Raw genomic sequence first — 57,671 nt, 5'->3', positions numbered from 1 at the left:
GCCATATTCGCCACCAATATTATACTTGCTCAATGTTGAGCGGTTATAGCCGTTAAATACTTCAGTTGCATCCCAAGTATTTAAGTTGCGATCTGCGTTGTAGTGGTCGGCGATAAAATAGATGCCTTTACCTGCCGCAACAAATTGTTCTAATGCTTGGTACTCGCTGGTTTTAAACGGACGATTTGATTCTGCCAGCACAAATACATCGGCATGTTGAATCGCACTGTAGGTAATAATCGCTTCGTTAATACTGCTATTGCTTGGCGTATTTACATCATCGTAATAACGAATCAGACCATCGTTATTTAGGTCAACCCCACGATATTCTTCAACACGATAACCATTGTTGACTAAGGCATCGGCGAAATCCGAAAAGCCCCCATCAATAACCCAATCGGCATTGCCTTCTGTGCCGCCGTGAGAAACATCGAATAATACCGTTTTACCATTAGCATTGCTGCTAGGTACTTTAACCGGGCTCGCCGCATTCCATTCATAGTCTGCGGCCAGTGTTGTAAATGCAGCGCTGAGAAGTCCAAGCGCCAGCAGTGATTGACGTGCATATTGGAGTAGTTTCATGGATATTTCCTTTTTTTAGTTATCCTGCAAACAGTTATTTAACAAACAATAGTTCTACCAAGCAGGTAGATAAAAAAACGGAGCGCAAAAAAACTTGGCGCTCCGTTATATACCTAGGCGTACTAGGTTATTATTTTTTTGTTATTCTCTGTTTATTCTAAATTCAGTGTATAAACCCCAAAGCCATCTTCATCGGTACTGTTATAAGTAATGGCTGCACTACCTGCCGCAAATGTTTGCGCTGAGTCTTTACTAGAGCTTTTGAATGTTACTGTTGTGCTATTGATCGACGTGAATGACCAGTTGTTATCAGCCGATGGATCGAAGCCCGTATCTGGATTTGCTTCAGTCATCTCAATGAGATAGTCAGCCACGGTTTGGCGGTTTTCATTGGGAGCATCAATTACGATTTTATCGCTGGTGACACCTGGGAAGTTACCACCGCCACCGGCACGGTAGTTATTAGACACCACTAAAAATTCTTGATTGTCGTCAATGGCTACACCTTGATATTGAACATTTTTAATACGATTATTTTCGGCATTAATTAGATTGCCTGATTTATCGTATTTGGCGTCTTGGCTAACGTCGATTTGGTAAGTGATGCCATCAATAACGTCGTAGTTATAGCTGGGGAAATCGGTATTAATAAGCTCATTGCCTGAACTGCCGGGCACTATGGTATTAAATTGTCCAGCAGACATTTCTAACCATTCTTTTACTTCTGCACCGGTGAGTTTTAGTACTTTAAGTGTGTTCGGATAAATGTATAAATCGGCTACATTACCGTAAGACACATCCCCGGCACTAAGATCGGTGAAGTCGTCTGCGCCGCCTCGACCTGCACGGAAAGGCGCACCCACTGAGAGGATAGGAAGATCCGCATATTCAGTGCCTGCAACAATGGATTCTACATACCAAGTCTGCGCATCGGTGACGACCTGAATGGATGGATCGTCTTGTACCAAAGCAAAGAAACTATTAATCGGAGCAGAGATTTTTGCGAATGGCTCACTCACCCATTCACTAACTTCGGCGTGATCTGTGGCAACGGCGATTTCGATGCCTTGGTGGTTGGCAACGAGAGAGGTAATTGAGCGATCGGCATTGGTTTGTGAGATAGGCTTGAGGACGGATTGGCTATCCGCTACTGACCAAACATCATCGCCATCGACGCTTAATGTCAGGTCGATATACCCTAGGTATTTGCCCCAATATCCAGGCATGACGGCAGGAATACCATTGAGCGTGCCTTTGACGTTATCAATGGCGTCGATGCCATCATAGCCGCTATCGCCAGGGAAATTGCGGTGCGCGTGACCAAACATAATGGCATTGATACCGTTCACCTGTGATAGATAGAAGCTGGCGTTTTCATCGCCCCCTGCGCGGGTATCCGTGGTTAAGCCTGAGTGTGCAATGGCGATAATGATATCGGCACCGGCGGCTTTCATCTCAGGTATATAGTGATTTGCCATATCGACGATATCTTTAGCAATCACGCGGGTTTCTAAATTGTTCTTATCCCACTGCAATATTTGCGGTGGCAGGAAGCCGATATAGCCGATAGTGATCGTGTGTGCGTTGCCTTCGGTATCCAGTACTTGTTTGTCTTTCAGTAGATACGGCGTGAAGTAAGGGATGTCGTTAGTGGTGTCGTTGTCGGCATCGTCAAAGAACACGTTGGCGGAAATGTAGGGAAAGTTGGTGTCATCAATGGCTTCTTTTAGGAAAGGTAAGCCATAGTTGAACTCGTGATTCCCTACGTTAGCTACGTCGTAATTGAGTAAGTTCATCGCTTTGTAGATTGGATGAACCTCGTTGGTTTCTAATCCCTTTACCTTGGCAACGTAATCGCCTAGCGGGCTGCCTTGCAGTAGGTCGCCGTTATCGACCAATACACTGTTGTCGACTTCAGCCCGAGCAGCATCAATAAGAGACGCGGTTTTAACTAAGCCAACCGTGTCATCTTGCGCATTTTGGTAGTAATTGAAGTTCATGACGTTGGCGTGTAAATCTGTCGTTTCCATGATGCGCAGAGTCACAGTACTGCTGCTCGCAGGTGCTGGGTCTACTAAGTTGGCCGTATCTCCGCCGCTGTTGTTATTATCGCCACCACAAGCGACAAGCCCGAGTGTTATAGTCGAATACAACGCAAGATGAATGAGGGAACTGCGATTCGGTGTCATGGATTTTTCCTGTCCTTAGATAATGAGACCTAAGACCCTAGAGAGCTTCAATGACAGAGAAGTGAAAGGAAAATAACGAAAATAAGTCCAACTCTTGACGAAGATGTTACTGCTTAGATAACTCAATCCCTACTGTGGCTGTCAGGATTATTCTGTCTTGTGTTAAACTATCGCCATTGTCATTCAACGATTAGAGAGAGTAAACCTATGGACATCATGGAGGTCATCAAAGACCAAATCGAAAGCAACAGCATCTTGTTGTACATGAAAGGTTCACCAAACCAGCCGTTGTGCGGTTTCTCTGCCCGTACTGTGCAAGCAGTAATGGAATGTGGCCAGAAGTTTGCCTACGTAGATGTCTTGTCTAACCAAGAAGTACGCGCCAACTTACCAACTTATGCTAATTGGCCAACCTTCCCACAATTGTGGGTGAATGGTGAGCTAGTTGGTGGTTGTGACATCATTACTGAGATGCACGCCAAAGGCGAACTGAAAGCCTTGCTAGACGAAGCGGCTCCGAAAGAATAAGTCGTTGCTTTTGAGCCAAAAAAACCGAGCTATGCTCGGTTTTTTTATGGGTAGTATTTGTTACTAAGTCGCTGTCGCTGCCGAACTAGTTTGCACTAGCCAAGTGTGCGGACGATCTTGTGGGCTGGCGGCTGTAGCTCTGTGAAAACTGCTTAGCGGTTATTAATGTCTGTTGTTTCTCATCCCAGATAACATATTTGAATGCGCCCGGTATATCGAAAAGACTTAGCCGAGGTACATTGTTAAATAAATCTTTATGCCGATTATGGCATGCCACTAAGTTGTAATTTGGAATACGTGCCGATAAATGATGAATGTGGTGATAGGCGATATCCGCGGTAAACCAATTTAACCAACGAGGTAGTTGTAAAAAGCTAGTGCCATGGATAGCTGCAGCAAAGTAATCCCAGTGTTGAGTATCTGCGGCATATGAATTTTCAAAGTTGTGCTGCACGGTAAATAAAATAATACCTAAAGCACCAGCAAGAGATAGGGCAATCGTATAGATGGTAAAGAAAGGTATTGCACCAAAATAGCTAATGGCGAATGCCCAAGCGCAGAACAGTGTGAGGTTGTTAGCCGTCATGTGGCGATATTCTTGCCAATCGCCCCAAGAGCGTGTTTCGAATTTAGCGCTAATATCTTTTAAAGACTGATTTTTGTTAGCGATTTTTTCTTTAATAATAAAACGTATTAATTGGACGTTGCCTTTTAACCAATTAAAACGCGGATTGAATATGAAGTATAAAAATCCCGCAATTGGCCCCATGAAAAGCTTTCTTGCCCGTGCATAAGACTTACGTTGTTTGGATGTCAATTTTTCGTATTCGGATGCGGATAGTACTGCAAGTGGGCCACGATATTTTTCCCAATTGCCATTAGTAGCATGATGATAATCGTGGTGCTTTGACCAAACAAACTGAGGAACACCACACATTACGCCAAGAATAAAACCGGTAATTGCATTACCTCTTGGCTTTTCGTACAAGCAGTTATGGCCACAGTCATGCATGATGACGAAGACGCGTAAAATAAAAAGAACAAGTACGGCCGTTATTGCGGCAGATAGCCAGTAGGATATTGATAGAGCTGCTATGGCAGTATAAAAAAGTATGAAATAGGGAATGATCGTAGTTAGCGTTTGAAGTAGTGCTTTACTATTTTTGCGTACTGCGTAATCGGCAATGAGAGAGTTTTTTTGCTCTTTCAGCTTTAGCGTATCCACGTCTTGTTCACTAGCCATTTTTGTTATTAATTCCATGTTTTTATAGTTATTCACACAACTGTAATATTTATTGATCCAATAGTCACTACAAACGGTATCTTTGTCTGTAATGTCATTGCTTGAAAGTATTTATATGCGTTAACAGTTAGCAAAGTAAGAATAAAATTGTAGTCGATTTCGAGAAAATCGCATTTTTTGGACGGTTTTCGTATCGATTATTGTGAAATGCCAATAGATTGTTATTGATATCTTTACTAAAAGACTTCCATTGCTTGAGATTGGTGTTTAAGTTGCACTTAATTTATAGGGGGAAATATTAGAGGCTAACTAAATATGAGGTGGCGTTAAAAAAGCTTATTCTGCCAATGAGGCTTTATAATTTTCTATGGCCGTATCGTGTGCAAGTATTAAAACGTCTAAATCGCTATTGATCAGATCCGCATTCCAGACCTCGATGTAGTAGATTCCATTGCTAATGGCCAACTCAAGTGCCGCTGTAAACTCGTCTGTTGTGAGTGAGCTTGAGCCGATATCGTTATTAACAGCGCCGACCATTTGTAGAGAAGCAAAGCTCTCTTGTTGAGCTCGTTGAATTAACGAATATGCACCGGTGTAAACGTTCAGTGCATTATGTTCACTCCACCAAGCGGCGAATACACCAAATCGTTTTCCATATATTTTCAGCCCATAATCGACCACTTCATTGGGGACCTCATCACTGAAAAATACGGGGTGAACTTCAAGATCGATTGGTGTGGTTGGGAAGGCTGTGGCAAAGGCATCTACGACACCTTTCCATGAATCGATTAAAGCGCTTTCGCTGTAGCCAGCATTTTGAAACTCAGCTTCTGTTTCCGTCGAGAAGTTGTATTGCATTTCAAAGCCATTGGTTGTGGCGTTGGTCATATGAATTAGCGCAATTGTATTGGAATCTTTATAGTGCTCACCTAAGGCTGCTATAAATTCTTTATAGTAACTTAAGTAAACGTCATCCCAAGGTAAGGGAAGGCTACGACTATCGTTGCGTATCACATAATCAATAAAGGTAGCGCCTTCGTCGGCTAGCCATTTAGGAGCATATGGACCATTCATAATCGCTAATGTGATCTTTATGCCACGCGCTTCGGCGTATTCGATTTGCTCGTCGATATATGACCAATCATAGATACCTACTTGAGGATTCAAGTCTGTCCAAGAAATACGCACCAATACACCATCTAAGTAGTCTAAGCCTTCGGTATCACGATTGATTGACGATGCTTTTTCGCTCGTTAGGCCGCAGCTGCAGTATGTTCCTGCGATTTGATAAGTGGTTTCTTCGATAGCTGGATCATCAGTGCTGGAATCAGCGACGTCTTCTGTTGCTGGCTCCGGCTTAGTGTTTTCAGTGTTTGTATCGGGGGAGTGTTCTTGGGGATCGCCGTTTGTATCGGTGAGCGACTCGGAAGTTGAGCTGGCACCGCCACATCCGACTAAAAATAAGAAGGTGGTTGTCGTTATGCTGAGTAGCGCAGTTTTGAGGAAACGGGAACCTGCGTCTTTCCAATGTAACCGCAAGTTGATCCTATGGTAGAACAGCATATGCCACTTTTTGTTAATAAAGTTATTAGTGAGCTTGCTACTCTAGTGTTCATGCTGCTGGCTTGTATAGTGTTATTTTGATCTTGTGGGTCAATCGTGAAGTTTGTCACGTTTTCAATTTGTGTCTTTCTTGTGTACGGGACTTGTGGTCAACTTTGCCCTGTTGGGTCTAACTAAATTTAATCTTATTTCACCGATGTGTTTCTATTAGTAAGCGCTATGCTTATGATGCTACTAGCCGTTTTATTTATCAGCAGGTTATATGGGTATTCGCTTTATTCGAGTGTTGATTTCTATTTGGGCCATTACTTCGTGTGGCCTTAGTTGGGGGCTTAGCAACGAAGAGTTCAAACAGTCGTTTGAATCTGCACGTAAAGGCAAGTGGAGTCATGTGGATGCTGAGGTGCAGCAGCACGTACTTGCGCCCTATATTGAGTTTCATCGCCTCAAATCACAACTGCCAAAATTATCGCCTGAAGCCATTCAGCAATTTGCTGAAACCTATCCTGATACGCCGTTATATGGTTGGCTAAAAAAGCACGCGACCAGCGCTTACGGTAAAGCACGTAAGTGGGATGCTGTGGTTGCTCTAAATTCTAAAGCGCCAGCCGATGTGGCAGGGCGTTGCATATACTACCGCGCACAACTCATATCAGACCAAGCATTAGCATTTGAAGGCGGCCGCTCTCTTTGGTTACATGGCAAGCCTTTGCCAGATGAGTGTGATGATTTATTTAAAGCGATGATAAGCCGCGGTGAAATCGATAATCACATGATCTGGCAGCGTGCTTTACTTAGCCTAGAAAATGGCAATACCCGTTTAGCTAAATATGTAGCACGCAAACTGACGGACGATAGCTGGACGCCCACTCGCTCATATCTCAAAACGATCATTCAGAATCCTAATGCGCTGTTAGATTTGCCGCAAAAAGTAAGCAATAGAATTGAAGTTTCGCCGTTAGTAACCGCAGTAATGGTGAATCTTGCCAATAAAAAGATACATGAAGCTCAAGTTTTATGGCCGAAAGTAAAGTCGAAATATGCGATGAACGAGAACGATATCGCTGTCGTCAATAAGGCCTTGGCGCGTAACAGTTATAAACTTCCTGCGGATCAACGTGATGAAAATACGTATTTGCGCTTAATTGAAGCGGGTAATGCTGATTGGATTGAGCCAGTTTTACGCGAAGCTATCGTGGCTTCAAAATGGCATACCGTTTTGTATTGGACAGAAAGTGTTCGAGGAATGGCTACTGATAATAGTTATTATCAGTATTGGCGTGCACGTGCATTTGAACAGTTGGGTGATCAGGTGAAAGCTGACGCTGCTTATAAAATTGCCGCAACCCAACGCGATTTCTATGGTTTTTTAGCCGCTGAAAAATCTTCGTTACCTTACGCTTTAAATAGTGCAGCACCGCAAGTCAACGATAAGGATTTACTGGCAATTGATTCATTCCCCGCGATTCAGCGCATTAGTGCTTTATGGGCTATTAATGAGCATGGTTTGGCGATGGATGAGTGGAGTTATTTGATTAATAGCTCACCCGCTAAATCGGGCTTATTCGCCGAATACGCGCTTAAAAACGAATGGTATGGCTTATCGGTGCAGGCCACGATACTGGGTCGCCATTGGGATTATGTTGCTCATCGTTTCCCGCCTGCGTATAAAGAATTATTTACCCAGTGGGCGGATGAGCGCGGAGTAGATCCTATCTTGTTAATGGCCATAGCTCGTCGTGAGAGCGCTTTTAATAAAGATGCTGTGTCTCCGGTTGGAGCGCGAGGCTTAATGCAAATGATGCCAAGCACCGCTAAGCAAGTAGGACGTCAGCAAGATGTCCCTTATCGTCATGGCGATCAGTTATTTGATCAGGAGATGAATGTACAACTCGCCAGCTCCTATGTGCAGACACTATTGGAGAAATACGACGGAAATGTGATCGCCACTTTAGCAGGTTACAACGCAGGCCCTAATCGTACCGATCGCTGGTTAGCTGAATCTAATGGCTCGTTCGATCAGTTTATCGAAAGTATCTCTTATCGTGAAACCCGTGATTATGTGAAAGCAGTTCTTACATATCGGGTGATTTTTGAAAGTTTGGATGGCGATGAGGTGATTTCAGTTCTTGAACCATCAGAGAGAGGGATTACTCAATACTTGTCGAAAAACGATACAGGCCCATCAAAAACAGCCGCAATACCATAAGTTATTGCGGCTTCTTGTTACGATTCACGCTGATGACGTGTTTTCCAAAGCACTTCTTGACCGCCTTCACGGCGGGCTAACACCCGAGCCAAAACGAATAACAGATCAGATAGACGATTTAAGTACTGTAAGCCCAGTAGATTAATGTCGTTATCTGAGTGTTTGGCTTCGAGTAAAACAACCATATTACGTTCAGCGCGGCGGCACACGGTTCTAGCCATATGGCAGCGTGATGCACTTTCACTTCCCCCCGGTAAGATAAAATCCTTTAACGGCGGTAAGTCATCGTTGAGCTCTTCAAGATAATCTTCTAAATCATCAATTAACACACTGTGTAGAGCGTTATAACCGGGAACTGCTAATTCGCCGCCCAAATCAAATAAATCGTGCTGAATTTGATCTAGCATGGGCTGTAGACCATCGTCATTCGATAGGGATGCACGTAGCATCCCCACCCATGAGTTCAACTCATCAACGTCGCCAATGCAGTGAATGCGCTGACTACTTTTGCTGATACGGCTGCCATCACCAAGGCCTGTCTCGCCTTTGTCGCCGGTTTTAGTCGTAATACGTGACAGTCTATTTCCCATGATGTGTGCTCTTTAATTAAAACTGAAAACGACCACTTAATTGTGCGTAGCGACCTTCGGCAATATAGCCATTGGCAGTGCTATAGTCATGATTTAGTAGGTTTTCTATACGCAAGCCTAGGCTTAATTGGCTGTTGACCTGATAGTTCGTATTTACGTTGAATACACTGTAGCTTGCTAACGGAATGCTATCACCCATCCAAGTGTATTCAACACTGCGCTGATGATAACTGCCTTCGATATTGGCATCCCAGCGGTTCGCTTGATAGCTCACAATCGCTTTGCTAACGCGTGGGGCGCGACGTGCTAAACGGCGATCGTTATCGAGGTCTTGTGCATCTAACCACTCTTGAATTAAACGACTAGAAAATGCACGGCTCCAGTGTTGCTCCCAAGTAATTGTTAAAGAATTGATCTCAGAGTGACCGATGTTTCTTGGTGTTGAATCAATTTGATCGGTAAATAATGCTCGTTGACCGCTAATCAGTAGGCTGCCATCAACCAATGGTAAAGTGTAATCAATATTCCAAATGCGAGAACGTTCTATACTTAAATCCGGATTGCCATAGCTAGGATAATATAGCTCGTTAAACGTTGGAGCACGGAAAGCAGTTGCTTGCCCCAACGCCAAGCTATCGCCATTGCTAAAGTTCAAAACAGCATTGGTATTAAATGACCAAAAATCACCATATTGCTCATCATCATCGTAGCGACTGCCCGTTTCTAAAACGATATTTTCACCGTGGAATCGATAACCTAAATACCCGCCTTGAGTACTAATGCTGGTTTCGTCGTATGCGGTGTCGCTAGCACTGACATCGCTTTTGCGATAATCGGCACCAATTAAAACAGCATGCTTAGGATTAATGCGAATTAAACCAGTTAGATCCAAGCTGTCTTGCTCGGTCGAGAATAAATCGGCGCTGGAGCGAGAAATACCTTGGCCGAAATTCCAGCTTTTATCTAAGCTTTTTCCTGCTTGTAGACGCACGTCAGCACGAGTCGTTTGTAGCTGGTAAAAGGCGGAAATTACACGATTATCAAAATCGGCTTCGTCGCCACCAAAACTGCTGTCGTATTGGTAATTGCCTTTATTCGCTTGTAAGTCTAGGCCCGCGGATTGGGCGTCTGTAAATTGATAGCTAACGCCTGCGGTAACGCCGTTGCGTTCGTAGCCGTCGGCATCGGTATCGCTGTTTTCTTTGATATCATAGCCTCTTGCTGCATTGTGCAAGGCGCTGATATACACGCTGGTATCGCCCAGTTTAGCCGCGCTGCGCACACCGATCTGACGAGTTTCATCTGTACCAATTGCGGTATTAATGGTCGTGCTCGGCACATCTTGGCGAGTAATAAGATTAATTACACCGCCTTGTGCATCGGCGCCATAAATAGAAGCTCGTGAGCCTTTGATGATTTCTACGCGTTCAATTTGTTCTAGAGGAATTAATTGAAATTCGGTTGTGCCCGCAGTTGCCGAGCCGATGCGTTGACCGTTAATTAAGAAAACGATCTGCTTACTGTCTAGACCATTGATGTAGAGGTTACTCGCTTGCGCAACACCACCGGTTTTAGAAAACTGAAATCCTGCCTGAGTGGCTAATAGATCGGTTAGCGTTTGAGCATTTGAGGCTTCAATGTCAGCGCGATCAAATAAAACCACTTGCGCAGGATTAATTGCATTTTCGGCAACACGACTGGCAATCGTCGTTTGAGTGTCGAGCTGTTGAGCAAATGCTGGTGTTGCCAAAGCAACGGATAAAATCAATAATTTTTTCATTTGAGTTCCGAAAGGTAAGGACCAATCGGCGGGGAATAATTGGGATGTGGCGTTCGACCTGAACTATGCTGGTTGCAGTATTCAGTCAGGGCGTGACCATTACCCGTACTGCCCACCGCAATACTTGTACATGTGCAACTCAGGCCGGTATCCGGGCTTACGGTCTGAGTTTATACTCACCATCGACGCCTTCCCATGCTATGCACAGTGGCAGATTGTCGACGGTATGACCGATCACCGTTGCGGGGGCAGCGCTGGATTTGCTGTCGCTCTGTTGCAACAACTTACCAGTCTTCCCGTTTAACCCAACGTGTTGAGGTTGGGCACCTGAATTGCGCGCAGGTTATCGGTATAGACCTTCTAGGTCAAGGGTGAAGCGGGTATTGGTAGGTTGGGTAGGCTAGAGCAGTAAGCGATGAGGGCCATCGTTATGCGGTAAGCAGAGTTCAAAGCAGGCGCCATGGTCATCAGTAATTGGACGGTATCTTAGTTGGCCTTGATGGTGTGAGGTGACAATAAAGTAAGACACTGATAGCCCTAGCCCTGTTCCTTGGCCAACTTCCTTGGTGGTATAAAAGGGTTCAAATATGTGAGCGACGACATCACTTGGTATCCCTGGACCGTTGTCTTCAATGGTGATGCAAATTCGTTCGTCGTCCCAGCTGGCACGAATACGCACACGCGGACGCCACTTCGGCTCTACAGCAGGATCTGGCTCATAAGACTCTAAGGCTTGTTGTGAATTCTTTAATAAATTTAGCAGCACCTGTTCAATTTCACTGGGTACACAAATAACTTGAGGAATTGTTGTTGTGTTATCTAATTCGACATCAATATGGCGTAGAGATAGATCATTGCTGGCGATTGTGAGTGTGGTGTCGATTAATTCTTGAACATCTACAGGTCGTTTTTGGAGGTGATCATTACGTGCGAATTGCAGCATATTAGCAACGATTTGAGCCGCTCGCTCACCGGCATCTTGGATATGATCGAAAAATTGATAAATGGCTCTTTGCTCTAAATATTCTTCTAGCTTATCGAGGGGTAACCCGACTTTCGTTGCAACTTTTTGGTTAGCGACCAAATTGTGTTGTAGGCGACGGCGAATATTCTGTAGATTTTGCAAAATTGCACCGAGCGGATTATTAATTTCATGCGCCATGCCTGCCGCTAATCCACCTACCGTCATCATTTTTTCTGTTTGCACCATGATTTCTTCCATACGCTGACGCTGACTTACATCATCAATACGGATTACGACACGTGCTTGCTGTCCATAAGGAAGAGGGTAGGCGAGTACATCGGTTACCATAGGCCTTTCGAAGCTTTGAATCGTTAAACGCTCTATTTTTTCCATGCGAGCGGCTACCGCTGGGCTACTCGGTAATATGTTTTGGTTAGCGAGTTCAGGTACGAGGGTCAATAACGGCAGCCCAACAAGTTGAGTATATTCTTTATTTAACCAATCACCGGCTTGCTGATTGCACTGTACGATACGATTACGAGCATCGAGTGCAAACAGTGCGGATGGCATGGCATTTAAAATGCCGTTAAGTAGTGTCTTGGTATTTTTAAGTTGTACTTCAATGCCGCGACGCACAGAAACTTCTCGGGCTAAATCTTCGTTCATTTGCCGCGTTTCAGTTGATAAACGAGTGGCCCGTAAACGCGCTCTCTCAGCTTGCTGATGCGCTGTTTTAAGATGCTGGGTACGCTGATTGCGTAACCAAAATAGATCGTTTAGTGCTTCGGCTAAAGGCTTAATATCTGGATCTTGCGTACTAATCGTGATGCGTTCGTCATTATCATTACGGGTTGCGGTGCGAATGTCATGTAATAAGTTTTGATAAGGGGTACGTTGCCAATTTCGGGTTAAAGCGTAAAGAAAGAATACCAGTAAGGCCGACATCGTCACGACCAGTAGCGCCGTGGTTAACGTATCTAAGTAAAAGAAATTTGGTAATGATACTTGGGTGCTAATTAACAACGACATAGGTTGTTCTGCCACCCGCAATTGATAGCGATGTATGTTTTTCTTACTGGAAGTTGCAGTTAAATTAGTGCTGAGTAATGAGGTTTCATTTTGTGAAAAGCTATGAGCAACACGCTGTCCTTCGGTGTTGTAGAGCGCCATTTCATTGACCTGATAATGCTGGGTCATACGATGCATTAAACTTTGCAGTTTATGCAGCTGCGCTTCTTCATTTTTACGTTCTTTAGCGACGCCTTTTATTTCATTTTGCATGACTTGAGCTTGCAATAAATCAGCAAAGGTGCGGCTGATTTCGGGTGCTAATTGCTCTCGACCAACACGTTCAGCCGCTAAGATATAGGCAACTGTGGTTAATGCGATAATCAAACCACAGATAACTAAGGTTGCTAACATGGCTTTTTGCCGGGCTAGCATGAGGATGGTATTCCGCTGACGAAAATCATTCGCATATTAATTCGTTGCTTAGTTGTGTCATAAGCTCTGCACAATGCGGTAGAGCATACTCATGTTGTTCTGCTTGAGCCAATAAATAGCCGTTAATATAAGGCAGTTCGGTTGGTCGCTGTTGCAGTACATCTTGCAGTGTCGATGATTGATTAGCGGCTGTAGCAGTTGCCACTTGTTCAGCTTGGGTGAGTAAATTCCAAGGCAAAGACCAATTTAAAAAAGTATATAAGCCAGCGATTTCCGCCGCTAACAATTGTAAGTGACGACGGTAGTCCGGATTTGTGACAAGTTCACCATTACGACAGCGATATAAGGCTGTCAGTGGATTGATGACGGCATTAATGGCTAATTTATGTCGTAGTCTATCCAGCATGTCGGGTGCGTATACTGTGCGCATAGGCAGATAGGAATCGCAGTTGTTGCACTCCTGACTGTCGTGACTAAGTCTGTTCTGAACAAGCCCCTCTTGATAACGTCCAATAAAAGTCTGACCTTGACCTGCATAGACGACATCACTGCGATTTTGGCGATATGCCCCTTCTGTGGAGCTAGCAAGCCATAACTCGGGCGGGTTATTTTGTGTGCTTAGCCAGTCGGCGACTGCTGCTTGTTGGCCCATGCCATTTTGCAGTAACACAAGGCGCTTAATTCGATGCAGGTGGTCTGCCAGTGGAGTGATTGCGCTCAGCGTATCGGCGGCCTTGGTGGTGATTACCAGCCAGTCTAAGTTTTCATTTTGCCAATGTGCAAGTTGCAGCTGGTCGGTGTTATTGGCAGTCACAAGCTGACGAAACACGGGCTTACCGTCTTTACTAATGACCATGCAGTCATGGTCACGCCAGTGCCATGCCATAAGGGTGCCGAGAGCACCGAGTCCGAGAATGCCGATTGATAATGTCATAGCCGGATTATAGGCACGTCCGAGGCGTGCCGTCATGTGGTGCGGGTATAGGTTGGTGCGGAAATTAAACGTTAGCGAGGGGCGCGCTATCATCGTTGTCGGTAGAGGCTTTGATGGCCGCCGGTTTTACCGCAGATTTTACGGGCTTAGCTTTTCCATTTGAGGATGCTAATTGCAGGCTAGCCAAATCCGGCGACCATAGGGCCTTGAGTTTGACGAGTAAAGTATCGGGATGATCCGCCGGTACACTGCGAATCCAAAGGGGCAAAACTTCTTCATCTTCCTTGATTAAATTGGCTATGGTTTCGTGGGTTAAGCCACGCTCACTGAGTAGCCAAACGACTAACGGCATGAGTCGAGCATACTGGCGGCGCAGTGTTCGATCTAACAGCTCGTCGCGGGTTAAACTAAAGCGCCCAGCAATAAGATCACAGGCATCGTTTAACAGACGTTGTAACTCTTCTGGCGTGCGACTCACCCCTGTGACCGCATTGCGAGCTTGATGCTGATTAATGAAGTGATCGCGTGCGAGTGCCTGATACAACGGATGACAACCGTGCTCAAGGTCTAACTCAACTACGTGCGGCTGTTCCATTACGGCTTGATAGCGGGTTGCCGTGTTGTGACGGGTTTGGCACAGCAAATTCAGCATCGACTGGGTATCAATCCACTTAGGTGGGTTGAGGTCGCGGTAATGATGATCGCTGCTCCATGGATACACACAGGCGTCTGCTACCAGTCGTTGCGTTTGTGGTAAGCGATGCATTTGAATAATCAGATCGGTGAGGTAAGCCTGCTCATCAACCAGTAACACTATGCCTTGCTCAGACAATACCGGCTTGGTTTGTTGCCAGCAACGCTCATGCAGCTGATTGAACGCGACCTGTATGTCTTCTAATACTTCGGTCCAGTCGCGGTCGCAACGCATGACACAGCGAATGGAGTTTTCATCGAGTACATAGGCAAGCAAGCGGCAGCCGCGCAGCTCCGCTAATAAGCGGATGCCGTAGTCGTATTCAAAAACCGACTGAAAGATACCTTGGCTTCGTGCACCAGAGAGGGCGAAATAGTAAACGCCGGCGCCGTGCAACATCATTTTTGTTTCCATAGCTATAAAGGTAGTTCAAGTTATTCGCCTTGCCAGTGTTGGTTTTTGGATTTTTTCTTGTTGCAAGGGTTACAATGCGGCATTTGAGGAGAATTGTTATGCCATCGTTTGACGTTGTTTCTGAAGTAGATAAGCACGAAGCCCAAAACGCCGTTGATCAAGCGAATCGTGAGTTAAGCACGCGCTTTGATTTTCGCGGTGTCGATGCAAGTTTTGAATTGAAAGATTTGATCGTCACTATGATTGCCGATCACGAATTTCAGATTGATCAGATGAAGCCTATTTTGTCTGGCAATATGATTAAGCGTGGCATCAAGGTGAGCTGTCTTGAATACAGCGACCTCAAAGGCTCAGGCAAGCAAGTGAAGGTAATGGCCACTATGCGCCAGGGGATCGACAGTGATTTAGCCCGTAAAATGGTAAAAATGGTTAAAGACAGCAAGATCAAAGTGCAGGCCTCGGTACAGGGTGAAACTGTGCGCATCCAAGGCAAGGCTCGTGATGATTTGCAAGCTGTGATGGCCATGTTCCGCACTGACGAAAGCATCAGCATGCCGTTGGCATTCAAGAACTTCAAAGATTGATGTCCTCCCTGCACGCGTCACTACAATGGTGGCGCGACGCGTTAGCCATTTATCGGCAGAAGCCAGTCATGGTCATTACCTTGCTGGGTTTCTCTGCTGGATTGCCTTACTTGTTGGTGTTTTCAACCCTAACTGCTTGGTTGCGTGACGCCGGAGTAGAACGTACGGCGATCGGTTTTTTTGCTTGGGTCGGTATGACCTATTCCATCAAAATTTTCTGGGCGCCCGTTGTCGATCGCTTACGTATTCCGCTCTTGTATCCCTTATTGGGACAGCGGCGTAGTTGGATTTTCAGTGGTCAACTCGGCATTATCGGCGGACTGCTATGGCTTAGCCAAATGAATCCGCAAGATAGCCTCTTTTGGGTCGCCGCCGCCGCTTTATTAATCGCCTTTTCATCATCGACCCAAGATGTTTCGTTAGACGCATTTCGTATTGAATCCGCACCCGATGAAGTTCAGGGCGCTATGTCTGCGGGCTATATTCTTGGCTATCGGCTAGCGCTCTTGGTATCGGGTGCGGGCGCATTTTATATTGCCGATGTCGTTGATTGGCACAGCGCGTATGTTGTTATGGCCGCTTGTATGACGCTTGGTATTGTCGCCTTATTTTGGGCCGATGAACCGGCGCATCGCAGTGCTGATGAGCAGCGCTTGATGGATGCGCAAATGGTTGATCAAGTAATGGGTCGGCCGATGAATCTAGCCCAGCGTCCGGCTTGGGAGCGGCATTTATTAGGGGCGGTTATATGCCCTATGCTGGAATTTTTTCAGCGTAATGGCACGTTCGCCTTACTGATATTGATCTTTATCGCAGTATTCCGTTTAAGTGATATCAGCATGGGCGTAATGGCCAATCCGTTTTATTTGGACTTAGGCTACAGCAAAACAGATATCGCTTGGGTGGCAAAATTCTTCGGTTTCTTCATGACCATCTTTGGCTCGCTATTGTGCGGGGCGCTGGTGGTGAAATGGGGCATATTTAAGCCATTACTGCTCGGGGCTATTTTGGTGTCTGCCACCAACCTTTTATTTGCTTTGCTGGCGACCGTTGGTTTCTCATCTATGACTAATGCCCAAGGAATTGAGGCACAGTTTCTAACAGCAACCCCTTCATTGTTTTGGCTGGGCTTTGTGATAAGTGCCGACAACCTCAGTGGTGGCATCGCCAGCACCGCTTTTATTGCTTATTTATCGAGCCTGACGAATAAGAGCTATACCGCGACTCAGTATGCCTTGTTTAGCTCGTTAATGACCTTGCCGGGGAAATTTATTAGCGGATTTTCAGGCTGGGTAGTAGACAGCAGTAGCTACGCGGACTTCTTCGTCGTTGCGGCCATGTTGGGTATTCCTGCGATTCTCTTGGTTATGGTGCTGAGGCGGCATGATGCGCAGACTGGTTCATAAAGTATGAAGATTGGAGATAAACACGTTGGGTATATTAGACTACGTTTGCATCAATACTTAAATTTTGGTTTTTATCAAGGATGAATCTATGAAATATTCAATGATTGTTTTTTCTATTCTAGTTACTGCTTGTGCTTCCACGACTATTAAATATAACTACCAGCCATCGATGCAGAAGTTCAACATACCTAGCCTAAATGTCATTGAATCAGTTGGTCTAGGTGAGACTATCTTAGATCAAGGCGTTTCGACGACTAAAGATGTTTTTCAAATTACTAGAGAAAGTCAAATTGTAGGTTATAAAATCAAGCCTGGTAAGCTTAATAAGGTTGGAGGAGATTTGGAATATGAATATTTTGTTCAAGATATCGGATCTGGCTACACAATTTATTCAGGTTTGATCATTCCTAGCCCTGATGCTTCCGCTACTGTTCTTTATAAACGATCTAATCGCGAATTTTGTATTGTGCGCCCATTCGATTTGCAAGTGTGTGGTACGATTTATGGTAATCGTAAGAATGAAACAGTTATCACGAGTGAGAGCTTTCGTCGGACGCTAGTTTATGGTGGACGTATTGGTGATAGACTGAAAATAATTTATAGAGAATTTAGTGATAATTTTGCCAGACCTGCTTTTAATACGGAAGTTGAATACGATTTGAGTCAGAGTAGTATTATTGGATATGCGGGCGCGAGAATCGAAATAATATCCGCTACAAATACTGAAATTGAATATAAAGTCTTAAAAGGATTTAACGAACAATAACTAATGAAAATCATGAGATTTAATTTCTAGTTGTTTTAACGCCGAACTTAAATCTAACAGTCGATACGCCATTAAATGGGTAACACCGCTGTTGCTGTCTTTTTCGACATGGCCGTACACCTGCATGATGCGGGCATTTAATAAGGTTTGTAGTTGCTGTTGTGCGGTTCTCAACCAGACCACGACATTGGTGCAGCCGGTTTCATCTTCAAGAGTTACAAAGGTAACTCCGGCGGCGGTTCCTGGGCGTTGTCGACAGGTGACTAAACCACTCACAAAACATTCATCGCCATGATTTAGCTGACGTAAGCCAAGCGCGGTAATGCTACTGCCGAGGTGGCCTTGCTCGCGCAAGATCTCAATTGGGTGGCGTCCTAATGTCACTCCCATGCTGTGATAATCTTCTAATAAATCTGCGACTTCATTGGGTGCTGATAGCGGCCAAACACCACTATCTTCGGATAAATCATTTCGTAGTAAATCGCCTTGTTGCGGCTCAGCTACTTGCCAGCGCGCGTGGTATCTATGTTCGGCAAGGTCACCAAAGGCATTGGCCGAGGCCAGTGCTTCTAATTCGTGCTTATTCAGATTCGCTGCACGCATACATTCTTGAATACTTTTATAACCGCCGATGGGCCGTTGTTCGCACAGTCGCAGGGCGCTAGCTCGTTGCAATCCTTTCACTAAACGTAAGCCTAAGCGTACTGCGTTATGGTTGGCGCTGTGATCCCAGTTGCTGTGGTTAATGTCGACGGCTTCTATGGTGACGCTATGGTGTCGTGCATCTTCGATAAGTTGCGCTGGGCTATAAAATCCCATCGGCTGGCTATTGAGTAAAGCAGCTAAATAAATCGCGGGATGATGACACTTCAGCCATGCGGTAATGTAAACCAATAAAGCAAAACTCGCAGCGTGAGACTCAGGAAAACCGTATTCGCCAAAGCCCTCTAATTGGCGTTGAATACGAGCAATGTATTCTTCGCTAAACCCATTTTTTAACATATTCGTACGCAAGCGTTGCTGCAAAATATGCATATGACCTTTCTTGCGCCAGCTCGCCATGGAACGTCTAAGTTGATCGGCTTCTGCAGCGCTAAAATTGGCGGCAACCATCGCAAAGGCAATAACTTGTTCTTGAAATAACGGCACGCCATAGGTGCGTTCTAAAATGGGCTTTAAGGCTGCCATGGGGTAATCTGGCACTTCTTCACCATTACGTCGTTTTAAATAAGGGTGCACCATATCGCCATGAATAGGGCCGGGGCGAACAATCGAAACCTGAATCACTAAGTCATAATAGGTTCGTGGTTTTAACCGCGGCAGCATATTCATTTGTGCGCGGCTCTCTACTTGAAAAACCCCGACTGAATCGGCGCGTTGTAACATGGCATAGGTGGCTGGATCTTCGCGTGGGATATCACTCATGGTGATATTCAATGCCTGCAAACTACGGCGAATCGCTGTCATCATGCCTAGGCTTAAAATATCGACTTTCATTAATCCTAGGGTTTCGAGATCTTCTTTGTCCCATTGAATAACCGTACGGTCGGGCATACTGGCATTTTCAATAGGCACGAGATCACCCAATAAACCATTGGCAATGACAAAACCGCCTACATGTTGGGATAGATGACGAGGAAAGGTTAGTAGCTGTTCGATCAAGGTGCGAAAACGTGCTTGATGTGGATTCGTCTCAGATAGTGGAAAGACGGCATCCAGCCAAGAGCTTGAGTGATAACGACCTGCATAGCGTGCCATGACATGCTCTAATTGAATTTTATTTAGCCCTAAGCTTTTACCCACATCGCGTAAGGCGCTGCGCGGTTTGTAGCGAATAACTGTTGCGGTTAAAGCTGCGCGTTCGCGCCCGTAGGTGCGGTAAATATATTGGATGACTTCTTCACGCCGTTGGCTTTCAAAGTCGATATCAATATCCGGTGGTTCATGACGCTCTTCCGAGATAAAACGCTCGAAGAGTAGTTGTACTTCTTCGGGATTAACTTCGGTTAAAAATAAGCAATAACAAACGATAGAGTTTGCCGCCGAACCACGTCCCTGACAGAGGATATCTTGGCTACGAGCAAACTGAACGACATCGTATAGAGTGATAAAGTAATGCTCATAGCCTTTGTATTTTATAAGCTTTAGTTCTTTCTCTATTGTCTCTTGGATTGCTTTTTTACTACCGTTAGGGAAACGTATTTTTTGCCCTTTTTCGACCAGATCGCGTAAATAATCACTGGCATTCTGTCCCTTAGGTACGCCATCTTCAGGGTATTGATAGGCGATTTCATCTAATGAGAATTGACAGCGATTAGCGATATCGAGTGTGCTATTTAATAAGGCACTGGAATATAAATGTTGGAGTTTTTTGGGTGAGCGTAAATGTCGTTCAGCGTTAGAAAATAAATGCTGAGCAATATCGTTAATGGCAGCATTATGACGTATCGCTGTTAGGCAATCCTGCAAAGCATGGCGCTCGGTACTGTGCATATGGACGTAATTGGCGCAGGTAACCGGCAGTTTGTATTCAGCTGCGAGCTGTAAAACATGATCAAAATTCACATCGTCATGTTCATCTAAAAGCCGCTCAGCAAGTAGCCATAAGCGCCCATTAAAGTGCTGCATGAGTAGCGATTTTTCGTTTAACGATGGGCCGCGCCACAATAATAGGCAGTATTTTAAGTCGAGTAACCACTCTGGTTTGAAATCATAAGAACCTTTGACTGCAGCACGACGACAGCGGGTAATAAATTGGCATAACTCGGCATAGCCTTGGCGATGAGGAGCCAGTAAAACATAGCACTCTTGCTGGTAATTAAACTCACTACCCACAATCAGTTTAATGTTCAGTTGATGCTCTTTAATTTCGCGATGTGCACACACCACGCCCGCGACCGAGCATTCGTCAGTAATAGCCAGAGCTTCATAATTTAGCTCGTTAGCGCGCTGCACTAGCTCTTCTGGATGAGATGCACCGCGTAAAAAACTGAAATTACTGAGGCAATGTAGTTCGGCATAGCGAAATGTTTTTAGTAAATGTTCCATGGTATCCGTTAGCCAAAATAGCCATGCACAAACCATTGACCATGGTCGTCTCTGAATACCCAAATGAGTTGTTGGCGGCACAATACCTGATAGTAATCGCGGCGTATTGCGTGGTCGTCCCACCAACCGCTGGCGATGCGTTCAGGACCATGCAGAATATGTTCGGGAGGAGGGCAAGGATGGGGCTTAGGTAATAACCACAAAGGCCGTTTTGCATGTCGGGCCTGTATTGACTGTGTCGTTTTATGCTGTGCTTGCTGCAATGAGTATGTTTGCCACGCTTTCTCTGGGCGTGGATCAGCTGTTGCTTTTAAGCATTGCACTTGTTCTTCATCTAAACGCGCCTGTAAGCGGTTAAGTAATGCGGCATCATCACGTACTTGATATACGGTTGCTTGCGTGTCGGCATCTTGTAAGCAGCCGCCTTGCTCTGCTTTACGATCAAGAAAACGGGTAACGCTTAAATGCAATTCACGTACTGGAGCGCGTAATTGTTTTCGTTCTAATTGATAACGACAAACATTGAGTAATTCACTATGACGATACTCTGGGCGAACTAATTCAAATTGCCAATAAGTATCGGGTGGCTCTGCATGCTGCAAACGTAGCTTGAGCCAACGTGTACTCAGTTGGCGGTGATGTAAAAAACCGCTGAGGCTTTCTAGTAAGCGCGAGAGAGGAAACAGCAAGCCGTTACGGTGCTCTACTTCGTACATGAATAATGCATTGTCATGGAAGTTTAATGGTGGCTTAAACTGCATCAGAGTATGTTTTTTACTGCCCGAAAGTTGTTGCAGCGTATGGACTAAATTGGGATTTATCCGACGTCCCAACTCGGCTAAAGGTAAGCGTAATAACTCGCCTAAGGTGTTGATGCCTAAACGCTGTAATGCCAGCGTATCAGCCGCATTAAAATCCAGTTGCAGTAAGGGTAATGCTTGCAAGGCACTGTTGATTGTCGCGTGCTCTAAACTCGGAAATCCTTTGTTGGCTCGTGCTAATAAACGTGCTGCCAGCGGTGTTAATCCTGCGGCCAGTTGTACCGGCCATTCTTGTTGCCGACAGGCATCGTCGATATGCCGCCAAAAAGCTTCTAGCCCGCCAAATAAACGCAACATGCTTCCTGCCTCTAGCCATAAGCCAGCATGGCCTTGTTCTGCATATTGGGTGTCAGGACTCACCTGAGCGGAAAACTGATAGGCCCATAATGCTCGCTGTTGTAATAAATGCTGTAACCGCGATGAGTCTAGCGTATGGGTTATTAAATTGGGGCAGCTATATAAGGCGCTGGCTAAAGGCATATCCAGAGTAATTCCGGCTTTTTCAGCACTGATATTATGATCAATGATGTGATGCCCTTGGCCATGCAATATGGCTAAAGGCTCACTGGCAAGGCTGAGTAAGCTATGACGATAAAAGCTGGGGAAATATAGATACAACCAGCCCTGCGCTTTTTGTGGATTAACCCGCGAGCGCATAACCATGATCAGATAAATGCAGATTAAAAGGTTCGCAGGGCCAAGAACCACGACGTTTGTGAAAGGTAACTTGCAATGTATCGGCTTGCTGGCGAGCAACTTCTAAACGCAATGCTGCCGGCGAGCCTGAAGTATCTAATCCCGTTTGCGGCCATAGCCAACAATGGCTGCGATTATCGGCGGCAGCAATTTGTAAACGCCGGATATGCTGTTTATCCCATTCTTGTAACCAGCCAAGTACCGCACTGCAGTGACCACTTTTTAGGCCTTCTTCCATGCACCATACCGCTTCTTTGTATGAACGTGGATGTACCATCAGAATACGTTCACTGCGCACACCGGCGAGTTCGAGTGCAGGAGCATAAGGAATGGCTGGCGGAGCAACCCAAAGCAACCAACGCGCTTGCTGGCTTAGCTTAGCCAGTGCTGGAATAACAATACTAAGTTCCCCGACACCGCCGCCTTGGTGGTAAATTTCGCATACTTGTCCGGGTTGCCAGCCGCCATTGGGTAGACGTGCATCTAGGGCGGCATAGCCACTGCTAATAGTCTGATGCTGTGGAGGTAGGTGTTGCTGAGCCTGCCAGACTTGGCCTTGCTGAAGAACCTGTTCGAGTGATGCCATACTTCACCTCTGAACGACTTTACGCCGCGAGTAGCCTTACTGTTGATAAATACAGTACTGTATATAAAAACAGTATTCAATCAGAAGAGTGTAAAGATGCGGCGGACGACACTGCCCGAATAGCAGAGCCATGATAAGTATGAATATTGATAGCAACCGGACGACGCAAGCTAAGAGCCTGCGTACGATCATAATCGAAGTAAAAAGAAGAGGGTGTTAAGGCTTGCGAAACGACAGCGTCATGCGGTCGCTTTCACCAATGGCGAGGTATTTTTCACGATCCTGATCACCTAGGCGCAACGTCGGAGGTAATGTCCAAACGCCTGCTGGATATAGGTGTGTATCGTTAGGGTTAGCGTTAATTTCAGAATGCTCAAACGGTTCAAAACCAGCATTAATCGCCAGTTCAGTTACATAAGCTTCGCTAACGTAACCGCTCTCAATCATTTGTTCTCGGGTAAAATTCTGCGGTGCGCGATGTTCAACCACCCCCAATATACCACCACGCTTTAAGGCAACATGGGCGGCATCAAATACGGCTTGTTCTTGTCCTGTACGCATCCAGTTGTGAACATTACGGAAGGTAAGTACTCGATCCGCTTGCCCTGCTTCCCCAAGATCCATATAAGTTGGGGGTTCTAGTTCAACGATATCAATGCTGCCATAAACATCACGATGCTTAGTAAAACGCTGATCGTATTGTTCTCGAGTTTTACGGAAAAATTCTACCTTACTGTCATGTGGCCAATGAGCAGCAATAAACTTACCTTTGTTTCGTAAATAAGGCGCCAAAATAGCACTGTACCAACCACTGCCAGGCCAGATTTCAACCACGGTATGATCTGGTTGTACGTCAAAAAACTGTAGCGTCTGGGCTGGATGACGATATTGATCACGTTGATGTTCGACGCTAGTACGCGCCGAATGTGACGGTGTTTCAATTGTCGCTTTATAGGTATCCGCCATCGCATTATTGGCATCACAACCCTCAAGTAATAGCGAGAGTGGTAATAATGCAAACATGGTTAATGCTATGTGCATGTCCATATGCTCCTTATCGTAATCAGATCATCTTTAATTTAATGTGTTTGGGCAATTTTCTTTGACGTTGGTTCAGTTGTGTCGTCCATATCCACTTCCCAAGGTGGATTTGGGCGTACAGATTCAATTACAAAATCGACGAAACTGCGCACCTTGGCGGATAGATGTCGGTTGCTCGGATACAGGGCATGAATAGGACTTGCCTCGAATGGCCAATCGCTTAGCACAGGTACTAAATTATTCGCTCTAATAGCTGACGCCGCGATAAGCATTGGTAGAGGTGCAATACCGGCACCAGCAAGTGCTAATGTGTACAAACTGGCAAAGTCGTTAACTTGCAGTCGCGGCTTTAGTTGTAAATTGTGGACTTGATCATTGGGGCCTTGTAACTGCCATTGAGACCACTGCGACGCTGTCATTAAGGTGTGTTCTTGTAGCTCGCTTGGATGTTTCGGGGCACCATACTTTTTCACATACTCAGGGCTTGCACATAAGATGGCTCGAGCATCGCCAAGGTGACGTCCAATTAATGAGGAATCTTCTAATTGACCCACGCGGAAAGCGACGTCTATACCGTCCTGCACTAGATCTAAGCGCTGGTCGGTCAGTACTAAATCGATTTGTACTTGTGGATGGTCATCCATAAAGTCGGCAATTAAGCCGGACAATACCGTTGAACCAAATAGCACAGGAGCGGTAATGCGCAAAGTACCGGTTGGGGTGCTCTGCATTTGCGTTACGGCAATGTTAGCTTCTTCTATCTCGCCCAAAATCCGCGCACAGTGATTGTAGTATGCACTGCCGGTGTCGGTAAGACGTAGACTACGAGTCGTGCGCTGTATTAGGCGTACACCTAATCGTTCTTCTAATTGCGTGATCTTTCGACTGACCGTTGACTTAGGTAGACCTAAGTTTTTGGCTGCACCTGTAAAGCTTCCTGCTTCTACAACATGCACGAAAATAGCCATTTCGTTGAGGTCGAATTCTTCACGTTTGCCAATTAGCATAGATGCACTCTCATTAGTGACTCAGGCTCCAGTATGAGTCACTGGATTACCATTACCAGCACAGCGCCGGTTTCTTTAGTATGGGGTCAGAATAGAAAATTTAAAGTTTTTTTGGAACAATAATGTTGTAAATGTTCGTATTGAATCATTTAAGGGTAGTACTAAAGTTAAGCCTATCATTAGACAATCGTCATCTTAGAGCCGCGCTCGAATACCAAATGACGGTATAAAGGGCAGATCAAGTACATCATTGCGCTCGCTGTAGTCGGCATTGTCGTAGTTGTAATCAATCACATTACGCTGCGCATAGAGATTCAAGACCTCGATATATAGGTCCATTTCCCAACGAGCGAAGCGATAGGTGCGGTCAGCGCGCACATCGAGGCGATGATAGACAGGTAGGCGCTCGGAGTATGGCTCGCCATAGATAGGGTTATAGAGGTCTGGATTATTGCTATCTACGACTACATCGTCGATTGGAGTGACAAGTTGACCACTTTGAACTCGCCATTTGAAACCAAGCTGCCAGTCGTCATCCCATTGATAGTTTGCCACTAGATTGACGATCACTGGCTGGTCATAGGCGTAGCGGAAATCTTCATTAGTCAGTGTGTTTTCCCGTCGGGTACGTGACCAAGCAACAGAAGCCCAGCCATACCAGCGTTGGCTTAATTGTTTGTTCACAAACAACTCAAGTCCCCAAGCGTCGCCTTCCGCGTCGTTGGTATAGCGCGGTAAGGCATTGTATTGCTCATCACTGAGACTATCGTAGAGCGGACTTTTACTTGGACGTGCGATCGGAATATCGGCAAACGTTTTATAGTAAGCCTCAATTTTCCATAACAAAGTAGGTGTCATCTGGTGCTCTAGCCCGGTGACATAATGCGTGGCTTTGGGTTCGTTTAACTCTGGGTTACCGAACTCTTTAGCATACTGCCCAAAGTTCTCAGGCAGGCTGTGATAACGTCCATAGCCTTGGGTTAGCCACCAATCGGGTTGAAACATCCAACGGCTATTAAGTTTTGGCTCCACATAGGCATTTTCAGTGTAATCATTGTATGACAGTAAAACGCCAGGAGTGAGGGTCCAGTTTTCATTAACGTCCCAATTATCACTCAGAAACGCATTGGTTTCATAAATTACTGGGTGATCTTCAGCTTCGATGATTTCGGTACCTTCAACAAAGCGGCAGTCACTTTTAAATTCATCGCATGGTGGACCTTCAAAGCGGCCCATTGCGGCTAAATGACGTTCGCTAAACTCCAATCCCCATTGCAATTCATGGCGATAGTTCAGCGCATAGCTAAAGCGACTGCGTAGGCGATAGTCGTTAACTTTTGCATTGATATAGTTACCGCTGCCAACAAAAAATTGAAATTTCTGCTCTAACTGTGAAAGGTTAATACTTTGTGTTAAACCATTGCTATAAAAAGCATCCCACTGTAGTCCTTGGCTATTAAAATACTGTTCGAAGCCAAAGCCACCGGATTTACCGGGATCTTGACTAACCACTGCCGAGTCGTCAGTAAATAACACCGCTGCTTTGTCGCGTGCGCCGATTACTTGCAACGAGAGGGTGTCGGTGGCATTTAGTCGTACTTCGTACTTGCCTTGATAATCATAAAACTCAGGTAAGGTAGTGAATTCAAATTCATCACTATCAATAATGTTTTCGATATAAAACTGAAATAAACTTTGTCGCGCCGTAAAATAAAATGCTTGATCGTCTGAAACCGGCGTTTCGACTAAAAAGCCAGCACGTAATAAACTCATATCAATGATGGCTTGGCTTTGATCGTAATAAGGCGAACGTGTGCGGGTATCGATTACGCCCCCGGTGGCATTATTGTATTCAGCACCAAAGGCACCGGGGATAAAGGTAAATGACTCGATAACATTGTCATTTAAAATACTAGAGCCATCGGTGTGGAATAAATAACCGACCGGTGTTAGATCAATATAGTAAGCGTTGTCATCCGGTGATGAACCACGAATCGCCGGTTTGGCTTCGCCACCTTTGCTGAACACCACACCGGGTAAGCTTTCTATTGCGCGTAATGGATCATTGCCGGCTCCCGGCACTTTTAATAGCTGTTCTGTGCTCACAACATTAAGCGGTGTGTCTGCTTCCGCACTGACTTCGACGTTATCCAGCACTAAGTCATCTGCGTAGACGAGGGTAGACCACATCATCAAAGACAACAAAACATAGGGTGATTTTAGGTGGCGGCAATTCATGTTTAAACTCGATAGGACACTGTAATGAGCAATTTAAGGGTAACGATAAACGATTTCTGCTTTTATACCATTGCCTTGATCATCACGCAGGTTTGTTAAACCTTTGTAGCGTAGCAAGCGTTGGCTTGTTAAGTCATATGTCAGCTGAATGGGGTCGAGTAACCATGCTATCCAACGCGACTTTAAGCGCATCTCAACGGTCAGGGTCGTATCATCTTGGTTAATCGGAATTAACCTAAAATCGATATACTCTAAGCGCGCAGGAGCCGCGAATGAAAAGCTTTCAGTCTTGCCGGCCAGTAATCCTTGCCATTGCTCACGCACAAACTCATCGAAACCAGCATCGACTACCGTCGTGTATTCTGGTTTGTCTAGGCTCTTAATGCTAACAGGACTGTCAGTGTTCTCTTTAACACTTAAAATACGTTTTTTATTGTCGGTTTCAGCACTTTCTTGATAGCCGTCACGAAAATCTGTTAACTCAAAGTCTGGTGTCGTGGGTGTACCTTTATAGGTGCTGGTTTTGTGGGCAATGACCTTTCCGTCGGGATCAATATAATCTACCTCACGAGAAATCGGCATGTCATTGTCGATAATAAGCGTGTGAACCTCGCGGTAGAGCAGTACTTTATCGTCGAGTGAATACGCTTCGCCTTCATAGTTCACCGTAAGAATTTCGGCATTCGCTGTCGTGCCTATAAAAATAGCGATAATAAAGCTTAAAATACGCATAATAATTACGACCTTGATTGCTTAATAGAACTGGAATCAGTATCGGTAGCACTTGACGCCATTCGCGGCTTGAAAAAACACCAAGAAAAAACCCCCAGTAAGATCGCCCAGCCAAATGCAATCACTAGATAGCCAGTGCCAGTGATATCGATAGACCCAAGATGATGTCCCATGAAGTAACTCCAAGGCGCTGCGACAAGAGCTAATGGCACGATAACGCGAGGGTAACGCATCAGAGTCGCAAGGGAATGCCGTAAGGTCGTCGCAAAGGCTAACCAAAGCAACATAAGCCATGTTGGAATGAATAAACCGTCATGGTCTGGAAACGAAATATAGCCAAGCAAATAACTAAGATTATCTAAGCCAATGCCTAGCAATGAAAATAGCACTACTAATGGCCATTCTTTGCTATCAGCGATAAAACAATGCCATATTAACAATCCGGCCACGACGATGGCAGCCCAAGGTTGTCCATAAGCAACACAGGCGACCCAGCAGGCTTGGAAGCCTACTAGGTTGGTAATAACATCGACGCGTTGGCTAACCTTCATTAAAAAACCTACTAAAAGCTGCCTAAAATCGGTGTACGACGGTTCATGGGCTTGGCAAATATTACTTGCACATCACCAATCACTCGCTCGGCAAAGCCACCTTCGCAATAGGCAAAGTAAAAATCCCAAAGACGAATGAATGTATCGTCGTATCCTAGTGCTTTAATAGCATCTTGATTTTTTAGGAAACGTTCGCGCCATGCCGCTAATGTACGCGCATAGTGCGGGGTAATATCTTCCATGTGAATCATCTTCATATCAGAGCTACGAGTAAAAGAATTCTGAATGGCGGTAATGCATGGAATAAAACTCCCTGGGAAGATATAACGCTTAATAAAATCGACGCTATTTTTAGCTTCCTCATAGCGTTGATCGTCAATGGTGATGGCTTGTAGTAAAGCAATGCCATCGTCTTTTAATAGACGATTAATAGTACCGATGTAGGTATCTAGATATTGGTGACCAACCGCTTCGATCATTTCAATGGAGACTAATTTATCGAACTTTCCTTCCAAAGCGCGGTAATCGCTTTTCAATAAATGAATACGATCTTGCAAGCCTTCTTCGGCAATACGCTTTTCTGCTAATGCATATTGTTCTTCTGAAATTGTGGTAGTGGTCACTTCACAGCCGTAATGCTTGGCTGCATGAATAGCCATCGAACCCCATCCAGTACCAATTTCTACTAGATGATCACTCGGTTGTAATTGCAGTTTCTGGCAAATACGATCGAGCTTATAAATTGAGGCTTCTTCCATCGTGGCGGTATCGCTTGGAAATATACCGCTGGAGTACATCATGGTTGGATCAAGAAATAGCTCAAACATATCATTGCCTAAGTCATAATGAGCGGCAATGTTACGGCGTGAGCCTTTCTCGGTATTTTTGTTGAGAAAATGCAATGCTTTTAGAGCGATTTTCCCGAGGTTGGCTAGGCCACTGTCAATGCTGTCGACTACATCTTTATTAAGCGACAATACCTGTATGAGCTTAGGTAAATCTGGGCTGCTCCAATCGCCAGTCATATAAGACTCACCAGCGCCAACGCTGCCGTTTAAAGCAATGCTGCGGTAGGCTTCGTAGTCATTAATTACCAATTCGGCCTTGATGTTGATTTGGCTGGTATCACCAAATTCAATACGATTATCACCTTCGCGCAGCAGCAAGCCGCCGGTGTGTAAGCGTGATAATGTTTTTAATAAGGCACCACGACAAATTTTGTCCAACCAGTGCATACGATCGTGCGAAAGAGTGAGCGTTTTCATCGTGGATACTCCTGTCGTGTATCTAAATTTTGTTTTAAGTCATCTTCGGGTGAGTTTTCAGGGTGCGAATAAAAGGGCGCCTTTTTTAACCAAAGGCGCAAAGCATTGGCATAGATTCCCCACAGAACCTTTAATGTCATCAACGGAAACTGCTTTAACACCATGCTCATCATTGCTGCTGTCATAGGCTGACGTTGCATCGACATGGTGGCATCGAAGTCTTTATTGCCTTCATTGAAAGTATCCATATGTATTAATAGATTGTCGTTAGGAATCGGCATAACCCAGCGATATTCCATTTTTAATGGATTGAAGGGGGATACATGAAACACTTTATCAAAGCGGTATTCAAAGCGAGTATTGTCGCTGCTAGTATGCATACGTTGCGGTGCAATACCTCGTTCGCCATTATTAATGCCGGTTGTTAGCGTGTAATGAAAACGCTCATTCCAGGGCGTGTTCGTGATTTCAGATAAAATCCCCAGTAAATTACCGTTCGCATCGTATCCGTAGTAAAAACTAACTGGATTAATGGCATAGCCGAAGTAGCGCAAATTAGTTAGTAAACACACGGTATCAACGCGCTGCCCTGTTTCTTGCATAAACGCTTGGCGCACACAGCGCTTTAAATCGCTGGCAGTTTGTACGCGTCCACACTCAGTGCCACGATAGAAATCTGAGCGTTTAAATTGTGCTAGTGCCCAGCGTTTCGCCGACCAAAATGGATGGCGTTGCATCACGTCATCAACTTCGTCTAAGTTCAGCCACACCATGAATGCTTTATAGCGCAATTGGTTGTTTACCGGCGAGAAGCGCCGATGCCGAACCCAACCGGTATAGATAGCACTGCTGAGGTAGCTCATGCTAAGTCGACTCCCAACTCATGCGTGACTCGTAAGGCACTGCGCACGCCATCTTCATGGAAGCCATTAAACCAATAGGCACCGCAATAATGCGTACGGTTTCTACCACTAATTTCGTTATGTCGCTCTTGAGCGGCCATTCCCTTGAGCGTAAATACTGGGTGGGCGTAACGGAATTGGCGAATAATTTTACTAGGATCAATGTCAGCGGTTTTATTTAAGGTCACGCAAAAGTGAGTGCCGTCTTCAGGAAAATTTTGCAGACGGTTCATATAATAAGTAACGGCAACGGTGTCTTGATCTTGTTGGCCAATATGATAATTCCACGCAGCCCAAGCTTTTTGATGAACCGGCAAGATGCTGTGATCGGTATGCAGCACAACATCGTTCATCTTGTAAGGGATGGCGCTTAAAATATCTTGCTCTTGCGAGCTTGGATCTTTCAACATGGCTAATGCTTGATCGCTGTGACAAGCAAGAATAATTTCGTCAAAGCGCTCATTGCCACGCTTGGAGGTGATGGTTACGCCATCGGCATCGCGAGTAATTCCGAGCACAGGCGTTTTTAAGTAAATTTGAGCGGCTGATAGAGAGGACCGGATTTTTTCAACATAGCTACGTGAGCCACGGCTAATAACGCGCCATTGTGGGCGATCATCGACACTCAACATTCCGTGGTTATTAAAGAAACGCACGAAAAAATAGAGTGGAAATTCCATCATCATGGCTTCGCTAGAAGACCAAACAGCGGCACCCATCGGAATAATGTAAAAGCGTCGGAACCAATCGCTGTATTTTTTGCGTTCTAAGTAGCTACCTAAGGTTTCAGTTTCACTCAGAGTTCCAGCGTTTAATTCTGCCCGCGTTTCTTTATTAAAACGCAGAATGTCGCGGATCATAAACCAGAAGCGCGGACGTAAAAAATTACTGCGCTGCGCAAACAGTGAGTCAAAAGAGTGACCATTATACTCAAGCCCACTGCGCTCGCATTTAACACTAAAACTCATATCCGAATCTTCGCTGGCAACGCCAAGTTGATCCATCAATTTAATGAAATTCGGATAGGTCCAATCGTTAAAGACAATAAAACCAGTATTTACCGGAAAGGTCTTTCCGTCGATCTCAACGTCGGTTGTTTGGGTATGGCCACCTAGATAATCATTTGCTTCGTACAGATGAACGTCGTAACGCTCGCGCAATAAATATGCACAGGTTAAACCGGCAACACCGGAGCCTATCACGGCGATACGTTTTTTCATGAGTGAGAATCCTTGTTATCTGGAGTGCCCGCACGCGACATACTGGCGGTAATACGAAGTCGTAAAAAATCGGGGAGATTTCCGATTAATTTTAGTAAATAGCTGAAACGCTTGGGAAAGTGAATTTCGAACTGACGTTTCTGCATGCCTTTTACCATGTAGCGAGCAGCATCTTCGGCACTGATGCGCATCGGCATAGGAAAGTCGTTCTTATCGGTTAACGGTGTTTTTACGAAGCCAGGACACACGATAGATACGTCCATGCCTAAATGCACTAAGTCAGCACGCATAGCTTCTAAAAAATGACTGACTGCGGCTTTACTACTGCCGTAGGCTTGAGCGCGCGGCATAGGTAGATAAGCCACGCTGCTACTGACGCCTACAATGTAACCGGATTGGCTTTTACGTAGGAGCGGTAGAGCCGCTTCAACACAGTTTACCAATCCCATAAAATTAGTTTCATGCACGCGACGAATTAAAGCCGCATCGAAATGATTAACATCAACGTATTCCGCGGTGCCAGCATTAGCTACTAACGTATCTATGTGACCAAAACGATCCGTGAGCTGTTGAGCAGCTTGGGCCAAGGTACTCGGTTGAGTAATATCAACAGGAATAATGCTGACATTATCAAAACCAGTAGCAACTTCTTGTAGCTTATCTTCGTTGCGAGCACTGATGATCAGGGCTTTACAGTTTTTTTGTAATTCACCAACCAGAGCTGCTCCAATGCCTGAAGACGCGCCAATAAGCCAAATAACTTGCTCGGCCATCGGCAGAGCTTGATGTTTATGAGTCATAGCATTCTCCCCTTGAGTTTGCGGATGGCCCAGCCTAAGACCGGTAGGTGTTCGTATAGCATGTTGCCACCATCGAAAAAATCTCGATGATCGATAATTAAATCGTCGCGCCAAATCAATTCACTACCACCTTCAACATGAATGACCTGCTTGCCAGCATAAAGTTTTGGGTGGCGGTAACTCATGGTCCAACGAATAAAACTCGTGTTGTCTTGCTGCCAACTACGATGAAATTCAAAGTGGATATAGCTCACATTTTCATACATAGCGGCAAAATACTGAGTAAGTACATCCAAACCACTGACTTGATGAAAGGGATCTTGGAACTGAATGTCTGGGTGGTAGCATTGTCCCAGCGATTCTTTATTCACTGTGCTCGCTGAAAGATTTCGATACAGTTGTTGAAATCTTTCATGGCGTGGCAAGGCTTCCGTTTCAGGCATCATTACTTTGCATCCTTGCGATTATTGTTGGCGCGACGACCTTCTTCTAATACATGAGCAGGCACTGGGCTTAAATCCCAAACAATTCCCAACCAACTCATCACTTTGAGAATGCCGTACGTAATATCTATTTCGTACCAGTAAAAGCCTTGGCGCGCAGACACCGCCCAGCGGTGATGATTGTTGTGCCAGCCTTCGCCTAGTGTGAGTAAGGCTAGTATTGCGTTGTTACGGCTTTCATCTTTGTTGTTGAAGCGCTTTTTTCCCCATATATGGCCAAGGGAATTAATGGTCACTGTGGAATGGAATAAGATCACGGTGGATATCACAAAGCCCCAGACAATGAGTTGTAGACCATTAGTTTCAAGAGCCGGAGCGAAAGCTGCTAAAAGTTCACCGGCGACGAATAACAAGGCTAATAACAACATAGGGGCAAAGATATCGTAGCGGTCTAGCCAGCGTAATTCTGGGTATTTAGCGAAATCGTTAATACGGTGCATTTGTGTTTTGAAACTGGCATCACATGTAAACCAACCCGCGTGACTCCACCAAAAACCACGCTTTACCGGTGAGTGAAGGTCATCATCAGTATCGGCATGTTGATGATGTGCGCGATGGTGTGCTGCCCACCAAAGTGGCCCGCGCTGGGCTGACATATTGCCGAGTAAGGCAAAAATAAATTGGGCTGGGCGGCTAGTTTTGTACGAGCGATGAGAAAAGTAGCGGTGATAAAATGCTGTAATAGCAAATAAACGCAGCCAAAATAGGGCCAGACATACCACTACTGCAGTGGTGCTAACGCCAGTAACGAGTACGCCGAAGCAGGCCAAATGCAAAATAATAAATGGCATGGTCCGCACCCAGTTAAACTCGGTGCTTGTCATCGGTTCATCGTTATCTATGCTGGAGTCGATCCAGCGCTGCACGTTTTTCCACAGTGATCGCTTCTGTAATGGCTCGTTCATAATCACTTCCCTTGTTGCTTGTTGCCTTAAGCAACTTCTAATGTATTTTTGAAAGCGTCCAAGGCTCTTTGGCGCGCCATTTTATGATCGACTATCGGCGCTGGATAGCCGCATAGTTTACGTTCTGCCGCACTAGGTGCATGCCGTGATTTACTCGGTAAACGGGTAAGTTCCGGTAAATAACGAATTAAAAAATAGCCGTCTTTATCAAAACGTTCAGACTGGGTGGTTGGATTAAAAATCCTGAAATAAGGTGCGCCATCAGCGCCGGTAGAAGCGCTCCATTGCCAACCACCATTGTTTGACGCTAGGTCAGCATCCACTAAATATTCATTAAAAAATGCTTCGCCCATGCGCCAATCAATCAGTAGGTGCTTGGTTAGAAACATGGCGGTAATCATACGCAGGCGATTATGCATCCAACCTTGTTGTCGTAGTTGTTGCATTGCAGCGTCAATAATGGGATAGCCTGTTTTACCTTCGCACCAAGCATTGAAGTCTTTTTCACAGTTGCGCCACGGCACATGTTCGGTGTGCGGTTTAAAAGCTTTGTGTTTACACAGGCTAGGATAGGCGACCAATAAATGGCGGTAGAACTCGCGCCAAATAAGTTCATTAATCCAAGTATCAATACCGTTTTCACCGCCATTTAAAAGACAGGCGTTTTTTAACCAAGCGCTGTATAAACATTGGCGTGGTGATAACAAACCGGTAGATAAGTAATACGATACTCTACTCGTGGCGTCGGCATCGGGTAAATCGCGCTGCTCGTGATAACGCAGCACGTCATCGTCTAGAAATGTATTAAGTTGATTATGCGCGCTGTCTTCGTCCGTTGGCCAAAGATCATCGGCTTGGGTGGTAATGTCAGTATGATCTTGCAACAAATGAAAGGCCGTTTCATTGTGCTGGCGTACTGCAGGGGCCGGAAGTGGTGCCGCAAACTGATTATTGACGATATTCAGCCAAGCTTTCTTAAAGGGTGTGAACACTCGATAGGGTTCATCTTGCTGCGTTTTTACCGATCCCGGTGGCAGTAAGCACTGATCATGGAATTTATTAACAATAATATCGTGATCCTGACACCAGCGGCCAACAACGATATCACGTTTACGTTCGTTGACTTCGTATTCCAAATTGAATGCCAGTTCGCTGACTCTCTGTGAGCCCATACATTGCTGTAGATAACTAACACAATCAGCAAAATTATCGACGGTAACAATAGCCAGAGGAATATTAAGCTGAGCAAGTTGCTGTTTTAGCTCCATCATCGCCGCTTGCATTAAATTGATTTTGCGCGGGCCTAGGCCATGCTGTTGCCATTGCTTAAGCGTGTTAAAAACGATGGCACAAACATCGTCATCTTGATCGCGGCAGGCATGAGTCAGTGCTGGGTTATCGTGTATGCGCAAATCCGTGCGAAACCATACGAGCCGAGTCATGCTTGACCTCCAAGAGTTGTAATAAACATTTGTACCTGCTTAGCGGTTTGTTCTGGTAAACGTACGGTTTTCTCACTGGCCGAAAGTGCTGCGGGCACGGCTCCTGAAACAAACACTGTGCGTTCATGTTGTTGGGCAAAATCGATCCAAGGTTGCACTTGATCGTTGTTACTTGGATGGAAGTGAACCCACACCCACGAACTAGATACGATCTGACTAGCGATTTGGATGTCGGTTGGTGTTAAACAGTGACCGAAATATTCTACGCGAAAGGCGGCAGCGCCCAAGGCGTAACTACTAGCGAGTAAATTGAGCTCTGCATCGGCGTGGTTAGTAGCCATTAGTAGCGTTGGGCCATCATTGTGGCGATGCTGGCTTTGAATCAGCCCGGTGAGTTTACGTGCGAGCATGTGTTCGAAGGCTCGCACCAGTAACGGCTGGCTGTAATCGGCGCGTAACACTTCTAATACTGGTAATAAACAACGCTCGTAATACACGGCCATCGGATAGCTGGCTAACCCACTATTCCACAAATCATCAAGTTTTTGGCTATTTAGGTGTGTAACGGCCATAAGCATGTCATTTTGCTGCTGTTGCCAGTCATCGCTATTAGCCGGAATGGTCGGCACCGAATCACTCAGCAGTAATTTAACTTGGCGAACTGGGTAACCTTTTTCTAACCAATATAAAATATTATTCACACGTTCGACATGCGTATCGGTATAGAAGCGATGACCTTTTTCTGTACGCATTGGCTGAATAATGCCGTAACGCCGCTCCCAAGCGCGCAAGGTCACTGGGTTAACCCCAGTGAGCCGTGCAAACTCACGAATAGGATAGGTCGGTAGATTTTCTAGGCGGTTCATAGGCTGTTCCGCAAACCTAGCTCATACGGATGTGGATTCAAGTAAACCTGCTGGCGGGCGTAATTATTCGCGCCCTCATGGTGTAACAAATGATGTTTTAACAAGGTCAGAGGAACCACTAAAGGCACGATACCTAGGCGATATTGATGAATCAGTTCTTCTAATTCCTTTTTATCCCCCGCTGTTAAAAACATTTTTAAATAGCCCTGCAAGTGCATCAGGGTGTTGGTATGCATTTTACGACTCGCCGGTTTTGCTAGCGCAGTCATCAGCTGGGTAAAGTATTCGTCTGCAATTGCGCTTATATCTTGGCTGGCTAAATTCGCGAGTAGTCGGCCCATTGATTTGTAGTGGACTGAGCTGTGCGCCATTACTAAATATTTATAGCGTGAGTGAAAATCGATCAGACGTGCCGCAGTGACAGGCGTGGCCTTGAATAACTGCCATTCGCGATACGTAAAAACGCGCACCATAAAATTTTCGCGCAGGGCGGCGTCATTCAAGCGTCCCGCTTCCTCAACCGGTAGTAATGGATTTTGCGCTTGGAAATGGCTGGCATAGATACCAGCGGTAGTGCCTTCAGGATGGCCATTGGCTAGGTAACGTTTAACGCCAAATACACCGCAGCTCGGGCTTTTTTGCATAAAGATGTAGCCGCAAAGCTGCGTTTGCTGCTGGCCTTGCATCCGGCCATATTCCGCCAATGCATCGGTAACATCTAGTTCTGGATTGTCAGTACCTAAGGCGCGGACCGTGTCGTCGTTGGCATCCGCGCTGACTAAGCGAATGGGTTCGCGCGGGGTGCTCATGCCGATAGCGACTTCTGGGCAAATGCTCACGAAGCTAAAATATTTGCTTAGTACGTCGGTACAAAAACGCGAGCGTTTGTGGCCACCGTTAAAGCGAACAGGGTCACCCATCAGACAAGCGCTGATTCCTACGGGGATAAGGTCAGCACCGCTAAGGAGACTTTTATTGTCTTTATCTGAATTAAATTGATTCGCTTGTGCCATTCTGTATAACTCCTGCATCGAGTTTTGTATAACATCATTTTGGCCACTGAACCTTCTACAAGTCAAACTATTTTGTACAATATTTTTCTATTTTGTATAACTTTATGGCCGCTAGGCGGATAAGGTTAGGTTGGCTGTACATAGAAGAGGGTGTCATTGGCTTAGAGTTTGGGTTTAGCAGCACCTTACATAGGTCTTGATTCAGCATAGTTGGCTCTGACTAATAAGTGGCCTAATGGAATAGGATTTAGACAAAGGGGAGGGGAAGAGATTGCCTGTGATGATGTTAGGCTGGTGGGATTTTAGGGAAAAAAAAGCCGCTGCTCCGTGGAAGATGACAGCGGCAAAGTACTCATTGTGCTGGTGCACGAGTACGAGTGGAAATTACTGCGTGCTAATGCGGCGAATCACAATATTGCTGATCGCATTGGCAACTTCTGGTTCTAGTCCTACAGGACTGTGAAGCGATATTTCTAGGTCGTAGCCCTGTTGTTTTAGTTCGTTCTGCTGTTGTTCTAGCATGGCTGGTACGTCTTTACGGAGATGGCGACCTGCGGCAAAAAACAGTGGCAGTATGTCGATTCGGCTGTAGCCTGCAGCTGCTAGCGTTGCTACTTGGTGATGCAGAGAAGGGTCGGCTAACTCCATGTAGGCTAGCTCAACACGCTCGCTATCAAGACCACTACGAATGTGTGCGAGTAGGTTATCAAACGGCGCTAGCCAGTTGGCATCGCTGCTGCCGTGCGCTAGTAAGATGGTGGCAACTGTTGCTGCGGGCGTAGTCATATAAGCTTTCCGTTGTCGCAATATCGTTGTTTAAAAATAAGAGGCTGCTTGCTGACCGCTCAGCCAAGCGCCTTCGAGTGTACCGCGCTGACACCAATCGCCACAAACAGCCACGGCTCTGTCGGCATCAAACAAGGCTCCGGCATCCAATGGCTTAGCGGGGACGGCGTAAAGCCAACGATGCAGCCAGTGTTCACTCACCGCATACCCTTGCACTCCTAACGCAGTAAAAAAAGCTTGCTCTAGGGCGTGCAATACCTCTTCTCGTGGCGCATCAACCTGCTCCTGGCTCCACGCGTGGCTGGCTTGTATAACCCAAGTTTCGCCGGAGTCACGGAGTGGTTTGCTGTTGTTTCTGGCCAGCCAAGCAATAGCGCTATCGTGCACAAATGCGGCATCAACTGGTGTGTCGATACGCTCGGGAAATGCCAGCAATAAGGTCCAGCAGGGCAACATCTCTACATCATTGATTGCTGCGGCGAGATGGCTGTTTTCCAATAATGGTAAGGCCTGTTGCGGTGGTGTATTGATAATCAAGCTATCAAAGGGTCCATAGTGTTGGTCGTTTTCGTCAGTGAGTAACCATTCACTATCGGTACGCTGACAGCTGACAATACGAGTGTTTGGAATAAACTCGGTTGCCGGTGCTAGTAGTTGACGACTGAGAGCCGTCATTCGTGATACGCCAACGTAACGAGTGGATTCGTCATCCGATAAACGAATGCCTTCTGCGTCGATCACATGAGGAGTGACCGCCCACTCACTGACCCAACCTTGATGTTGCCACTCGTGTAAGGTTTTCATGAAACTGGCGTCATGAGCGCGAATAAACTGTGCCCCCATATCCCAAGAGGCATCGCCAACTTTTTTGCTCGCCATACGTCCGCCAGAACCACGACTTTTATCAAATAGGGTAACGACGTGCCCTTGTTTGGTTAAAGCGCTGAGGGCGCTCAAGCCTGCCATTCCAGCACCAACAATTGCGATACGCTTCATAAATACCTTCTTGTACAAGTTCCTGATGTCTTATTGCGGAACTTGCCCGCCGATTAATTGCAGATATTGTATCACTTATTTTATTGTTGTATAACTTTTGTATAGAAAATATGATGCACGCCTACACAGATACAACCGTTAATGCCGGCGCTCCTGTCAATGAGCACAAGCACAATTAGTTAAGAGGAAAGGTTATGAGCTACAAAGCCCCGCTGCGAGATATGCAATTTGTATTGTACGAAGTTTTAAACGGCGACCAAATTTTGCCTGCATTACCAGGCTACGAAGACGCGACGCGTGAAATTATGGATGCGATGCTGACTGAAGGCGCAAAGTTGTCAGAAAACGTACTTGCACCATTGAATGCGTCTGGTGATCGAGAAGGCTGCCAATACGACCCAGAAACAAAATTGGTGACAGTGCCGAAAGGCTTCAAAGAAGCTTACAAGCAATTCGCTGAAGCCGGCTGGACCGCGTTGGCGTCGCCAGTTGAGTACGGTGGTCAGGGCTTACCGCATACACTAAACACCTTAGCTGAAGAGATGGTGTGTTCTGCCAACTTGTCACTGGGTATGTACCCAGGTCTAACTCATGGGGCCATTAATGCGTTGACCAGTTATGGCACTGACGAACTTAAAGAAACCTATCTACCGCGACTAATCAGCGGTGAGTGGACCGGCACTATGTGCTTAACCGAACCGCAATGTGGTACCGACTTGGGTTTGATTCGCACCAAAGCTGAGCCGCAAGCGGATGGGTCTTATGCGATTTCTGGTACCAAAATTTGGATTACCGGTGGCGAACACGACATGGTGGATAACATCATTCATCTCGTACTCGCTAAGCTGCCAGATGCGCCGGCCAGTGCTAAGGGAATCTCTTTATTCTTGGTGCCTAAATTCCTAGAAGACGGCAGCCGCAACCCAGCTTTTTGTGGTGGTTTAGAACACAAAATGGGTATCAAAGGCTCGGCTACCTGCGTGATGAACTTCGAGCAAGCTAAAGGTTGGTTGATTGGTGAACCAAACAAAGGTTTACAAGCTATGTTCGTGATGATGAATAGTGCGCGTTTGATGGTGGGTTTGCAGGGCTTAGGTATTGCTGAAGCGGCTTACCAAACATCGCTTGGCTTTGCCAAAGATCGTTTACAGTCGCGCTCATTAGCGGGCCCGCAAGAGCCAGAAAAACCTGCGGACAGCATTATTGTGCATCCCGATGTACGCCGTATGTTGTTGCGTCAAAAGGCGACTATCGAAGGCAGTCGCGCCATGGCTTACTTCACTAACTTGCAGTTGGATATTGCGCACAAAGCTGAAACAGCCGAAGAGCGTGAGCAAGCAGATGATATGGTGCAGTTGTTAACGCCAGTTGTTAAAGCTTTCTTAACCGACGAAGGTTTCTTCTGCGCGAACGATGGCTTGCAGCTAATGGGCGGTGCTGGTTTCACTCAGGATTGGCCACTAGAGCAGTATGTGCGTGATTCTCGCATTACTCGTATCTACGAAGGTACCAACGGTATTCAGGCACTGGATCTCGTAGGGCGTAAACTCGGGATTGCCGGTGGGCGTCCGGTGAAGCGTTACTTTGCTATGCTGGATCAGTATATGAAAGATTATGCAGATGCCCCACATGTCGCAGAGTTGAAAGCTGCTAAAGATCGCCTGCAAAAAGCGACTATGTGGTTAATGCAAAACGGCATGATGGATCGTGAACAAGCTGGAGCAGCGGCAACGCCGTACCTGCGCCTATTTGCTCTAACGACAGTCGCGTATTTCTGGAGCCGTATGGCTAAGGTTGCGCAGGAGCAATTGGCTGGTGGATCGACGGAGACACATTTCTATCAGGCCAAAATCAAGACGGCACACTTCTTTATGTCTAAGCTGTTACCACAAACGGAATCTTTATTGACCGAAATAGAAGCCGGTAAAGAAAGCTTAATGGCACTTGATGTAGCTGAGTTCTAACGTGTACAGGAGGTCGGTGATGAAGCAAAGGATTTTGATTACGGGTGGTACTGGATTCATTGGCAGTCGCTTAGTCGAACGCTGGTGGCAACAGGGCCACGATGTAACCGTGCTTACTCGCCGGCCCGAATGGGCACAAGAACGTTGGTCGGGGATGGTGCATACTGCCTCCGACCTTGCACAGCTTGAAGGACAATATGATCGCCTTGTGAATCTGGCCGGGGAAGGCATTGCTGATGCACGCTGGTCGGATTCTCGAAAAGCGATAATTCGCCGCAGTCGCATCCAGTTGACCGAGCAATTGGTTGAATGGGCCCAAGCGACAGGGCAGCATTTCGATATCGTCTTAACGGGATCCGCTGTTGGCTACTACGGCGGTTTTGATGGTGCTGACGGCCGGCAAGCCGTATCTGAAGATAGTCCTTCGGGTAGTGATTTTTCCGCTACCTTGTGTAGAGATTGGGAATTAGCGGCTGAGCCTTTGATCGACCTCTCGAATCGCACTGTGATTCTGCGTACCGGTTTAGTTCTGGGGCCTAATGGTGGCATGCTCAAGCGCATGTGGTTGCCTTTTCAAATGGGCTTAGGGGGCGTCATAGGGTCTGGCCAACAAGTACTGTCTTGGATCCACATGCGTGATTATTGCCGTGCTATTGATCATATCTGTGATAGTGATTTACGTGGCGCGGTTAACATGATAGCGCCAACTCCGGCCACTAATCGCCAGTTCACAAAAGCACTGGGCAAAGCCTTGCATCGACCTACTCTTTTCCCTATGCCTACATTGGTAGCCAAGCTAGCGTTTGGTGAAATGAGCGAATTGTTACTGCAAGGGCAGCAAGCCCTTCCCACGCAGTTGCAAAAATCCGGATTTCGTTATGAATACGACGATTTAGGCCGGGCCCTCGAGGACATCGTAAGCTTGTGGTAAGCTCCTGCTCGCTTAGGGTCACTCGGATCGTGACGTCATAGGGAGTTTCCCGCTAAGTATTTCCGTTGCAAATATTGCAGAACGTTAACAGTAATTTCCCGACCATTTTATTGACGCCTGACTATCGTTGCATTACTGCATATCAAAGCGTTTTTAACCTACTGATTAATAGCGAAAAAAACGGAAAAATGACGTTTTAAACTTTACTGTAGTTTTCTGTTATCGGCGATTGCGGAGTACTGATTCGGCAGCTAAACCTAAAGATATCAAGATAGCATCCGATACAGGTAAATTTAGCCATGAGCACTAGTCGCCAAACACTCGATCAGTTTTTGTACGAGTTCGATCAGAGTTATCGTGTAGGTTATGTAAATTTTTCTCGTGCGACTGAGCTTGCGGATGCGCAACTCATTCTCACATTAGAGCGCGATTGCGAGCGAAAGACATTTGCCTTCTCGCAGCCGCACTTCTACGACGTAGACAAAAATCTAGTTGCGAGCCACGGCCTTTACATTGCCGCTATCAAGAGCTCGCCACTGTCGCCTAACCGCGTTGAGGTTGGCGATATTGAAGGTGGTTTTGGCTATTTCACTGCAAAAAATGTGAAGAATATTACGCCGACCGCATGATATGAATGATTAGCCTCAATAACGGATGTATGAAAGCTAACGAATACGCACCCTGATAACAGCACCCGATGTACTTTTAAAGCAGCTTAGGCTGCTTTTTTTGCATCTGCACCAAAGCTTTTGAAATATTTCACCACGGTATACCTGCTCATATTTGCCTTCTACTAGCTTGTGCTTTTCACCTTTTAAATGTAAGCGCTCAAGCAACCCCACCTACCAATTTAAATAACCGCCAGTTCTATATTTTCCGGCAGCAGTTTTTCAATATCTTCCACCGTTTCACAGTGCGGCAATCGCGTCAGTACCGTACGTAAATACGCGTAGGGTTCGAGTCCATTCGCTTTGGCGGTTTCTATTATGCTGTACAGCATGGCGCTGGCCTTTGCACCACGTTGACTATCGCTAAACAGCCAATTTTTGCGTCCAATCGCAAACGGTCTGATGGCATTTTCGACTGGGTTGTTGTCTATGTTCAGTCGGCCATCGCTGATGTATACCGTGAGCTTATCCCAGTTTTTATCAAGGTAGGCTAACGCTTCGCCCGTTTTTCCTTTAGGCAGGGTCTGTTGCAACGCTTTATCCAGCCAAGCTCTGAGTTTATTGAGCTGGGGAAGGCTTTTTTCTTGTCGAATTTGATATTTTTGTTCGGCTGATTGGTCTTTGATGCTAGCTTCGATAGCGTAAAGCCCTTTGATCATGGTGATCGCCATATCGGCTTTGCTGACTTTCCCTTTCGGGCTAGGGCTGACTTTTTGCGCCTCGATAAATTTACGACGAGCATGAGCCATGCAGCCTAATGCTGTGACGCCTTCTTGCTGCCCAATTCGGTGATAACCCGCGTAATCATCAGTTTGCAGGTAGCCTTGATAGTCGCCTAATAGCGAGGCTGCAACGTCTGTACGTCGACTACTCGCGTAATCAAATAAGATGATGGGATGTTCTCGATCACCGGTTTTTCGGACCCACATGTAGCTGAGACTTTCGGCCGTTTTATCCGGTTCTTTTAACACCTGCACCCGAGTTTCATCCATGTGGATGTAGTCGCTATCCAGAAGTTGATCATTCAGCAGGTTATAGAGCGGTTGCAGACATTCACTGCTTTTGATCATCCAGTTGGCTAAGGTGTTACGCGGTAAATGAATGCCCATTCGTTTGAAAATGGTTTCCATCCGGTAGAGAGGTAAACCGTCTTGATATTTGGCAACCGCAATGTGGGCGAGTAAGCCTGGGCTGGCATTGCTCTTAGGAAGCGGTTGTTTCGGAAGTTCAGCAATGTGCACGCCGTTTTCGCAGGCCTTACACGCGTATTTTTTGCGGGCATGAACGAGCACCTGAACCACAGCAGGAATAATATCCAGTTGTTCGCTGGTGTCTTCACCGATGCAGGTTTTTACACAGCCACATTCACAACGTTTATCGACTTCAGCAAGATCGTGTTCGATACGTACTCGCGGTAATACCGCAGGCAGAGGTTTACGGCCGGAGGCTTTTTTAGGCGCAGACGATACAGCATCAGAGGCTGATTCTGCGGTGCTCACTTCTGCATCAATGGACTCTGCGATTTCAGGAGCAGAGGCATCATTCTCATGTTCGACTTCATCAAACAATTCGGCTTGCTGATCACTCTTCTCGCTGCTTTTACCAAACTGACGCTGTTTAAACAGAATGATCTGTTCTTCCAAAAACTGGATACGTGATTGTTTTTTATTTAACAGTACTTGATGGTGATGAATTAATTGTTCTTTTTTTTCCAACTGATTCTGTTGCGATTGCAATAACTGACTCTGCGCTAAAAGCTGTTGTTTTAGCGCAACAATATCGTCAGGTAAGTGATCAGCCGGTGGTGTTTTCATGGGGTTGGATTATACCAAATCCGTTAATTTATAGCAGAGTAAAATAGCGTTTCATGCGGTTTATTATTAAAAATATCCAGTCCATCCAATAATAAATTCAGTTGATAACCGTCGATGCAAAGGGATGCAGTGTCGGTCGGCTTTAGCCATTTAAAACGTTGCTTTTCCAACCGTTTGTACCACAGCACAAAGCCATTGCGCTCCCAGTACAGTAGCTTAACTTTATCGCGGTTACGATTACAAAAGACGAACAGCGCATTGATCATGGGGTTGAGTTCTAACTCCTGCTCAATCAGAGCGGACAAGCCATTAATAGACTTGCGCATATCCACCGCGCCTGCGTATAAATACACCTGAACCGATGCGCTAGGCCGAAGCATACAAAAGCCCTCGATCATTGAGAGCCACCAATAGATCGGGTAAGGCCTCGACTGACAGTTCAATCAACACCTGCGAGCCCAATCGTAGTCGTGCCGGAGCCGAAGACGTCAGCGTGATAGGGATCAGAGCCTTGGTTTTCGTCGACTCTGTCTTGGGCGACAAACGTTTACGCCAATACTGAAAATTATGAACGGCTATGTTGTGCTGCTGACAAAAGGCGACTTGGGATAGACCACTCTCGTGCCAGAGATTAAGGTGTTGTTGCCATTGTTCCGATTTGGTCATGAGCTGTCTCGTTAAATAATTTGAAGACAGTTTAGAGGGATTTCGGCGTGGGTTTTAGGTGGGGTTGTTTGAGCGCTTACGATTGTTCTGCTAACTGAGGATTACTATCGAAGTCATCAACGGAGTTTTTAAAATCGTCAAAAGAGACCACAGCTTTAACAACTGGTGAGTGTATTCCCGTCTCAGCCCCATGCGCATCGGTCTTCTTCGCTTGTACCTGATCCGCTTCCATGTCAGAAAACTTGGCGCTATTCCCTTTAGCTTTGCGTTTTTTACCTTCAAGTTTCAGTTTACGCGTGGCTTTGGCGAAGTCGCTGAGTATATCCCCAACCTTTTGGAACTTGAATCGCCCCTAGTTTCCTAGACACTCTTTAAAGTTACAATGTACTTAAAGAGGAGGCCGATATGGCTGGTGAACGATATAACGAAGAATTCAAGATCGCAGCAGTAAAGCAAGTGACCGAACATGGTTACTCCATTGCTGATGTTGCTCAGCGTTTAGGCATTACAACTAAGAGCTTGTACAACTGGCGTGATCGTTACGGCGAGAATGCGCAAGCCTACCACGAGAAGCAATCCAGTCATGAAGAGCTGCGTAAGCTTAAAGCGGAGCTAAAACGTGTCACAGAGGAGCGTGACATATTAAAGGAGGCCGCCGTGTTCTTTGCTGCCGAGTCAAAGAAAAATACACGTTCATAAAATCTCGAACTGATCGCTACTCCGTTCGTACTCTGTGTCGAACACTTGAAGTTCATCCTAGTGGGTTTTATGCCTGGTTAGCGAATCCCGAAAGTATACGGCAGAAAGTTGATGAGTATCTTCTCGGGTTTATTAAGCAATTCTGGCTTGAGAGTGGTTGCGTTTATGGCTATCGAAAAATCTATAAAGATCTAAAGCATGCGGGAGAACACTGCGGGAAAAATCGTGTTCATCGACTGATGCAGCAGGCACAAATACAGGCAGAACGGGGCTACAACCGAAAAACACGCTATGACAGCGGCGAGCTATCCACCGTTGCCCCTAACCTACTGAATCGTGAATTTGATGTATCCAAACCGAATACCGTATGGGTCACCGATATTACATACATTCGTACCTATGAGGGCTGGCTGTTTCTAGCGGTAATCATTGATTTATTCTCACGACAGGTCGTTGGCTGGTCGATGAGTGAACGTATTAATACCGACTTGGTACTGAATGCAATCACGATGGCGTGCTGGCGAAGGAAGCCAAAAGGTGAGGTGATCGTGCATTCCGATCAAGGTTGCCAATACACAAGTTACGACTGGCAAAGCATGTTAAAAGCCAATAACTTAACCGTCAGCATGAGCCGTAGAGGGAACTGTCATGATAATGCCTGTGCGGAAAGCTTCTTTGCCTTGCTAAAGCGAGAACGTATTCGCCGTAAAATTTATCGCACAAGAGAAGAAGGAAAAGCGGATATATTTAATTATATCGAGCTGTTTTATAATTCCACACGTCGCCATGGTAATAATAATGACTTGTCGCCAAGGGACTATGAAAAGAATTATTTTTTGAAGCAAATGGGTGTCTAGGAAACTAGGGGCGATTCAACTTCTTAATGAGGTGCGCTTTGCTGCCAATGGCGGCCACAGCTCCAACACCATCTGTAACCGCGGCCATTATAATGGTGAGTATTAATTCAAAGGCGGCGGTGCTCGCGACATTGGTGATTTCAATGGCGTGTTGGGCTTCGGCATAGTCTTTTACAAATTGATAGAGCATGTCACGCAGGCTTGGGTCTTCGATCACCAAGTTGGCCATCGCCATGGCTTCGTCAATTTGTTGTTCGGTGATTTGTGTAGGGTCGAAGCCTAGCGCTTCTACCAGTTCGCGCTTTTCGCCTTTTACGTAGGTTTCGGAGTAGGTTTTAGTAAAGTCTTCCGATTCCCACGCAGCTTGTAGAGCACGGGCGTGATGCTACATTTTACAAAAGGATTTATAAGGTTGCTGCTCCCTTGAATGCGATGTGCCCTTAGTATCCCCTAGCAGTATAAATATCAAGATTTGATATCAGTATTAAATTTTGAATTTTCTACATATTGAAGAAGTAGTTTGTTGGCGCTATTCCCAAGGTCAAAAACACCAGAGCGACTAATTAGAGTGTGCTTCGTATTTGGAGTAAATTTTAAAATTTCACCATTCTCAATTTGAAAGCCGCCAATAATATCCTCTGGCGGGGTCTCTCCTTGTGGTGTTGGAGTTCTTTGGTCAATCAAATATATCCAGCCAGTTCCTTGAGCTTTAGCTTGATTTATTAACTCATCTTGGCGAATCAAAACAGTGTTAATAAAGCTAGTGAGTGTGCTTCTGAATTCTTTATTTTCTTGAAAAATTTGATGTATCTCTGATTCTTTATTTGGAATAAACGGCAAAGAACCCAAGATTAAGTTTGATATCAAGCCCTCTAATTCAACTTTCTTTTTGGAAGCTAAGGTTACTAAAAATAATTCTCTTTCATTAATTTCTGCTTCTACAATATTAAGAGTTAATTTTGACATAATGAGTTCTCTTTTAAATTCGCCTACCTACTTGCGAATTTTTTAATGATATATCGTCTTTTTTCTTTTTGCATTTCAAAACTATCAATGTTGTTGATTTCATCTTGGCTGATTTTATCAAACACATTGACAACAGCTTTGCTGCCAGTTTTTTCATCTATTTGGTAGGCCAATTCTCCAAAGCTACTTTCAGATGTCAATCCACCAGTAAAAACATTCGAGAGAGAGCCTTTGCAAAGTAATTTATACCCAATGTTATTATAAAATTTTCTTATGTCAGCAAGAATATAGAAAAAGTTGTGACCTGAAAATTCTCCCTTCCTACCTTCCGTATCTGAATACTTTATTTTCATTAAAGATTTTTCTAGATTAAGTGACAATTCTATTTCACCACAAATTTTTCTGCCATTATGTAACTCTATTTTATATGTCTCATTCATTAATCAAGCCCTTTGTGTGATTCGGATTTTCTATAAAATCTCCTATTGCTCGATTACTACCGTCTAAGGGAGTGCATCCCTTAATGTTACACGTATCTATTTTTCCTTTGAAAGCAACTTCCTGTTCGTGTGCAAATGGATTATCTGGGTAAGCTTTATTTACATCAATGCCTCCACCAGGATTGTCTATTTCGTATAGGTAACCAGGTTTGTTAGTTTGAGTATTTACCTCAGCAGCACCCGATGGAACTTTTGATGTTCCAATGTATTGACTAGGTACATTAAAATCAACGTAATCTTCTAATGGCACTTCAGCTTCAGGCTTCCAAGATTTGAATCCATTTTCAAATATTTCTTCTGGGCCCCTTGAATCACGTCTGTACAATGTATCAGGCTGCCCATCGTTTGTAGGTTCAATATTTGGTTTACTCACTTCTCCCGTCTCAGCCCCATGCGCATCGGTCTTCTTCGTCTGTACCTGATCCGCTTCCATATCAGAAAACTTGGCGTTGTTGCCTTTTGTTTTCCGCTTTTTGGCTTGTAGCTTTAACTTGCGTGTGGCTTTGGCGAAGTCGCTGAGTAAATCCCCAACCTTTTGGAACTTCTTAATGAGGTGCGCTTTGCTGCCAATGGCGGCCACAGCTCCAACACCACCTGTAACCGCGGCCATTATAATGGTGAGTATTAATTCAAAGGCGGCGGTGCCGGCGACATTGGTGATTTCAATGGCGTGTTGGGCTTCGGCGTAGTCTTTTACAAATTGATAGAGCATGTCAGGCAGGCTTGGGTCTTCGATCACCAAGTTGGCCATCGCCATGGCTTCGTCAATTTGTTGTTCGGTGATTTGTGTAGGGTCGAAGCCTAGCGCTTCTACCAGTTCGCGCTTTTCGCCTTTTACGTAGGTTTCGGAGTAGGTTTTAGAAAAGTCGTCCGATTCCCATGCTGCTTGCAGGGCGCGGGCGGCATGCTGCATTTTTACAAAGGGGTTTACGACGTCGCTCACTTCTTTTAGCCATACCACCATGCCCCAAGCGGATGAGCCAACGCCTTGCATAAACGCACCGGTGTAAATGACGCCTTTCATCACGGTGGTTTCTTTATCCATCTGCTTTTGATACATGGCTGCTTCGGCGCGTTCGCCAGCGACTAGGATTCAAAGGGATTCAAAGGGTCAGAGTCGTTGATTTCTTAGACCTTAAGCTCTCGGTGTTTTCGCAGCGTGTATAAATTTCATTAAGATAAGAGTATCACTTGTTTCAAGGAAGAAACGATGGCCCGCCGTCCACGACTATATCTGCCCAATTGCCCGTTACATATTATTCAGCGCGGAAATAATCGCTATGCCTGTTTTCGTGATGACTCGAACTATAAGGGATATCTGCATTTTAAATCGCCTTAAGAAATCAACGACTCTGACCCCTTAAATCCTTGGTCGATGGTGAACTGGTGATTGCCCGCCGGGGCGCGAAGGGTGGTTACCGTATAGTGCGCTCACCCGCTCAGATCAGCCTTAGAGCCTTAGGGATGTCGTAGAGGCGTTCGAAGGCCCGATCGTACTTACCGAATGCTCTCAGGATCACAACGTGTGTGACATTACTGACACCTGCAACCTTTCCGACGGCTGGGGCGGTATCAACCAGCTGATTACGTAGATGATGGGGCGTTTATCCCTTGAAGACGTCCGTAATCCTCAGATCGTCGATAAGCTGTATCGGCAGTTGATGGCTGATAGCCTGCGGATTCAGTTGGTGAATTTGTAAACTCCATAAACGCACCTTTTCTGTTCGTCCCTAACCAAAGCTCTGTTTAAGGTGTTTGGTTATTTATCAGAGCCCTGGTCGATTGTTATATGATTGAACACGGCCAGTGTTGACAAGGGAGACAATTGATTGAATATCGCATTTCGTTTAGATTTGCGGTTACTTGCTGGGGGGGGATCCAGCTTTAATTTCACATGGAGTGTTCAAAAATGTCATTTCGCCTAATAGCTGTAGTTTCACTATTACTAATCTCTTTCTCGGCCCCCTCTTACTCTTACACCAAAGATGAGAAAGCGAGCATTCGTAAGGCCATTGAAGGAAAAGATAGGCAAGTAATATCTGAACTAATATCAGAGAAACTTAGCGACAATTTTACGGTGGAATACGAGCCACTATTGGCTTACCTCGCGAAGAGTAAGGATGTAGATTTCTTTTCCTACATGCTTGGGTATATTGATTATAACGATAAGATAATTGCTCGGCTCGTCATCAGTAAGGGTAGCAATATCGCTGTCAGGGATTATTTGTTAACGTCTCACTTAGACGTAAATTATTACCTGGACGGAAAACCTTTAGTTCACCATGTCTTTGATCCTGATACGATACGTTATCTGGTATCCAAAGGTGGTGATATCAAAAAGCTATCAGATTCTGGTGAACCCATGATTTTTTCATCTGTAGGTCTGAGTGCTTCCGCTGTTGAACCATATTTGAAAACACTGAATGAGCTATCATACCCCTTCAATTCAGAGTCTTCAGATGGGCGAAAAATCGCTCATGAAGTGGCGAAAGCTGGACAGTTGAAGTACCTCATGCTCCTCAGGGAACTGAATCTTGATTTGACTGAAGAAGATGACAACGGCTTTAGCCCGATCTTCTATATCATGACGACTGATCTTGGAGTTACATACAGGAATGTATATTTCAAAGGGTATCGGTTTCCCTCTTCGAAAGTATTTTCCGCACTCGAATACGCTATAGACGCCAATGCAGAAGAAGCGGTCAACTACATTATGAGTGAGTATGATTTTGAAATATCTGATGGTCGGATAGTTGATATTATAAAGAATTCAGATGTTGCCCGCATAATGATAGCTGCAGGAGTTGACCCTGATTTAACTGGTTCCCGGGGGGATAGTCTTGCTAGTGACTTAATTATGAATGGAAAAAACTCTATTGTAAGCGTTCTATACCATAGTGGTTATGAATTAGCAGAAAAATTTGAACCAGATGAAGCAAACTCTGAAAGTCAATGTGATGACTGTGACTATAAATATAGCCCTGAATATGAACGGTATAAAGTCTTAAAAAACTATTACGAATCGGCTGATATTGAGCCTGAACTTGGATCATGCGGAGCGAAGCTTAATACTTCCAACTTTCCTTACGGTGAATGGGTGGAAGAGGGCAGTGAGTCCGATAGCCTGAGTTTACTCCGAGATGGTACGTTTGGCATGGTACGTAGCTTTTTCGGTCGAACCGAAAAAACCACCGGAACATGGAAGGTTGCTCACTGTGGTGTCGAAGTGCTTCACGAGGATGGCAGGTTAACTTATTATCCGATAAGGAAATTTACTGGTGGATCGTTCGAGATGTCTTTCCACGGTTTGGATAGACAATATGTCAGAAATAATTGAGTTTTTATGTAATATAAATTTTATATTTTTTAATTTGAGGATTTGAATTTGTACAAAGGGATTTTTTTAAGTGCAATTTCACTTTTACTGTCATGTGAATTGAGTGCTGGTGTGTATAAATGGGTGGATGAGAGTGGTCAGGTTCACTATAGCGACAAGCCGCCGATTTCAGTATCAAATAAAACGGAAGAAATTGAAATACAGAAGAATAGTGAAGATGCAGAAAGTGTGGAGCGCCTGAGAAGGATGGTGACCGACGCAAAGAGTAGCTCTACTGGTAGTAAAGTGAAAAATAGGGCGTCTTCTTTAGGTGGAAAGTCAGGAAGTAGTGGTATTTGTGAACATTACCAGAAGACATATGAAACATACAAAAAAGACGGCGTAGAGGGAATTAATATGCGAACTAATGAACGAAAGATGATGACTGGAAAGGTAGCAGAGCAAGAAATTAAGCGTGTTAAGGAAAGAATAGAGTTGCTGTGTAATTGATGAACATATAATTCTGGCTTTACTGAAATCTCCATGCTTTTCGTTATTTATTGAGGTACAGGAGGATTCAAGGGATTCAAAGGGTCAGAGTCGTTGATTTCTTAGACCTTAAGCTCTCGGTGTTTTCGCAGCGTGTATAAATTTCATTAAGATAAGAGTATCACTTGTTTCAAGGGAGAAACGATGGCCCGCCGTCCACGACTATATCTGCCCAATTGCCCGTTACATATTATTCAGCGCGGAAATAATCGCTATGCCTATTTTCGTGATGACTCGGACTATAAGGGATATCTGTATTTTAAATCGCCTTAAGAAATCAACGACTCTGACCCCTTAAATCTCGTGCCAGAGATTAAGGTGTTGTTGCCATTGTTCCGATTTGGTCATGAGCTGTCTCGTTAAATAATTTGAAGACAGTTTAGAGGGATTTCGGCGTGGGTTTTAGATGGGGTTGTTTGAGCGCTTACGTTTCTTTATCCATCTGCTTTTGATATATGGCTGCTTCGGCGCGTTCGCCAGCGACTATGGCCATTAATGCATTGCGGATTTTGACGCGCAGTTCGTTGCGTGGATCAGGTTCGTCGTCGTTGATGGCGAGCGCAGTGCCGATTTTTTCAATCGTGAGATACGAATTACTTAGGGCTGTGCTGAGTGCCGCTTGTGGGCCGCTCGGCAGATTCGGGATGTCATGCAACGTGCCAAAGTAGAAGTGATTATGCGCTTGTTGAAGCCCATTGGCAGGCATGGCCGGGGGCAGAAAATCGAAAGCGTATGAAAATCAACGACTCTGCCTTCTTGAATTCCGCTCTTAAAAATTTGGAGGGTATTATATTTCTCTTAATTTCTCTAAATCTTTAGGTGATAAATACCTTCCATCATTATTCGAAACAATCAAAATACCTATATTTCCTGGTATTTTTGTCAATAACTCTCGACCGTTGATGGATTTTGCATGCCAGTTGGGAATCGTGACCAACTGGCGATTAGTTGATACTGTTACGCAGTATTCATTTTTTCCTTCAGCTTTGGTTAGCACAGGAGAATGATCACCTTCTGGCGAACAAATCATAAAATATTCAGATTCTTTCTTTAGGTGGTTTTCGGATTTCATAATAACTAGCTCAATGATATTGCATCTGCAATTTTATCACACTTATTTTCTCTAATTCTATCGGAGTATAGTTTTATTTTTTCCTTTTCTTCTTGAGAGAATTTACATATTAGGAAGTGTTTTTTTAAGGTGATAAGAAATTTATGAGCTATTTCAGGGTTGATGTCAGAGATTTGATAATGCTGCTTCCTAATTGATATCGAGATTCCAAGCAATATTGATAGAACTGCTGTTAAAGAATTTTTCTGACAATCAATGTCGTCTATAAGGTCAGTAAGGGCTGAAAAAAAAGTCCCTAAATTTTCTTTGGGGCTAATATCTATATATTTTTTCACCCAACCTGTGATGAAAAGTACATAGTCATGATTGTGACTTTCCCTATTTCTAGAAAAGTAGTTGCCATTACCCAGAAAAAAGTCTTTTGTTTCATTTCTATTTAAAGCTTTAATAAATAAGTTTTTGTTCATTGGAGGGGCTCAACAACTAGTCCAGAATTTTTCTTTAAATTGTCGACATTGTTATTATGAATAATCCGGTCACCACCAGAGAGTGTAGCTTCGCTAGTTCCAGATTTAGTAAGCCCTCCAGGAACCCATTCATGTTCATAAGCTCCTCTTTCATTTCCATTAGGCATGCTATATTCAAAACTCGGATCGTTTGGCGAAAGTTTTACATAAGATATCTTGGCTGAACTTAAATCTGTATTCTCACCCAGATTCAACTCATCTCTAAGAACTCTCCAGTCACCACCAGAGTCTTTATATTTTGTCACAACTTGATCCATTTCAGATGATAAACCAACAAATTTACCATCCTTAGGGAAAGAGGTGTATTCAGGGGCGGATATCCACTCTTCAATTACAATAAAAGCCCCTCCTTCTTCCTTAAATTTATTAAGATGGGAATCGACGTAATCTTTAGATAAGTACTCTCCCACATCATTTGGCCTATTGCCTCTCTCGAGATTTATTATTTCATCATATTTCTCTTGGGTCATAGGAACAGATTTCGGTACTGTAGCGTTTGCCGAATTCTTAGGTCCTGTCTCAGCCCCATGCGCATCGGTCTTCTTCGCCTGTACCTGATCCGTTTCCATGTCGGAAAACTTGGCGCTATTCCCTTTAGCTTTGCGTTTTTTACCTTCAAGTTTCAGTTTACGCGTGGCTTTGGCGAAGTCGCTGAGTAAATCCCCAACCTTTTGGAACTTCTTAATGAGGTGCGCTTTGCTGCCAATGGCGGCTACAGCTCCAACACCACCTGTAACCGCGGCCATTATAATGGTGAGTATTAATTCAAAGGCGGCGGTGCCCGCGACATTGGTGATTTCAATGGCGTGTTGGGCTTCGGCGTAGTCTTTTACAAATTGATAGAGCATGTCGCGCAGGCCTGGGTCTTCGATCACCAAGTTGGCCATCGCCATGGCTTCGTCAATTTGTTGTTCGGTGATCTGCGATGGATCAAAGCCTAAGGCTTCTACTAGCTCGCGTTTTTCGCCTTTTACGTAGGTTTCGGAGTAGGTTTTAGAAAAGTCGTCCGATTCCCATGCAGCTTGCAGTGCGCGGGCATGGTGCTGCATTTTTACAAAGGGATTTACGACGTCGCTTACTTCTTTTAGCCATACCACCATGCCCCAAGCAGATGAGCCAACGCCTTGCATAAAGGCACCGGTGTAGATGACGCCTTTCATCACGGTGGTTTCTTTATCCATCTGCTTTTGATACATGGCTGCTTCGGCGCGTTCGCCAGCGACTATGGCCATTAATGCATTGCGGATTTTGACGCGCAGTTCGTTGCGTGGATCAGGTTCGTCGTCGTTGATGGCGAGCGCAGTGCCGATTTTTTCAATCGTGAGATACGAATTACTTAGGGCTGTACTGAGTGCCGCTTGTGGGCCGCTCGGCAGATTCGGGATGTCGTGCAAGGTGCCAAAGTAGAAGTGGTTGTGCGCTTGTTGAAGCCCATTGGCAGGCATGGCGCTGAGTAAGTTGTCAGCCAACAGTGAGCTGCCAGCGCCCAGATTTTCGGGATGCCAAAATTTAGGTCCCGCGCCTTTACGAATGCGGTAACGGTTGCCGCTCTTATCTTCTAATTCGAAATCGGCCATATCCCTATATTCTTCCCATTTATTCCATTATTGCGGCGAGTATTGAGCTGCATACGTAGCAAAATAACGAGGGGTGATATTAAGCGGTTAGGGCGTTGGCTTCAATTGGGTTTATCAATAAAGTGAGAAATGAAGCCAATGAAGCCATTAGTGTCAGGTTGTGCAAAAAAACGTCGTTGTAGGATTTTATATTAGTGAAGTGATTACGGTTAACGTCGAGAATCGCTGCAACTTCGCTCGTGCCGGTTTGTATTTAGAGACGAGCAGGTCTTTATTAGACTTAACTGTCGAAAGGGACTTTCTTCTAAAAACCAACTCATCTAAGCTCAAAGCCTAATTTTTTAGAGGTTTTGTTCCATGACCGATGAAGTGTTCGTCATCGCCGCTTATGGCATGTTGGTTATTCTTTCTGTACTGGCTATCGTTACCATCGGCACTATTGGTTGGATAGTGGTTGCCTACATTACCGACCGTCATCAAACACGGCATACGGTGCGTCGTAACTTCCCCGTCATTGGCCGTTTTCGTTATCTATTTGAACACTTGGGTGAATTTTTTCGGCAGTATTTTTTTGCTATGGATCGCGAGGAGATGCCGTTTAACCGCGCCGAGCGCGGTTGGGTCTATCGAGCTGCTAAAAACGAGAGTACTACGGTGGCATTTGGCTCAACTCGCCGGTTAGATATCCCCGGTACTATTATGTTTGTGAATAGTCCATTTCCCGCTTTGAAACACGATTTTTGCGCATCTCGTGCTGTTACGATTGGAGAACACTGCCGTACGCCTTTTACCACCAGTGCTTTAGTGAATATTTCGGGTATGAGTTACGGTGCGTTGTCTAAGCCAGCCATTCTAGCGTTATCAAAAGGCGCTAAAAAAGCCGGTTGCTGGATGAATACTGGGGAGGGCGGCTTATCGGATTTTCACTTGGAAGGCGGCTGCGATATCGTTTTTCAAATTGGTACGGCGAAGTATGGCGTACGTAATGATGAAGGCGGCTTAGACGAGAAGAAATTAGCCGACATCGCTCATATTGAGCGTGTGCGCATGTTTGAAATTAAACTCAGTCAAGGTGCCAAACCGGGTAAGGGCGGTATTTTGCCCGGCGGTAAGGTCAGTGCTGAAATTGCTGCAATTCGTGGTATCCCTGAGGGTGAAGATTCTATTAGCCCTAATGGCCATCCTGAAATTCATTCAGTAGATGACATTCTTGATATGGTCGCGCGAGTGCGAGCCATTACCGGTAAGCCGACCGGCTTTAAAACCGTATTGGGTGATGTCGATTGGATTCGCGATCTTTGCCGTGAAATCCAGCGTCGCGGCCCTGAAAGTGCGCCGGATTTTATTACCCTTGATGGTGCGGAGGGAGGCACAGGTGCGGCGCCACAATCTTTAATTGATTACATGGGATTGCCGATAGGCCAAGCCTTGCCAATGCTAGTGGATGCTCTCGACGAGTTTGATTTGCGCCCGCGTATACGGGTAATTGCCTCGGGTAAATTGTTAACCCCTGATAAAGTCGCTTGGGCAATTTGTGTAGGGGCTGATTTTGCCGTCACCGCGCGTGGTTTCATGTTTGCGTTGGGGTGTATTCAGGCACTGCAATGCAATAAAAATACCTGTCCAACGGGGATTACGACCCATAACCCTCAGCTACAGCGTGGTTTAGTGCCTGCTGATAAAGCCGAGCGCGTTGCGCATTTTGCTAAGAATTTAGAGCAGGAAATTGGCATTATTGCCCACTCGTGTGGTGTCGACGAACCGCGTGAATTGCAGCGTCGCCATGCGCGTATGGTGCAGCCAAATGGTGAGGCTCGCTTGCTATCCGAATTATACGGTACGGATCGCTTTCATCCGGCAACCGAAGGCAGCTAACGCTGCCTATCGCGGTTGGGTCTTTGTTGGACTAAGTGCCGCAGAAGGTTCGCAGTACTTTTTCATCTGGCTGAGGCGGCAATTGATAGCTCGAATATTCAGGCTGTTCGGCGTAGGGGCGAGCAAGAATCCGCAGTAAGCGTTTAAACGGTTCGAAGTCGTTGTTGTCTTCTGCCGCTTTAATCACCTCTGCTACACGGTGATTGCGTGGAATATAAGCCGGATTGACCGCACGCATGGCAATAGCTTGTTCTTTAGGTGAGCTCGTTTCGTGCTGACAGCGAGCTTGCCATTCGTCTAACCAGTGTTCGATTGCCGTATCGTTACTGCCGCTGCATGCTGGTGCTTGGATTAAGGTTAATACCCCTAACTTAGTGTCTGCG

Annotated in this window: 52 protein-coding genes and 1 riboswitch (2 of these 53 only partly in view); of the genes, 12 read left to right on the top strand and 40 right to left on the bottom strand. The window is 45.4% G+C overall.

The window, feature by feature from the left end; all coding sequences use genetic code 11:
- Window positions 1–582 carry the 5' portion of a DUF6359 domain-containing protein gene (locus tag TOL_RS13685; RefSeq protein ID WP_015487944.1) on the bottom strand. It extends 1,320 nt beyond the left edge of the window, so 582 of the gene's 1,902 nt are visible here — the first part of the coding sequence; it begins with the start codon at window positions 580–582; its stop codon lies beyond the left edge, outside the window.
- 152 nt (window positions 583–734) lie between these two features.
- A complete protein-coding gene (locus tag TOL_RS13680; protein ID WP_015487943.1) occupies window positions 735–2,771 on the bottom strand; it encodes a bifunctional 2',3'-cyclic-nucleotide 2'-phosphodiesterase/3'-nucleotidase in 2,037 nt (678 codons plus the stop codon).
- 207 nt (window positions 2,772–2,978) lie between these two features.
- Here TOL_RS13680 and grxD point away from each other — a divergent pair, with 207 nt between their 5' ends.
- Window positions 2,979–3,299, top strand: a complete 321-nt coding sequence (gene grxD / locus TOL_RS13675) for a Grx4 family monothiol glutaredoxin (RefSeq protein WP_015487942.1) — start codon at window positions 2,979–2,981, stop codon at window positions 3,297–3,299.
- 85 nt (window positions 3,300–3,384) lie between these two features.
- On the opposite strand, the gene TOL_RS13670 is transcribed toward grxD, so the two are convergent.
- Together TOL_RS13670 and TOL_RS13665 are read right to left on the bottom strand one after the other, a co-directional pair.
- Window positions 3,385–4,542, bottom strand: a complete 1,158-nt coding sequence (locus tag TOL_RS13670; protein ID WP_015487941.1) for a fatty acid desaturase — start codon at window positions 4,540–4,542, stop codon at window positions 3,385–3,387.
- Between the two features lie 336 nt (window positions 4,543–4,878).
- Complete coding sequence (locus TOL_RS13665; protein ID WP_158505927.1) at window positions 4,879–6,081, bottom strand: beta-galactosidase; 1,203 nt, start codon at window positions 6,079–6,081, stop codon at window positions 4,879–4,881.
- Between the two features lie 286 nt (window positions 6,082–6,367).
- Between TOL_RS13665 and TOL_RS13660 the strand changes: the two genes are divergently transcribed.
- Complete coding sequence (locus TOL_RS13660) at window positions 6,368–8,314, top strand: transglycosylase SLT domain-containing protein (protein WP_015487939.1); 1,947 nt, start codon at window positions 6,368–6,370, stop codon at window positions 8,312–8,314.
- A gap of 17 nt (window positions 8,315–8,331) precedes the next feature.
- Here the strand turns inward: TOL_RS13660 and TOL_RS13655 are convergent, their stop codons facing one another.
- The 5 genes from TOL_RS13655 to TOL_RS13635 form a co-directional block, all read right to left on the bottom strand.
- On the bottom strand, window positions 8,332–8,904 hold the full coding sequence (locus TOL_RS13655) for a cob(I)yrinic acid a,c-diamide adenosyltransferase (protein ID WP_015487938.1): 573 nt from the start codon (window positions 8,902–8,904) through the stop codon (window positions 8,332–8,334).
- A 16-nt stretch (window positions 8,905–8,920) separates the two neighbouring features.
- Entirely contained in the window at window positions 8,921–10,684 is a 1,764-nt protein-coding gene (locus TOL_RS13650) for a TonB-dependent receptor domain-containing protein (RefSeq protein WP_015487937.1), read from the bottom strand.
- Window positions 10,685–10,809: 125 nt separating this feature from the next.
- Window positions 10,810–11,030, bottom strand: a riboswitch (cobalamin riboswitch).
- A gap of 54 nt (window positions 11,031–11,084) precedes the next feature.
- Window positions 11,085–13,091 (bottom strand): ATP-binding protein, encoded by a 2,007-nt coding sequence (locus TOL_RS13645; RefSeq protein ID WP_015487936.1) that lies wholly within the window; start codon window positions 13,089–13,091, stop codon window positions 11,085–11,087.
- Window positions 13,092–13,116: 25 nt separating this feature from the next.
- Window positions 13,117–14,025, bottom strand: a complete 909-nt coding sequence (locus TOL_RS13640) for a ketopantoate reductase family protein (protein ID WP_158505926.1) — start codon at window positions 14,023–14,025, stop codon at window positions 13,117–13,119.
- A 64-nt stretch (window positions 14,026–14,089) separates the two neighbouring features.
- Window positions 14,090–15,121 (bottom strand): hypothetical protein, encoded by a 1,032-nt coding sequence (locus tag TOL_RS13635; RefSeq protein ID WP_015487934.1) that lies wholly within the window; start codon window positions 15,119–15,121, stop codon window positions 14,090–14,092.
- 110 nt (window positions 15,122–15,231) lie between these two features.
- Between TOL_RS13635 and TOL_RS13630 the strand changes: the two genes are divergently transcribed.
- The 3 genes from TOL_RS13630 (at window position 15,232) to TOL_RS13620 (ending at window position 17,889) form a co-directional block, all read left to right on the top strand.
- A complete protein-coding gene (locus tag TOL_RS13630) occupies window positions 15,232–15,717 on the top strand; it encodes a YajQ family cyclic di-GMP-binding protein (RefSeq protein WP_015487933.1) in 486 nt (161 codons plus the stop codon).
- Complete coding sequence (locus tag TOL_RS13625) at window positions 15,717–17,123, top strand: AmpG family muropeptide MFS transporter (RefSeq protein ID WP_041588508.1); 1,407 nt, start codon at window positions 15,717–15,719, stop codon at window positions 17,121–17,123. Before TOL_RS13630 ends, TOL_RS13625 begins: the two co-directional genes overlap by 1 nt.
- An 88-nt stretch (window positions 17,124–17,211) precedes the next feature.
- The gene (locus TOL_RS13620) at window positions 17,212–17,889 is read left to right on the top strand and encodes a hypothetical protein (protein WP_015487931.1); all 678 of its coding nucleotides are present in this window, start codon (window positions 17,212–17,214) and stop codon (window positions 17,887–17,889) included.
- Here the strand turns inward: TOL_RS13620 and TOL_RS13615 are convergent, their stop codons facing one another.
- The 19 genes from TOL_RS13615 to TOL_RS13525 all read right to left on the bottom strand — a co-directional run bounded on the left by TOL_RS13615 (window position 17,890) and on the right by TOL_RS13525 (window position 39,307).
- The gene (locus tag TOL_RS13615) at window positions 17,890–20,937 is read right to left on the bottom strand and encodes an error-prone DNA polymerase (protein WP_041589029.1); all 3,048 of its coding nucleotides are present in this window, start codon (window positions 20,935–20,937) and stop codon (window positions 17,890–17,892) included.
- 8 nt (window positions 20,938–20,945) lie between these two features.
- Window positions 20,946–22,415: a Y-family DNA polymerase gene (locus TOL_RS13610; protein ID WP_158505925.1), complete on the bottom strand. Its 1,470-nt coding sequence runs from the start codon at window positions 22,413–22,415 to the stop codon at window positions 20,946–20,948.
- Window positions 22,399–23,040: a translesion DNA synthesis-associated protein ImuA gene (gene imuA, locus TOL_RS13605; RefSeq protein ID WP_015487928.1), complete on the bottom strand. Its 642-nt coding sequence runs from the start codon at window positions 23,038–23,040 to the stop codon at window positions 22,399–22,401. The genes TOL_RS13610 and imuA overlap by 17 nt, the downstream gene beginning before the upstream one ends.
- Before the next feature lie 216 nt (window positions 23,041–23,256).
- On the bottom strand, window positions 23,257–24,081 hold the full coding sequence (locus TOL_RS13600) for a class I SAM-dependent methyltransferase (RefSeq protein WP_015487926.1): 825 nt from the start codon (window positions 24,079–24,081) through the stop codon (window positions 23,257–23,259).
- A 38-nt stretch (window positions 24,082–24,119) separates the two neighbouring features.
- Complete coding sequence (locus tag TOL_RS13595; protein ID WP_015487925.1) at window positions 24,120–25,088, bottom strand: LysR family transcriptional regulator; 969 nt, start codon at window positions 25,086–25,088, stop codon at window positions 24,120–24,122.
- Window positions 25,089–25,283: 195 nt separating this feature from the next.
- Window positions 25,284–27,326, bottom strand: a complete 2,043-nt coding sequence (locus tag TOL_RS13590; RefSeq protein WP_041588507.1) for a TonB-dependent receptor plug domain-containing protein — start codon at window positions 27,324–27,326, stop codon at window positions 25,284–25,286.
- Between the two features lie 33 nt (window positions 27,327–27,359).
- Window positions 27,360–28,058 (bottom strand): hypothetical protein, encoded by a 699-nt coding sequence (locus TOL_RS13585; protein WP_015487923.1) that lies wholly within the window; start codon window positions 28,056–28,058, stop codon window positions 27,360–27,362.
- Window positions 28,059–28,063: 5 nt separating this feature from the next.
- Entirely contained in the window at window positions 28,064–28,609 is a 546-nt protein-coding gene (locus TOL_RS18490; protein WP_015487922.1) for a DUF2878 domain-containing protein, read from the bottom strand.
- 11 nt (window positions 28,610–28,620) lie between these two features.
- Window positions 28,621–29,874: an SAM-dependent methyltransferase gene (locus tag TOL_RS13575; protein ID WP_015487921.1), complete on the bottom strand. Its 1,254-nt coding sequence runs from the start codon at window positions 29,872–29,874 to the stop codon at window positions 28,621–28,623.
- Window positions 29,871–30,737, bottom strand: coding sequence for a DUF1365 domain-containing protein (locus TOL_RS13570; RefSeq protein WP_015487920.1), 867 nt, complete (start codon window positions 30,735–30,737; stop codon window positions 29,871–29,873). Before TOL_RS13570 ends, TOL_RS13575 begins: the two co-directional genes overlap by 4 nt.
- Window positions 30,734–31,996, bottom strand: coding sequence for an NAD(P)/FAD-dependent oxidoreductase (locus TOL_RS13565; protein ID WP_015487919.1), 1,263 nt, complete (start codon window positions 31,994–31,996; stop codon window positions 30,734–30,736). Before TOL_RS13565 ends, TOL_RS13570 begins: the two co-directional genes overlap by 4 nt.
- On the bottom strand, window positions 31,993–32,796 hold the full coding sequence (locus TOL_RS13560; protein WP_015487918.1) for an SDR family NAD(P)-dependent oxidoreductase: 804 nt from the start codon (window positions 32,794–32,796) through the stop codon (window positions 31,993–31,995). Before TOL_RS13560 ends, TOL_RS13565 begins: the two co-directional genes overlap by 4 nt.
- On the bottom strand, window positions 32,793–33,242 hold the full coding sequence (locus TOL_RS13555) for a nuclear transport factor 2 family protein (RefSeq protein WP_015487917.1): 450 nt from the start codon (window positions 33,240–33,242) through the stop codon (window positions 32,793–32,795). Before TOL_RS13555 ends, TOL_RS13560 begins: the two co-directional genes overlap by 4 nt.
- Entirely contained in the window at window positions 33,242–34,204 is a 963-nt protein-coding gene (locus tag TOL_RS13550; RefSeq protein ID WP_015487916.1) for an acyl-CoA desaturase, read from the bottom strand. Before TOL_RS13550 ends, TOL_RS13555 begins: the two co-directional genes overlap by 1 nt.
- Before the next feature lie 26 nt (window positions 34,205–34,230).
- Window positions 34,231–35,646: a deoxyribodipyrimidine photo-lyase gene (gene phrB, locus TOL_RS13545; RefSeq protein ID WP_015487915.1), complete on the bottom strand. Its 1,416-nt coding sequence runs from the start codon at window positions 35,644–35,646 to the stop codon at window positions 34,231–34,233.
- Complete coding sequence (locus TOL_RS18485; protein ID WP_015487914.1) at window positions 35,643–36,512, bottom strand: MerR family transcriptional regulator; 870 nt, start codon at window positions 36,510–36,512, stop codon at window positions 35,643–35,645. The genes phrB and TOL_RS18485 overlap by 4 nt, the downstream gene beginning before the upstream one ends.
- Window positions 36,509–37,525, bottom strand: coding sequence for a YbgA family protein (locus TOL_RS13535; RefSeq protein ID WP_015487913.1), 1,017 nt, complete (start codon window positions 37,523–37,525; stop codon window positions 36,509–36,511). The genes TOL_RS18485 and TOL_RS13535 overlap by 4 nt, the downstream gene beginning before the upstream one ends.
- A 384-nt stretch (window positions 37,526–37,909) precedes the next feature.
- Window positions 37,910–38,311 (bottom strand): sirohydrochlorin chelatase, encoded by a 402-nt coding sequence (locus TOL_RS13530; protein WP_015487912.1) that lies wholly within the window; start codon window positions 38,309–38,311, stop codon window positions 37,910–37,912.
- Between the two features lie 30 nt (window positions 38,312–38,341).
- On the bottom strand, window positions 38,342–39,307 hold the full coding sequence (locus TOL_RS13525; RefSeq protein WP_015487911.1) for an NAD(P)/FAD-dependent oxidoreductase: 966 nt from the start codon (window positions 39,305–39,307) through the stop codon (window positions 38,342–38,344).
- Between the two features lie 194 nt (window positions 39,308–39,501).
- Here TOL_RS13525 and TOL_RS13520 point away from each other — a divergent pair, with 194 nt between their 5' ends.
- From TOL_RS13520 to TOL_RS13510, 3 genes are all read left to right on the top strand, one after another.
- Window positions 39,502–41,271: an acyl-CoA dehydrogenase C-terminal domain-containing protein gene (locus tag TOL_RS13520; RefSeq protein WP_015487910.1), complete on the top strand. Its 1,770-nt coding sequence runs from the start codon at window positions 39,502–39,504 to the stop codon at window positions 41,269–41,271.
- Between the two features lie 19 nt (window positions 41,272–41,290).
- Window positions 41,291–42,202: a TIGR01777 family oxidoreductase gene (locus TOL_RS13515; protein ID WP_015487909.1), complete on the top strand. Its 912-nt coding sequence runs from the start codon at window positions 41,291–41,293 to the stop codon at window positions 42,200–42,202.
- Between the two features lie 299 nt (window positions 42,203–42,501).
- Window positions 42,502–42,831: a hypothetical protein gene (locus TOL_RS13510; RefSeq protein ID WP_015487908.1), complete on the top strand. Its 330-nt coding sequence runs from the start codon at window positions 42,502–42,504 to the stop codon at window positions 42,829–42,831.
- Between the two features lie 221 nt (window positions 42,832–43,052).
- Here TOL_RS13510 and tnpC read toward each other — a convergent pair whose 3' ends face one another.
- From tnpC to tnpA, 3 genes are read right to left on the bottom strand one after another with little or no spacing between them, the layout of a single operon-like run.
- Window positions 43,053–44,684, bottom strand: coding sequence for an IS66 family transposase (gene tnpC, locus TOL_RS13505; RefSeq protein WP_015487750.1), 1,632 nt, complete (start codon window positions 44,682–44,684; stop codon window positions 43,053–43,055).
- Window positions 44,685–44,707: 23 nt separating this feature from the next.
- Window positions 44,708–45,064: an IS66 family insertion sequence element accessory protein TnpB gene (gene tnpB, locus TOL_RS13500; protein ID WP_015485607.1), complete on the bottom strand. Its 357-nt coding sequence runs from the start codon at window positions 45,062–45,064 to the stop codon at window positions 44,708–44,710.
- Window positions 45,051–45,350, bottom strand: a complete 300-nt coding sequence (gene tnpA, locus TOL_RS18480) for an IS66 family insertion sequence element accessory protein TnpA (RefSeq protein WP_015485608.1) — start codon at window positions 45,348–45,350, stop codon at window positions 45,051–45,053. The genes tnpB and tnpA overlap by 14 nt, the downstream gene beginning before the upstream one ends.
- A gap of 405 nt (window positions 45,351–45,755) precedes the next feature.
- Between tnpA and TOL_RS13485 the strand changes: the two genes are divergently transcribed.
- Window positions 45,756–46,906, top strand: a protein-coding gene (locus tag TOL_RS13485) for an IS3 family transposase (RefSeq protein ID WP_420823083.1) whose coding sequence is annotated in 2 segments (ribosomal slippage) — window positions 45,756–45,999 and window positions 45,999–46,906 — 1,152 coding nt in all. Because the reading frame shifts where the segments join, the coding sequence is not laid out codon by codon here.
- A gap of 4 nt (window positions 46,907–46,910) precedes the next feature.
- Here the strand turns inward: TOL_RS13485 and TOL_RS19340 are convergent.
- The 4 genes from TOL_RS19340 to TOL_RS19335 all read right to left on the bottom strand — a co-directional run bounded on the left by TOL_RS19340 (window position 46,911) and on the right by TOL_RS19335 (window position 49,432).
- On the bottom strand, window positions 46,911–47,141 hold the full coding sequence (locus TOL_RS19340) for a hypothetical protein (protein ID WP_015487906.1): 231 nt from the start codon (window positions 47,139–47,141) through the stop codon (window positions 46,911–46,913).
- A 230-nt stretch (window positions 47,142–47,371) separates the two neighbouring features.
- On the bottom strand, window positions 47,372–47,872 hold the full coding sequence (locus TOL_RS13475; RefSeq protein ID WP_015487905.1) for a hypothetical protein: 501 nt from the start codon (window positions 47,870–47,872) through the stop codon (window positions 47,372–47,374).
- A 23-nt stretch (window positions 47,873–47,895) separates the two neighbouring features.
- Complete coding sequence (locus tag TOL_RS13470) at window positions 47,896–48,312, bottom strand: hypothetical protein (protein WP_015487904.1); 417 nt, start codon at window positions 48,310–48,312, stop codon at window positions 47,896–47,898.
- Window positions 48,305–49,432 carry a scabin-related ADP-ribosyltransferase gene (locus TOL_RS19335; protein ID WP_231847990.1) on the bottom strand — a complete coding sequence of 376 codons (1,128 nt, stop codon included), beginning with the start codon at window positions 49,430–49,432 and terminating at the stop codon, window positions 48,305–48,307. The genes TOL_RS13470 and TOL_RS19335 overlap by 8 nt, the downstream gene beginning before the upstream one ends.
- An 849-nt stretch (window positions 49,433–50,281) precedes the next feature.
- Between TOL_RS19335 and TOL_RS13460 the strand changes: the two genes are divergently transcribed.
- On the top strand, window positions 50,282–51,709 hold the full coding sequence (locus TOL_RS13460; RefSeq protein WP_015487902.1) for a hypothetical protein: 1,428 nt from the start codon (window positions 50,282–50,284) through the stop codon (window positions 51,707–51,709).
- A 48-nt stretch (window positions 51,710–51,757) separates the two neighbouring features.
- A complete protein-coding gene (locus TOL_RS13455) occupies window positions 51,758–52,198 on the top strand; it encodes a DUF4124 domain-containing protein (protein ID WP_015487901.1) in 441 nt (146 codons plus the stop codon).
- A 463-nt stretch (window positions 52,199–52,661) separates the two neighbouring features.
- Here the strand turns inward: TOL_RS13455 and TOL_RS13450 are convergent, their stop codons facing one another.
- From TOL_RS13450 to TOL_RS19330, 4 genes are all read right to left on the bottom strand, one after another.
- The gene (locus TOL_RS13450) at window positions 52,662–52,943 is read right to left on the bottom strand and encodes a hypothetical protein (RefSeq protein ID WP_015487899.1); all 282 of its coding nucleotides are present in this window, start codon (window positions 52,941–52,943) and stop codon (window positions 52,662–52,664) included.
- 81 nt (window positions 52,944–53,024) lie between these two features.
- Window positions 53,025–53,309 (bottom strand): hypothetical protein, encoded by a 285-nt coding sequence (locus TOL_RS13445; RefSeq protein ID WP_015487898.1) that lies wholly within the window; start codon window positions 53,307–53,309, stop codon window positions 53,025–53,027.
- A gap of 5 nt (window positions 53,310–53,314) precedes the next feature.
- Window positions 53,315–53,776 (bottom strand): hypothetical protein, encoded by a 462-nt coding sequence (locus TOL_RS13440; RefSeq protein ID WP_015487897.1) that lies wholly within the window; start codon window positions 53,774–53,776, stop codon window positions 53,315–53,317.
- A complete protein-coding gene (locus TOL_RS19330) occupies window positions 53,773–55,413 on the bottom strand; it encodes a hypothetical protein (protein WP_015487896.1) in 1,641 nt (546 codons plus the stop codon). The genes TOL_RS13440 and TOL_RS19330 overlap by 4 nt, the downstream gene beginning before the upstream one ends.
- Before the next feature lie 357 nt (window positions 55,414–55,770).
- Between TOL_RS19330 and TOL_RS13430 the strand changes: the two genes are divergently transcribed.
- Window positions 55,771–57,288 carry an FMN-binding glutamate synthase family protein gene (locus TOL_RS13430; RefSeq protein WP_015487895.1) on the top strand — a complete coding sequence of 506 codons (1,518 nt, stop codon included), beginning with the start codon at window positions 55,771–55,773 and terminating at the stop codon, window positions 57,286–57,288.
- A 31-nt stretch (window positions 57,289–57,319) separates the two neighbouring features.
- On the opposite strand, the gene TOL_RS13425 is transcribed toward TOL_RS13430, so the two are convergent.
- Window positions 57,320–57,671, bottom strand: partial view of a protein adenylyltransferase SelO gene (locus TOL_RS13425; protein ID WP_015487894.1) — the end only. Its footprint extends 1,166 nt past the window's final position; only the last 352 of its 1,518 coding nucleotides appear in the window; its start codon lies off the right edge, out of view; the stop codon is at window positions 57,320–57,322.

Origin of the sequence: Thalassolituus oleivorans MIL-1 (assembly GCF_000355675.1) — a bacterium.
In the GTDB taxonomy this organism is placed as follows: Bacteria; Pseudomonadota; Gammaproteobacteria; order Pseudomonadales; family Oceanobacteraceae; genus Thalassolituus; species Thalassolituus oleivorans.
Note: the sequence above shows the minus strand (reverse complement) of the source record. Positions and strands in the feature narration are given on the sequence as shown.

What these genes read in the sequence shown, in the direction of transcription:
- TOL_RS18485 (WP_015487914.1), bottom strand. Translation starts at nt 36,512, where the DNA reads ATGAACCGCCTAGAAAATCTACCGACCTATCCTATTCGTGAGTTTGCA.
- TOL_RS19340 (WP_015487906.1), bottom strand. Translation starts at nt 47,141, where the DNA reads ATGGCGATGGCCAACTTGGTGATCGAAGACCCAAGCCTGCGTGACATG.
- TOL_RS13595 (WP_015487925.1), bottom strand. Translation starts at nt 25,088, where the DNA reads ATGCTAATTGGCAAACGTGAAGAATTCGACCTCAACGAAATGGCTATT.
- TOL_RS13660 (WP_015487939.1), top strand. Translation starts at nt 6,368, where the DNA reads ATGGGTATTCGCTTTATTCGAGTGTTGATTTCTATTTGGGCCATTACT.
- TOL_RS13515 (WP_015487909.1), top strand. Translation starts at nt 41,291, where the DNA reads ATGAAGCAAAGGATTTTGATTACGGGTGGTACTGGATTCATTGGCAGT.
- TOL_RS13530 (WP_015487912.1), bottom strand. Translation starts at nt 38,311, where the DNA reads ATGACTACGCCCGCAGCAACAGTTGCCACCATCTTACTAGCGCACGGC.
- tnpA (WP_015485608.1), bottom strand. Translation starts at nt 45,350, where the DNA reads ATGACCAAATCGGAACAATGGCAACAACACCTTAATCTCTGGCACGAG.
- TOL_RS13510 (WP_015487908.1), top strand. Translation starts at nt 42,502, where the DNA reads ATGAGCACTAGTCGCCAAACACTCGATCAGTTTTTGTACGAGTTCGAT.
- TOL_RS13535 (WP_015487913.1), bottom strand. Translation starts at nt 37,525, where the DNA reads ATGGCACAAGCGAATCAATTTAATTCAGATAAAGACAATAAAAGTCTC.
- TOL_RS13520 (WP_015487910.1), top strand. Translation starts at nt 39,502, where the DNA reads ATGAGCTACAAAGCCCCGCTGCGAGATATGCAATTTGTATTGTACGAA.
- TOL_RS13475 (WP_015487905.1), bottom strand. Translation starts at nt 47,872, where the DNA reads ATGTCAAAATTAACTCTTAATATTGTAGAAGCAGAAATTAATGAAAGA.
- TOL_RS13445 (WP_015487898.1), bottom strand. Translation starts at nt 53,309, where the DNA reads ATGAAATCCGAAAACCACCTAAAGAAAGAATCTGAATATTTTATGATT.
- TOL_RS18490 (WP_015487922.1), bottom strand. Translation starts at nt 28,609, where the DNA reads ATGAAGGTTAGCCAACGCGTCGATGTTATTACCAACCTAGTAGGCTTC.
- TOL_RS13470 (WP_015487904.1), bottom strand. Translation starts at nt 48,312, where the DNA reads ATGAATGAGACATATAAAATAGAGTTACATAATGGCAGAAAAATTTGT.
- grxD (WP_015487942.1), top strand. Translation starts at nt 2,979, where the DNA reads ATGGACATCATGGAGGTCATCAAAGACCAAATCGAAAGCAACAGCATC.
- TOL_RS13590 (WP_041588507.1), bottom strand. Translation starts at nt 27,326, where the DNA reads ATGAATTGCCGCCACCTAAAATCACCCTATGTTTTGTTGTCTTTGATG.
- TOL_RS13670 (WP_015487941.1), bottom strand. Translation starts at nt 4,542, where the DNA reads ATGGCTAGTGAACAAGACGTGGATACGCTAAAGCTGAAAGAGCAAAAA.
- TOL_RS13635 (WP_015487934.1), bottom strand. Translation starts at nt 15,121, where the DNA reads ATGATGTTGCACGGCGCCGGCGTTTACTATTTCGCCCTCTCTGGTGCA.
- TOL_RS19330 (WP_015487896.1), bottom strand. Translation starts at nt 55,413, where the DNA reads ATGGCCGATTTCGAATTAGAAGATAAGAGCGGCAACCGTTACCGCATT.
- TOL_RS13560 (WP_015487918.1), bottom strand. Translation starts at nt 32,796, where the DNA reads ATGACTCATAAACATCAAGCTCTGCCGATGGCCGAGCAAGTTATTTGG.
- TOL_RS13550 (WP_015487916.1), bottom strand. Translation starts at nt 34,204, where the DNA reads ATGAACGAGCCATTACAGAAGCGATCACTGTGGAAAAACGTGCAGCGC.
- tnpC (WP_015487750.1), bottom strand. Translation starts at nt 44,684, where the DNA reads ATGAAAACACCACCGGCTGATCACTTACCTGACGATATTGTTGCGCTA.
- TOL_RS13440 (WP_015487897.1), bottom strand. Translation starts at nt 53,776, where the DNA reads ATGAACAAAAACTTATTTATTAAAGCTTTAAATAGAAATGAAACAAAA.
- TOL_RS13570 (WP_015487920.1), bottom strand. Translation starts at nt 30,737, where the DNA reads ATGAGCTACCTCAGCAGTGCTATCTATACCGGTTGGGTTCGGCATCGG.
- TOL_RS13600 (WP_015487926.1), bottom strand. Translation starts at nt 24,081, where the DNA reads ATGCACATAGCATTAACCATGTTTGCATTATTACCACTCTCGCTATTA.
- TOL_RS13615 (WP_041589029.1), bottom strand. Translation starts at nt 20,937, where the DNA reads ATGGAACATTTACTAAAAACATTTCGCTATGCCGAACTACATTGCCTC.
- TOL_RS13430 (WP_015487895.1), top strand. Translation starts at nt 55,771, where the DNA reads ATGACCGATGAAGTGTTCGTCATCGCCGCTTATGGCATGTTGGTTATT.
- TOL_RS13640 (WP_158505926.1), bottom strand. Translation starts at nt 14,025, where the DNA reads ATGACATTATCAATCGGCATTCTCGGACTCGGTGCTCTCGGCACCCTT.
- TOL_RS13585 (WP_015487923.1), bottom strand. Translation starts at nt 28,058, where the DNA reads ATGCGTATTTTAAGCTTTATTATCGCTATTTTTATAGGCACGACAGCG.
- TOL_RS13655 (WP_015487938.1), bottom strand. Translation starts at nt 8,904, where the DNA reads ATGGGAAATAGACTGTCACGTATTACGACTAAAACCGGCGACAAAGGC.
- TOL_RS13610 (WP_158505925.1), bottom strand. Translation starts at nt 22,415, where the DNA reads ATGCGCTCGCGGGTTAATCCACAAAAAGCGCAGGGCTGGTTGTATCTA.
- TOL_RS13575 (WP_015487921.1), bottom strand. Translation starts at nt 29,874, where the DNA reads ATGAAAACGCTCACTCTTTCGCACGATCGTATGCACTGGTTGGACAAA.
- TOL_RS13625 (WP_041588508.1), top strand. Translation starts at nt 15,717, where the DNA reads ATGTCCTCCCTGCACGCGTCACTACAATGGTGGCGCGACGCGTTAGCC.
- TOL_RS13450 (WP_015487899.1), bottom strand. Translation starts at nt 52,943, where the DNA reads ATGCCTGCCAATGGGCTTCAACAAGCGCATAATCACTTCTACTTTGGC.
- TOL_RS13645 (WP_015487936.1), bottom strand. Translation starts at nt 13,091, where the DNA reads ATGCTAGCCCGGCAAAAAGCCATGTTAGCAACCTTAGTTATCTGTGGT.
- TOL_RS13620 (WP_015487931.1), top strand. Translation starts at nt 17,212, where the DNA reads ATGAAATATTCAATGATTGTTTTTTCTATTCTAGTTACTGCTTGTGCT.
- TOL_RS13650 (WP_015487937.1), bottom strand. Translation starts at nt 10,684, where the DNA reads ATGAAAAAATTATTGATTTTATCCGTTGCTTTGGCAACACCAGCATTT.
- TOL_RS13460 (WP_015487902.1), top strand. Translation starts at nt 50,282, where the DNA reads ATGTCATTTCGCCTAATAGCTGTAGTTTCACTATTACTAATCTCTTTC.
- TOL_RS13555 (WP_015487917.1), bottom strand. Translation starts at nt 33,242, where the DNA reads ATGATGCCTGAAACGGAAGCCTTGCCACGCCATGAAAGATTTCAACAA.
- TOL_RS19335 (WP_231847990.1), bottom strand. Translation starts at nt 49,432, where the DNA reads ATGTATCAAAAGCAGATGGATAAAGAAACCACCGTGATGAAAGGCGTC.
- TOL_RS13525 (WP_015487911.1), bottom strand. Translation starts at nt 39,307, where the DNA reads ATGAAGCGTATCGCAATTGTTGGTGCTGGAATGGCAGGCTTGAGCGCC.
- phrB (WP_015487915.1), bottom strand. Translation starts at nt 35,646, where the DNA reads ATGACTCGGCTCGTATGGTTTCGCACGGATTTGCGCATACACGATAAC.
- imuA (WP_015487928.1), bottom strand. Translation starts at nt 23,040, where the DNA reads ATGGCATCACTCGAACAGGTTCTTCAGCAAGGCCAAGTCTGGCAGGCT.
- TOL_RS13565 (WP_015487919.1), bottom strand. Translation starts at nt 31,996, where the DNA reads ATGAAAAAACGTATCGCCGTGATAGGCTCCGGTGTTGCCGGTTTAACC.
- TOL_RS13630 (WP_015487933.1), top strand. Translation starts at nt 15,232, where the DNA reads ATGCCATCGTTTGACGTTGTTTCTGAAGTAGATAAGCACGAAGCCCAA.
- tnpB (WP_015485607.1), bottom strand. Translation starts at nt 45,064, where the DNA reads ATGCTTCGGCCTAGCGCATCGGTTCAGGTGTATTTATACGCAGGCGCG.
- TOL_RS13680 (WP_015487943.1), bottom strand. Translation starts at nt 2,771, where the DNA reads ATGACACCGAATCGCAGTTCCCTCATTCATCTTGCGTTGTATTCGACT.